The organism is uncultured Dokdonia sp. (genome assembly GCF_947492535.1).
Lineage (GTDB): Bacteria > Bacteroidota > Bacteroidia > Flavobacteriales > Flavobacteriaceae > Dokdonia.
Genome location: NZ_CANLNH010000010.1, coordinates 57,672 through 115,342, shown reverse-complemented (window position 1 = coordinate 115,342; position 57,671 = coordinate 57,672). Strand labels below are relative to the sequence as shown.

Genomic DNA, 57,671 nt, shown 5'->3' with positions numbered 1-57,671 from the left:
ATCATCGAGAAGGACAAGAACCATGTTTAAAAGCAATGCATGACATTTATGGAGGAATGAACCCTGATGCTTGGCTATCTACTTGGGGAACATGTAAGCAAGAAGATGCATACCATCAAACATTAATTCATCAACAAAATTGGAGTGCTTATCATGGAATCAATTTTACACCAGAAATTTTAATAAATGGTTATTCATTTCCTTCTGCGTATGCACGTGAAGACCTAACATATTTTATAGAAGAGTTACACGAAGCTTCTCTAAAAGCACAGATTCCTTTTTCATCACAATTTCAAGAAGCAATATAAAATTAATAGCCCTTTATGAGGGCTATTAATTGAACAATATTCTCTCGCGAAGAATAGACACAATCTGTGAGTGTCTCTAAATGTTCACAGCAAAAATAATTGTAAAATAATTAATTATGTTAAAAAACATTTCAAATTTAGGAAAGACCTTAAATAAGGCAGAGCAAAAAGAAACTTTAGGAGGGCGTTTACCTGTTGGTGAAGAAAATTGGCCTGGTACAAACGGAGGATGCAATCCACAAGCACAATGTTTAAATCATTGGGGAAGATGTACGTCTAGAATGTCTTGTAATTGCGTAGATGCTTCTTTAAATCACGCTTGTTGTGAAGGTCATTAAAAAAGACATTATTCATTAAAAAAATTCAATTATGTTAAAAAACATTTCAAATTTAGGGAAGGCTTTAAGCAAAACTGAGCAAAAATCAATCGAAGGAGGAAGAAATGGTAGTCACTGTTTAGCACATCCATGGAAAAACCAACCATGTATTGGAGGCCCAGGACACCCATTAAGTTGTCCAGGGAATTCAGGGCTTGTTTGTCAAATAGCATCAAACCCTGTAGATTCAATTTGTGTCTGCGAATAAGCGAAGTAATTCTCTTATATAAACATATTCAATGATTTAGGTTTTTATAATCTAAACAAAGCGAGCTATTAGTAATAGCTCGCTTTTCTATTTAGGTTAATACTGGCAACTTTTACACTTAAAAGTTAAAATTCAAAGCGTTTTAATGTTAAAATTCAGATTATCAATAATTTAAATACATTTTTGATTATTTTTAGGTAAAAATCCCGACCCCAATAACATTCTGACTATCAAATTACTAAAAAAACATTAAAAATATTCTTGCAAGGATAGACACATACCTTGAGTGTCTTTAATGGATCAAGGTTATCAGTAAAATTCAAAATCATTTTAACCATGAAAAAATTAGAAAAATTAGGAAAACCATTAAATGTAGGTCAGTTAAAATCAATTAATGGAGGAACCATAGGATGTAATATCTTCCTTTGTACATCAGATAGTGATGGATGCCCATGCTTTGGTAATCCCAATAGCGCAGATGGAAGAGGATGCTGTATGGATGGAATGTGTATTGATTAATCCATTGCCTTAATAAATAGTAAAACTTACAGACAACATTCATAGGTTGTTTGTAAGTTTTATATACTAATCTTAAAATGGAATCTTATGTTAAAAAATATTTTAAATCTAAACGGAGTAAAAGCATTAAATAAGAATGAACAACTAGCAACCTCTGGTGGTAATTCTTGTGTTGTAGCATGTTACTACAACTGTGCGGCTATCTCTAGAACCAGAGTTGAGTTAGGAGAATGTTTTGATGATTGCCAACAAAATTGTTAATTGCCAGCCAATAAAATAACAGAGTCTTATTTCTGCAGATAGAATTGAACTCGGAATTTGTATAGACCGTAGTTGTTAATAATATTAATTATAAATGACACGATACTGTACAATCTCTGAGCAGTTCATTTAATGCTTTAACTCTTCACATCTAGCGCATCTCTCAAGGCATTCCCAACCAACATAAATGCCATGACGAGTAACATAATAGCAAGCCCAGGAATAACAGCTAAATATGGTTTTCCTAAAATAATATAACTATAATGATCTTTAATCATTGCGCCCCAACTAGGCATTGGAGGTTGTGCACCTATTCCTAAAAAACTTAAGCCACTTTCAATAAGAATCGCACCCGCAAAATTGGCTGCAGAAATCACGATAAGAGGCGCCATAATATTAGGTAGTATATGTCTAATAATAATACGTCCATGTGTATACCCAAGTGCTTTTCCTGCTGTGACATATTGCATTTGTTTTACACCCATTACTTGTCCTCGGACCACACGAGCAACTTCAACCCACATCGTGAGTCCAACGGCTATAAATACCTGCCAAAATCCTTTTCCCAAAGCAAGTGTAATTGCAATTACCAGTAGTAATGTAGGAATAGACCAAGTGACATTAATAATCCACATAATTGCGGTATCTACTTTTCCTCCAAAATACCCTGCCAATGCTCCCATAAGCACACCTATAAGAAGTGAAATAAAAACTGCAACAAACCCAATCGAAAAAGAAATACGCGCTCCTACAAACATCCTACTCAATAAGTCTCTACCGTATTTGTCTGTACCCAATATAAATTTTTGTGAATCTATATGCGCTTTCGCGAAAGCGTATACATCTACCCCCTCTTCCATCTTTAAACGCTTAGAAATCCCTTCTATATCATCTCCTGCATATGGTGTATACACAATCTCATCATTTTCTATAGTGTAGGACGTGATAGGAATTTCAGTATCATTATTACGTTTCCCAAAAAAGAGAGAAGACACCTTAAAAGAGTCATCTTCAATAGCAGATGGAATTGTAAGCATAGAAACGGTAAAACCAGGACCTCTAGAATGTATAGAAAGATGCATTTGATTTGCATTCTGACTATTATCAGGGGCAATTATATATGCAAATAATGCAATAATACCACAAAGCACGATATAGAATAAACTCAAAACGCCCCAGAAGTTTTTTTTAAACTTTTGGAGCGCTAAGCTTGTAAGTGAATTTGCGGTTTGCGACATAAATTAATCTTTTATCGCAGCAATTTTACTTTTTCTAATATTATTAATTTTTAAGTCTTGTAATACATTAAGTGCCTCTTCTACATAGACATCACCTGCAAGACTTTTATGCCAACGTTCTCTTTTATCTTTTAAAACAGTATCTGTTTCAAAAAGTTTTAATTCATAAGGCAACGAACTATATGTCAAATTAGATGTATAGTCATCTATAGCATCAAAACGTTTGGTCTCTTCATCACTACTCGTGATTCTATTTTTATATCCTTCATAGCTCAGGTCCCACTCTGTATCTTCGCGACGTTCTTTAAGCCATTTTGCATAGTCATTTATAAGTTTAAGTTGTTCGCTTTTTGAGATACGAGCAACACTATTTTGGATCGTTTTTTCATAATCAATATACCCATCCCATACATCATAAGTAGCTGCTCTAATACGATCCCAAGGCAACGGATTTTCTTGATCACGCTCTCCTATATCTATATAACTATAGATGTCTGGAACAACAACATCACTCTTTACTCCTTCAAGTTGTGTAGATCCACCATTCACACGGTAAAACTTTTGTATCGTTACTTTAAGTGCTCCTATATCTCCATAATCATTAGATCGTAACCATCTATTAAGTGGGAAGAAACGCTGTACCGTTCCTTTTCCAAATGTTTGCTTTCCTCCTATAATAATCGCTCTTTTATAATCTTGCATTGCGGCTGCTAAGATTTCACTAGCAGAGGCAGAATTTTCGTTTACAAGAATCACAAGTGGTCCATCCCATAAGATCCCTTTATCTTCATCATTAAGAATATCGGGTGTATCGTCACTAGACTTTACTTGTACTACAGGTCCTTCTTTTATAAAAAGTCCTGCCATATCTACCACAGCTTTTAAAGAACCTCCTCCGTTGTTACGTAAATCTATTACAAGACCTTCCATCCCTTGTTTTTTAAGGCGAATAATCTCTTCCTTGATATCTGTAGCAGCATTACGACCACCTGCATTATCTGTATCAAAATAAAAACTAGGTAAATTAATAATTCCGTAATTATGGCCATCTTTATTTACAGCTGCAGATTTTGCATACGTCTCTTCTAATAAAACAACATCTCTCGTAATCGCTATATCTTGAAGACTACCATCTATCTTACGCTTTACATTAAGTATTACTTTGGTGTCTTTTGGGCCTTTAATAAGTTGAATAGCATCATCAAGACGCATTCCCTGGATGCTAGTTGCTTGCTCATCATCTTCTTGTGATACTTTTAAGATAATATCACCTGCTTGTAATTCTCCTTGTCTCCAAGCGGGTCCTCCAGAAATGACAGTAGTCACATGTACCGCTCCATTTCTTTTTTGAAGACGTGCCCCAATCCCTTCAAACTGGCCACTCATACGTTGATCAAATCTATCTTTCTGTACAGGCGCAAAATAATTTGTATGAGGATCATATTCTTCTACAATAGCATTTAAAAAGTATGAAAAGTAATCTTTACGCTCTAGCTCTTTGGTAAGATCAAAGAAGTTTGAAGTCCCATCAGAAACTTCTTCTCTTGCCTTCTCTTCTAATTGTACTTCGGTAAGAACTTCTTCCAGTTCTTCTCCTTCTGCAAGTTGCTTTTCTTGTGTGTCTTTAAGATCATAAAAAGCACCTAAAGCACTCAACTTTAATTGGAGTCTCCAGCGTTCTTTAATTTCCTTTTTATTCTTTGCATACGGTAGTTTTTCATAATCCGTATCTATAGATTCTTGTTTAGAAAAATCAAATGGTTTTTCTAGAATACTACGTTGTGCTTCTTCTGCTTCTTTAAAGCGCTCTTCAAAACGCGTATAGGTAAGATCAAAAAATGTAAGGTCTTTTTCTTTGACCATATCATCTATTTTGTCCTTGTATGCTGCAAACTCTTCGATGTCTTTTTTGTGAAAGAATCTTCTATAAGGATCTAATGCATCTATGTAATCTTCAAAAACAGATGCTGAAAATGTATCATCCATATCCTTCGGATCAAAATGACCACGTTCAATAACATAAGATATTAAATCTAGTAGTAATTTATCTTTCTCAGGGTCTTCATCTATTCCTTTTGTAGTAAAACTACAGCTCGCCACCGAAAACAGCAGCGCTAGAGCTATTAACTTTAAATTACTTCTCATAAAATTATGTATTTGCATTTTTTAACTACCAATGTACATTAAAAATTGTGCCACAATTAAAAAATGGTTGTAATATTTTGTTAAACCTTAATGGGCACTAAAGAGAAGCAATTTACGTATTTTCGCGCATAGAATCCAACTTTACCTACACATGGCAAAAAAACCACTTATTCTTATCACAAATGATGACGGAATTACCGCAAAAGGCATACGCGCACTTATCAATGTAATGCGTACCATAGGAGACATTATTGTCGTTGCCCCAGATAAGCCGCAAAGCGCCATGGGACATGCCATTACTATAAATGACACCTTGTATTGTGATCCGTTTGTTTATGATCCAGAAGCAACTCATGAAGAATATAGTTGTTCTGGCACACCTGCCGATTGTGTCAAATTAGCAAATCAGCAAATCTTAGATCGCACACCAGATATTTGTGTAAGCGGGATTAATCACGGGAGTAATTCGTCTATAAATGTGATCTATAGCGGTACGATGAGTGCTGCCGTAGAAGCGGGTGTAGAAGGCATTCCAGCTATTGGGTTTTCGTTGATGGATTATAGCGCAGATGCCAATTTTGATGCCTGTGTTCCGTTTGTAAAAGCAATTACCGAAAAAGTATTAGAAAGCGGACTTCCTAAAGGAGTTGTATTGAATGTAAACATTCCTAAACTACCTCTTGAGGAAATAAAAGGCACAAAAGTATGCCGTCAGGCCAAAGCCATGTGGGTCGAAGATTTTGACAAACGCACCAATCCGTATGGACGTGATTACTATTGGCTCACGGGAGAATTTATCAATCAAGACAAAGGAGAAGATACCGATGAGTGGGCACTTGCACAGGGGTATGTAAGCATTGTTCCTACACAATTTGATCTTACCGCACATCATGCAATTCAAGAACTCAATACGTGGGATCTGTAAATTAAATAATCCCTTGTGAAATGGACTGTTTACGCTTTCGCGAAAGCGTATACCACCAAACCTCAAAAAGGATTGTTACTTTTGTATAAATGATCTAAATCAATCTAGCCTTTATCTATGAAGAAAGATATCATTAGTGGAGCCATTATAGGACTCATTGCAAATGCAATAGGAGTCTATCTTTATATCCTTGCATTTTCAGATTATGCTGTTGATGTCACCATTCAAAAATCGATGGATGAAGGGTATTTTGGAAAAATTGTAACCCTAGGAGCTGTTTTAAACCTCGCTGCTTTCTTTATTTTTATAAAAAAGAAACAAGATTACAAAGCACGTGGTGTTCTTTTAATTACTGTAATTATAGCTGTTTTAGTGATGGCGCGTAAATTTTTATAATTTGAAATATTACATACTTGTAGGAGAAGCCAGTGGAGATTTACACGGATCAAATCTCATGAAGGCTTTATATCACGAAGACCCAGAAGCAGACATTCGTTTTTGGGGTGGTGATCTCATGCAAGAAGTAGGTGGCACGCTGGTCACTCATTATAAAGAAAGGGCATTTATGGGATTTGTAGAGATTTTAAAAAATCTCTTTACCATATTAGGCTTTATCAGTTCGTGTAAAAAAGACATCGCGGCATTTCATCCTGATGTGCTTATTTTTATTGACAATTCAGGCTTTAATTTACGTATTGCCAAATGGGCAAAAGCAGAAGGATATAACACGCATTATTATATCAGTCCGCAAGTGTGGGCCTCACGCGCCAGTCGTGTCAAAACCATTAAAGAAACCATAGATCATATGTATGTGATCTTACCTTTTGTAGAAGGGTTTTACAACAAATATCAGTATCCTGTACACTTTGTAGGACATCCTCTTATAGATGCGATTTCTGGACGTACACAAGCCGATCCGGAGGTGTTTGCCAAAGCACATGACCTTGATAAACGCCCCATGATTGCCTTATTACCTGGAAGTCGTAAGCAAGAAATCAATGCGATGCTTAGTGTGATGCTCAGCGTAATAGACGACTATCCAAAGTATCAATTTGTGATTGCAGGCGCACCGAGTCAAGACGCTTCTTTTTATGCACCTTTTCTTAAAAATTCTAACGTACGTTTAATTATGAATAAAACGTATGATGTATTGAGCTTTGCAAATGCAGCATTGGTTACTTCAGGCACAGCTACGCTAGAAGCAGCTTTATTTAAAGTACCTCAAGTGGTCTGTTATAAAGGAAGTCGGATTTCCTATGAAATTGCCAAACGCATTATTAAGTTAGACTATATCTCACTGGTGAACTTGATCATGGATAAACCTGTAGTGACAGAGCTTATTCAAAATGACTTTACCACCAAAACGCTAAAGGCTTCTTTAAACCAGATTTTAGATGACTATCAGCGAGGACAGATTTTTGCAGACTACTACGACTTAGAACAAAAACTAGGCGGTCGTGGCGCCAGTGCTAAAACTGCAAAACTGATTGTAAAGCATAGTCGTGAGATGTGAGACGGAGATTTCGATGCTATTTGCTTTCAGCAAATCACTCAATCTTCTTCCTCCTGGAAAGATTAAAATATTGTAACACGCAATTTAGCGTCTATATTCCATACTCTTTTTTCTATTCTCTTTAAAAAACTATATTTGTTTTACCCGAATCATAAACAACATTTATACTACATGAAAAAACTATTCCTTTTCCTTTTTACGGCTGCTTTATTAACCTCATGCGGAAGTTCAAAAAAAACAGTATCAAAAACACGTACCCTTCCTAAAACGGAACGCGTCGTATTACATGCCCAAGCATTTAGTGGGACCAAATATAAATTTGGCGGTACGACCTCCAGAGGAATGGATTGTTCAGGACTGGTGTATGTGGCTTTTCAAAAAGAAAACATTGTCTTACCGCGCGTGTCTCGTGATATGGCAAAAAAAGGAAAACCAGTTTCTAAAAGTAGTGCTCGTGCTGGTGATTTGGTATTTTTTAGAACCAATAAAAACAGCCGAAACATTAACCATGTAGGCTTGGTCACCGCCGTAAAAAGCGGACAGATCTATTTTATACATTCTACTACCTCAAAAGGAGTCCTCACCTCATCACTAGATGAGAAGTACTGGAAACGTGCATTTGTGGAGGTGAGACGGGTGATCTAGTGATCATCAAACTCACTACACTATTTATATACTATACGCTTTCGCGAAAGCGTATACACTCAAACTACAAGAGTGCTTTAGAAGATCTCTAAAGCGCTCTTATTTTAAAAAATATATCACTAAAATTATTATTTCTCATTCTCACAAATAGCTGACGTATTTGTAACAACAGTTGTATCCGTAATAACTGTTGTCGTGACACACATTTTTGTAGAATTTGCAACTGCTTTGTTACCACCAACAATAGATATACTAGCTTCTCTTCCTAAAGCAGCAACTTTAAACGTTGTGAAATGCAATTTATTTTGATCTTGTTTTTTCATGGATTCTTATTTTTTAAAGGTTCCTAATTTATTCTATATCAATACTAAAACTAGCTATTTTAGCTCTTTATTTTTTAGTAAAAATTGATCTAATTCATATACGTGTACACTCATTTCATATTCGTAAGAAACATAAGAGATGCTTTGTAGTATTGAATGCAGGTTAGCGAAGAAATAATCAACTTAAAAAAAAGAGCCCATACCGCAAAACACCTCGTTTTATTATATACAGATCACCATTTCCAAAAGTACACTTACCATATAGCTTGATAAAAAATATTGGAAATGCGGGTTATTGGAAGATGGTATAAGTACGCTTTCGCGAAAGCGTATGCACTCAAACAAGAAATGTATCAAGTTTCACTTGCAAATACCTTAAAAACTTCTCACTTTTGGGTTGTTACAAATAATAAACCCAATTTGTGATATTTAAAACATTTCGTGTGGTGCGTAATAAATCAGATTGGGTTTACATCTTGTTTTTCACGTATGTTTATCTATAGTTTACACCTACGCATATAGGTGTATTGTAAAGAAAAACAGACTTGCCTTACTTAATCTCTAATTTCCTTATCATTAGTAATTTGAGGTTCAGACGGGATTCGTTTTTTAAGGAATAGTATTTGGCCTAAGTGACTACTTTGGTGTTCCATTACATGAAACCACGCATAGTAGTTATTAACACCTTCTCCTAGTATATCTTTTTGTAACCAATTATCATCTACCGTAGCTAATAATTCTTTGGTACGAGCGCGAACTTTGTCAAATTCTTCTAGATAATACGCTATTGGTTTGTCTTTATATAGTTCACGTGCTTCTTCCCCTAAATTGAGTGCGATACTCCACTTCTTTTTTTCTTCTTCGTTAAATGTCCTACTTTCAAATGTAAGTACTTGATAATAGGCTTCAGCAGCAGCTAGATGCATAATCAATGCGCCTATACTATTAGCTTCTTTATCATGTAGATGATCAGATTGGTATTCAGTAAGATCTTGTGTTTGGACTACTGCACGTTGTTTCAAATTATCAAGCATAGACACTAATGTTCCTACTTGAGGCGTAAATCCTTTTTGTTCTTTGATATTATAAAAGTCAAAATCTGGTTTTGTACCCTCACCAATAATATGCAATGAATGCATTCCATCTATAGCATCATTTGAGGTGGTAATTGTATACTCTTTAATGGATGCGTTTCTTGTTTTAGAGATTCCTTCATTCCAACTATGCATCTTTTCATTTAGCACTTCTATGTCAAAACTTGTATTCCTAAGGGAACCGATTCCATTTTGCCTTCATCATTTTCTATAGCTAAACTCAGTTTGTCGAAATAGAAACCTCCATCAAATTCAACAATTCCACCAACCACTAAAGCTTTTGAATTCTTATTAATTGTACCTTCTATGGTATATTCTTTCCAAATAGCATCTTTTACACGTCTATCTTCCATATTTTCAAAAAAACCACGTTCATCATTATGTGTGTCTACACGTGCCCATAGTCCCGCACCCGCAGTCGTATCGCCTGTAATTACTTTGATATAGCCTTTTAATATAAAAGCGCGTTCTGTTTCAGTAGTGACATCAACAGTTTGATAAAAAGAAGTCCAGTTTCTGGAGGTTTGGGCTTGTGTTTGGTATACAAAAAATACTAGTATCCATAAAAATAATTGTTTCACCATAGTATAGAGATATACGATTTTATATTATTGAGGTAACACTTATTAGTTTCTGAGGTTATATTTATTTTTTATTTCTTTTTACAAACGCTTCAGCCATGAGCATTGCATTATAGGCATTTACAATACCTCCAGATTTTGAGAGTTCACTAAAAGGCAATTGTTGCTCTGGATTTTCTTTAGTAGGTACATCTACTAGGATATCATATTTCACAGCAGAATCCATCAGGATTTGTTTTACTTCTGACGCCTTGAGAGACGGGTAATGAGAACGAATTAAGGCAGCTACTCCTGAAACTATTGGAGAGGCTAATGAAGTGCCGCTAGTCCAATCATAATCCCCAAACTCATTGTCTGAAGATGTAGAATACAACCTATCCCCTGGAGCAAAAATATCTACTTGAGATGTTCCATAATTAGAAAAAGATGCTTTTAGTTTTTCAACGTCATAGCTAGAGGCTCCTACAACAATAAAATTAGAAGCAAATTCATTTCCATTATCATAGTCGTTAGGGTAATACGAATACACATCGTTATCTTCATTATTATTACCTCCTGCAGTTACCAAAAGTACATCACGTTCTTCTGCATAACGAATCGCTTCAAATATTTTCTCTTTATATAACGATCTTTTCTTTCCCCAGCTCATATTAATAATGCTTGCTCCATTATCTACTGCATAACGTATCGCCGTCGCAACATCCTTATCATGTTCGTCACCAGATGCCACCATCACTACAGGCATTATTTTTATATGATCTGAAACCCCTAGAATACCAATTCCATTAGACCTATTTGCTGCCATAATGCCACTTACAGCAATTGAATGTTCAAAAGGAACTTTTCCATACACAATAGGATTACCATAGTTTCTATTAGTAAAATTAATTAAAGAATCGTTAATAATAACTCTTTCGTTAAATAAAGGGTTAACTAATTTTTTATTGTTCAAAGCTCCATCTAACGTATTATATAAATATTCTTCTGTAATATTATATTTAATAAAATTAGATCTTTTTAAAATATTAGAATGCAAATCTTTATCATCAGGAAATTTATTTTTTAACGCATCTAAATCTTCAAGTGTATAGCTAGAAGATTCAAAATAAGGAGCAAGTGCTCTTTTTACAGCGGTATCTATACCAATAATTTTATATGCATACTCAATATCTTCTGTAGTTTTTTCTAAAAGAACATCATATTCTTTTTCTAATTGCTTGTATTCTTCTATAAAAGTCGAATCTTTAGAAAGTGGATTAAGCGTATCTGATACTATAGGTTTATATTTTTCAATAAATCGAGTTATTTCATTTTTTTGATATAAAATATCTTTACCGTTTTCACTTCCCAAGAAATTCCATCCATGTATATCATCTATGTAGCCATTACCATCGTCATCTACCTTATTGTTAGGGATCTCATTAACATTTACATATACCTGTTGTTGTAGATCTTCATGAAAAATATCAACCTTAGTATCTAAAACAGCTACAATAATATCTTTCCCTTTCTTTTTTCTAAGAAGCTCTTTGTAAACCCTATCCAAACTTATCCCAGGAATTGTATCTTTCTCTATATCTAAATGCTGCCAATTTTTTTCTTGAGCTTCTGTAAGAGAATCTCCTTTTATATTTTTATCCCAACTTACAACAGTTTTTTTCTGTTGTGCTTGAATAGAAATAGTAAACAAAAGAAATGAAAAAATTATAAGTATTCTCATTAAAATAATTATTCTTTTAGTTGATAATCTGGATGTCCCGTTTGCCATAACAAAAATGCTATTGAATTTGCATACAATCTAAATATTGAATTAGTCCCTCCTACATTACCTGCATGACCTGAGTTAAAGTCTACATCAAATAAAATTGGTTTTTTTGATATAGAGCTAGCTTGAAGTTTAGCTACAAATTTAGCCGAATCCCAAACTACCACTCTCCCATCTTTCGCACCTGCATATACATATACAGAAGGGTATTTCACTCCTATTTTGATACTATGATAAGAATCCATATCAAGTAGTGCTTTAAACTCATCTTCTTTTTCTACAGTACCAAATTCTTTGATACTATTTAGACCATTGGGCTGTATTTCTGAACGCAGCATATTCATCGCTGGAGATATAAATACAGCAGTTGCATATAAATCAGGGCGAGTAGTAATAGCCTTACCTGCCATAATGCCTCCGGCACTTGTACCCCATACCGCAATTTTAGAAGGATTCGTATACTTTTTATCAATAAGGTATTCTGTAGCAGCAATTAGATCTTTCCAAGTATTAAATTTTTTTGTTTTCGAACCATCTAAATACCACTTATTCCCTTTTTCTCCACCCCCACGCACGTGCGGAACAACAAGGATTCCCCCTTCCTTTATCCAAGTCAAAAACATATAGCTAAAAAAAGGTCTAGCGATTGTTCCATATGAACCATAACCATATAACAACACTGGATTATTTGAATCCAATATTACATTCTTCTGTTTTATAATAGAGATAGGCAACATGACCCCATCATGAGATGGAATTTCAAATTCTAACACCTCAAAATTAGAAAATTCAGTATATTGTTTTACTTTTTTCAATTGTAATTGGCTAAAATTATCATCCTTATGATTATAAATATAAGTAATGTCATTATTTAACCAACCACTACCAGTAACCCATAAATAAGGGAATTCATCACCTAAACTATCTATCGTAATTTTTCCTGATTTCGAAGGCATTTGTATTATTTTGTGCATAGATCCATTTGTAAAATTCAGTGTGGCTTCTACTCCATTCTTTTCTGTAACATAATAGATTCCATCTTTTGTAAGCTCAAAATCTGCTATTATTTCGTTACTATTTGGCTTTGCTATAATTTGATAGTTGCTAAAATCGGGATGATGCATATTAGTTTTTGCAATTTGATAATTATCTTTTTGTAAAGCGGTTAAAAAATAAAATCCATTTTTTGAAGGTATAAATTTTCTAATTTTATGTTCTTTACTATAGAGTAACTCCCAACTTATAGAAGTGTCTGCTATATCTTCTATTTTCTTGAAATAAGTATCTTTAAACCTTGAAGACCCCCCTATTCTTGCGTACACATACGCATCATCTTTGTGAAAAATAGTAATTGCTGGAAAATCTTCTTTTTTAAGTTTTATATTTTTATCTGTACCTACTTCCAAAATAACGTTTAACTTTTTGGGGTCAGTTCCTAATTTATATAGGACAGATTTAGTTTCTAACCAATAGTCAGGAGAATTAGGATCAGTATAAGGAATATATACATAAATAAAACCGCTATCATCTGGCAGCCAATTGATACCATAAAAATTATTGGGATCAGTATTTTTTAAAACAATATTATCTATTTTTTTTGTTAATACATCCAATATTACAACAATCCCAACTTCCGCACCACGTCGTTTTAAACCTATCGCTACTTTATTTCCTTTCCAATTGGGCTTAATGTACGTAATTCCATAATAATTCGTAATGTCGTTTTTAGAAGGGTCAAATAAAAAGTGCTCCTTACTACTTTGGAAATCTCTATAAGCAATATATGCATAAGCAGAATCTTTTTCTTTTTTTACATAGAAATACCTTCCATCATTAGTTTTTCTTGTTCCATAGATAAAATAAGGGCTATTTTCACTAATAACAACTTGTCTATTATACAAAGAATTTCGTCCATTCAATGAATCTAAAACTTCATTTGAATAATATGCTTGATTTTTCATCCAATTAACAACAACACTATCTTTTATGTTTTCTATATTTCTATAGGGATCAGCTACTGTAATTCCATGGTAAGTATCATATGCTATTTCAGGAGAAATATTTAAATGTTGAGCTTGAATGGAAGTAGTAGATAAAAGAAGTAAAAAAAATACAAGTATTCTCATTAAAATAATTATTCTTTTAGTTAGGTTTAGGTTAAAGAGGAATTAATTATCATTTCTTTTTCTTCACATACTCTTCAGCCATAAGCATTGCATTATAGGCATTTACAATACCACCTGATTTTGATAGTTCACTAAAAGGCAATTGTTGCTCTGGATTTTCTTTAGTAGGTACATCTACTAGAATATCATACTTCACAGCAGAATCCATCAGGATTTGTTTTACTTCTGACGCCGTGAGAGACGGGTAATAAGAACGGATAAGGGCTGCTACTCCTGAAACTATTGCAGTTGACAAAGAAGTTCCTGAATTAATTAAATGTTCATTGTAAGGATTTAAGACTGGAAGCTCATGGCCTGGGGCAAATATGTCTACCTCTTGTTTTCCATAGTTACTAAAAAAAGTAGCTAATTTATTATCAATATATTTCCCAGAAGCTCCTACTCTGATTATAGAATTTGAATTGTACTTAGTTCTTTTAGGATAGACCATATTATCATTTATATCAATATTTAATTTAGAATTACCTGCTGCAAAAACAAATAAAACATCTTTATCTAAGGCGTAAGATATCGCCTCCTGAACCCAATCAGAGTGAAGTGAAAAATATTTACCTGCGCTTAAATTGATGATTTTCGCACCATTATTTACAGCATAATATATAGAAAGTGCCAAATCTTTATCATGAATCTCTCCATTAACAATTGAAGGGATAGGTAATATTTTGATTGAAGTATTTTCTCCTACAACACTTTTCAATACACTAGCTATTTGAGTACCGTGATAAAATTCACCTAAATTACCTGTAAGCAAATTATTACCATAATGATTATCTGATAAATTCTCAGGATCATCACCTTGAATTGATCGTTCATTATAATGAATGTTATAATAATAATCGACTATATTTTTTTTACTATTAAAATCATTTTCTAATATTTCTAGATCATAACCAATATTTTTCCATTTATATATTGCCTTAATCTCTTCTGTTATCTCTGGCCTAGCTAATTTAATGCTATCCAAAAACTCAATAGTAAGCATATCATCAGCATAGTTATTCCCTATAAGGCGCATAGCATTTTTATATTTTTCAATAATAACCTTTCCTCTTTTAATAGTAGATAACGAAGATTTTAATTCTTTATCAACAATAAATTTCGCTTTTTTGTAGTCTTGATTGTTAATCAATATTGAGTCCTCTATTGATTCTGCTATGGCTTTAGTTTGATAATATCTTACTATCCTAGTAGCTTCATTATTTGCTATTATGATATTTTCTCCTTCAGAATTACCCATAAAATTCCAACCATGTATATCGTCTACATATCCATTATTATCATCATCAATATTATTGTTAGGAATTTCATCAATATTTAACCACAAAATTTTATTGATTTCTGCTTGATTGATATCAATTTCTGTATCAATTAAAGCAACTATAGTCTCTTTACGTTTCTCTTTTTCAAGAAGTTCCTTGTAAACCCTATCCAAACTTATTCCAGGAATTGTATCTTTTTCTATATCTAGATGCTCCCAGTTTTTTTCTTGAGCTTCTATGAGAGAATCTCCTTTTATATTTTGATTCCAACTAACAATAGATTTCTTGTGTTGTGCTTGAATAGAAGCAGTAGACAAAAGAAGTAAAAAAAACACAAGTATTCTCATTAAAATAATTATTCTTTTAGTTGATAATCAGGATGTCCTGTTTGCCAAAGAGCGAAAGAAAAGACTCGAGCATATAATTCATATTGGCTATCAAAATTAGCATTAGAATGTCCTTCTTCAAAATTAATATCGAAAAGAATAGGTCCTTTAGAATTGCTATAATTTTGGAGTTTCGCAATAAATTTTGCTGGATCCCAAGCAGCAACCCTACCATCCTTTAATCCTGCAAAAATTAATACTGGAGGATATTCTTTATCCTCATCTATATGATGATAAGCGTCCATTTCTAGAAGAGCTCTATATTCTTCTTCTATTTGTACCGTTCCAAATTCTTTAATACTATTTAGTCCATTTGGCTGATTTTCACAACGCAACATATTTATTGCAGGAGAATCAAATATTGCAGCAGCATATAAATCTGGGCGTTCCACCATTGCTTTAGCTCCAACAATCCCTCCTGCACTAGATCCCCATGAGATTAATTTATTTGGAGATGTATACCCTTCTTTGATTAAATATTCTGTACAAGTAATAGCATCTTTCCAAGAATTAGATTTTGTTATTTTAAAACCCGCTTTATGCCAAGAATCTCCTTTTTCCCCTCCTCCTCTTACGTGTGCTATAGCTAATACACCTCCTTGATTAATCCACATTAATAATGAAGGAAAAAAGAAAGGATTAACACTAACACCATAAGCGCCATAACTTAACATTATTGTAGGATTACTTCCATCTTTATTAAGCTCTTTACTATAAATTAAAGACATAGGAATACGTACTCCTTCTTTATCAACAACTTCTATTTCTTCAACAACAGCATTGTCAAAATCTGTAAATTTTTGTTTTACATTAATTTTATCTTCTTTAAAAACACCAGTTTTTATATCATACTCTAAAGTCTCTGAAGGAGTAGTCCACCCACTATATGTTATCCATATTGTAGAATCTATCGTACCTAATGTTCCTATATTGATATCACCTGCCTTTTTAGGAAGTTTTATTCTGGAAACCTCTCCATTTAAATATAAGAACAACTTTGATTCTACTCCATTTTTTTGAGTAACATAAGCAAATCCCTTATCAACCAACTTTAAAGAGGTAATAACACTATGCTTGTCCTCTGGAATTAGTATTTCTGGATTCTCAAAATCAGGATCGGAAATTAAAGTCCTACATATTTTCTTATTAGGACTATTTAATGAAGATCTAAAGTAAACATAATCCCCATTAATTCTCGCAGAACTGACCATGTCCTCCTTTGAATATAATAAACTCCAAGATGGATTATCTATATCTTTTATAGGTGTAACGTAAGTATCTTTAAAACTACTTGAACCACTAATTTCTCCAAGTATATATTTATCATAATTTTTAAAATATAGAATTCTAGGAAAATCTTCTCTTTTAATGCCTATAGATGGTTTACTTTCTTTTGAAAACACATCGATGGACTCATTAGTTTCAATTGTATATAATTTGGTTTTTAAATCTAAATAATAATTCTCATTTTTAGGGTCTGTATACTTATGCTCCATATACATAAACTTTTTATTATCAGGCATCCAACGTATCCCTCCCGATAATGAAGGTGCTGTTTTTTGTATAGTTTCTTTAAGTATTTTTTTTGTTATTGAATTTAAAATAATAATATTTCCTATTTCTTCCCCCTCTTTAGCAATTGCAATTGCAATTTTATCTCCTATCCAATCTGGTTGATAATATGTTATAGTATAATTACTATTATTTTCTTTATTATATTTCTCAATATCAAAAAGCAGTAATTCTTCAGAATCTACTGTTTTTCTGTAATACAAATTAAAATACTTTTCCTCTGTTTTCTTTTTTAAATAATAACATTTTTTATTAACTAAATTTTTAATGGATATTACCGTGTAAGGAACGTTTTGATCATATTGTTCTTGTAGGGTTTTTAATTCCTGTTTTCCAGAAATATTATTAAGAATAGAATCTGCAAGAGTTTTTTGGGTTTGCATCCAATCTAAAACTTCAGGGTTTTCAAGATTTTCAAGATTACGATAAACATCTACTATCGTGTCATTAAAAAAAATATCTATTGCCTTTTCAGAAGGTGCTATAGGGTGTTTATAAGTTGGGACATCATTTGCACAAGAAATGATTAAATTTAATAATACTATTGCTTTAATTACTTTAATTACTTTAAACATTTCTTGTACAATTTTAAGATTATAAATTTTTATCCATTACCGTTATTAGGTGGGTCGTTTTTACAAACTAATACGCCTCCTACTATGTAACTCTTACCTGGATTACAATTGATATCATCAGAATCTCCCCCTCCGTGAATTTTAGAAAATTGATCAACAGCTAATTTTGCAATGGTTAATTTTTTTAAATTTAAGTTTTTCATACTTCAGTTTTTATAATTTCAGTCGCAAGGTAATAATTAAGTCAAGTAAGTTTAACAGATTTAATACTACCACCTGTCTATTTTCCAGAAATAAGACATTTAAATATTTGAAAATCAATCACATGTATCATTTCAACTTTGTTGCTTTATAAAATATGATGGGTATAAGCCTGTTATTTTTTTAAATGTTTTTGCAAAAACTTCAGTAGAACTAAATCCATTTTCAGAAGCTAATGCACTAATTGTATAATTCCTTGCCATAGGATTTGTCTTTATCATATCTATAAAATTATTAATACGTAATTCATTTATGTATGTTGTAAATGTTTTTCCTTTACTATAATTAATAATTTTAGATAGGTACTTTGAATTAGTATTAAAATTTGATGCTAATAACCCAACGGAAATGTTTTTTTCAAGAAAACCTTTATCATTTTCAAATTGTTTCAGTTGCATAAGCACTCTTTCAATAATTTCTTGTGAAATATTAATTTCTTTAGGTTTCTTTTTCTCAATATTGACATCTAATAGTTTTTCTTTGGATTTAACTCTTTCATTATACTTTTGGATTAACTTATTGTATTTAATTTCATATATATTATTTCTCCTCTTATATAACCAGATAAATAATGTTATTAATAAAATAAGAGTTAAGACTAAAAAAACAATTAAATAAGATGATTTTGAATCTTTATTTTTTAATTTTTCAATTAGTATTTCCTTAGATTCTAATAATTCAGGAATGTCATAATCTTTTACTAATTTATCATTTACTAGTTTTACTTGTTCATCAATAATACTATCAACTTCTAGAAGTTGATTTATATAATCCAATTCTTTTTCGAGTTTATTATTCTTTTTGTTTATACTAATTAACTCTATTAAGGCTTCTTTGACAATAGGATGATAATATTTATTAAGTCTAGATATACTATCTACGTATTTAAATTGTATCTCAGATTTATTGATTTGATTTAACTTAAGATAAGTTTTACCTAAATATAGTTTAGCAAACATAGTATAATACAGCTTATCTAAATCACTATATTTTAAATTATTAATATCAATTATAGCATTATTAATATTAGAGATCGCATAATTGTATTGTTTTTCAAATAAATTACCTATTCCTTTATTTAAAATGTAAAATTGCCTTAATTTTATGTTTTTATTTTTTAATAAACTTTGATTATTGAGAAATATAATAGAATCCTTTTCTTTTTCTAAAATATATGTATTAATCAACTCATTTTGAGTTACAGCTATACTAATCGAGTCATTAAAACTAATTGGGTTTTTATTAAATTCATATTCTATACATTCTTTAAACATTTTTTTTGCTTCTTCATAATCACCTATATTTTTTCTTAAAACACCTATATTATGTTTTGCAAAATATTCATATTTCTCATTATGGACTTTCTTTGCATATTTAATTGACTGAAGATAAGAATTCAATGATTCATGATAATTACCAAGTCTTTCTTCTAATCCTCCTTTCTGTAAATATATTAGAGAAGGATAATGATAATCATTACTATTTTTTGAAATTGTTATAGCACTATCTAAATATTTAAACGCTTCATCATAGTTTTTTTCTGATAAAGATGACAAAATACTATAGCTTTCAGCAATCATTGCTAGATTGTTTTCCTTTTTTGCTTTTTTCAAATGAACTTTAGTCAATTTCTTTTGAAGAATACCACTGTTTTTAATAATCAGTTCAAAAATATCAGGATAATCAAGTTCTTGAATAGAATCTAAGTGAATATTCTTTATTTCTTGGGATTGAACAGAATAAATTTGAAGAAAAACAATAATGAACACTAATCTAATGTCATAACGGAAAGAATGATTCATTTTACCTTTTAAATTTTAAAAATTCAATATATGCATCTTGTATAAATCTCTATTCTATGAATTAAGACTCTTAATTCATAGAATAGAGACCTACTCCACTTGCAAACACTCAAAAATCTTCACACTTTTGAATTGTTGAAAATAACAAACCCAATTTGTGATATTTAAATTTTCGTGTGGTGCGTAATAGATCAAATTGGGTTTAAAAACCCAAATAGAAACATAATTAAAAACGTAATAGCAATTTTTATATGATAGAATAGCAATATACAGAGAAGTAAGTAAAATCTGTTAATTTATGTTAAAAAATTACAGGTCAGCTTATAAATAGAGAAAGCCTCTACCAGGTAGAAGCTCTCATCGTTTGTCAGAAAAACAAGCTAATGCCTGTTTATAAAACAAATATACTAAAGTTTTATAACATCAGGCAATGGTTTATCCAATGTGAGGTGCTCTCACTTAAAACCAAGCCGCGGTTACCGAAAAGCGAATGAGTAGGTAGTATTCAAAATAACAATAAAATTTTAGTATTATGAAAACCATCAAATTATGTATAGCAATTGCTTTTATAGCTATCACAGGAAATATAAATGCTCAATCAATTCAAAAAGTAACTCTGGATAGTTATCTAACATTCAGTAGTGAAATAGCAAAAGAATTAGGATATTCTAGTATATACACAAAAGACACAAAAAGTGCTAATTTAGAAATATCTAAAGACGGATCATCAACATTAACTTTACCATTGAATTTAACAAAAAGTAGTACTTCTAAAGCTACTCGTGGTCCAGGAGATGGAGGAATTTGTATTCAAATATACATAGCAACGAGAAAAAGTAACTGTAAATCTGGTATTGGTTTTAGATGTCAGACAGTAACATCTTGCGGAGGCAATCAACAGAAAAGTAATGAATTAATCAATTCGCGCTATGTAACAGCAACAGCATCTATTAAATCGAATAACCTTGTTTTAAAATTTGATCAAAACTTAAGCAAATTTGAATAAATACGTTAATGAGGCATATTTACTGCTTATAAATATGCCTCAATTTTAAACCATTAAATAAAAAGAAATGAAAAAATTAATAGTACTACTCCCTTTTATTTTATTAGCATCATGTCAATCTTTTAATAAAGCGATTTCTTCTGTTAAAACACCAGAGATTGAAAATGAAGCTTCTATTTCTAATTACCTTAAAGAAAATGATCTTGATGGTTATAAGGGATATGCTATAAAAGATCTCAACTCTTGGAACGAAGTTTTATCATCTACAAGGGTTCCTAATTTATTTTTCTTTTCAAAAGATGGTGTTTTTTTAAACCCTGAAAATGACAAAAGCTGCTTAAATGATGTCGCTAGTTTTATAGAAACTATAGATACTATAAACATTCAAGACAATGATAATGACAAAGACTTGAGTTACTTTATTGAGCATTCAAGAACACTTTCAGGTGAGAAATTTAATGTATCTACAGATAAAAAATATTATGCCGTATTTCTTTGGGCTAAGTTCGGAGGAAAAAATATAATTAAGAAAATGAAATATTGGGAAGAAGTATTGAACGACTCAGGAATTTCTTTTGAAATAATACTCTTAAATTTTGATGAACAAGAATTCTGGCATAAATAAAGTCGCATATTTAGCAAAAAAAATATTTTATAAAAAACAAGTATTTCCTTTTAGTGATGATTACTATTATCGTACTATCAAGTTTAACTCAAGAAGGGTTTAGGGAAGGGCTTTTTACCGGTAAAATATATCCATTATTTATTGTTTTATGTGGTATTGGAAGTTGGGTCGCTTTCTTTATTAAAAAAGATAATTAAAGAAGTTGCCACTCAAAATTTACACAATACTATAATGCTACTCTTAATAACAAATAGATAGTTAAAGCAAGTCCTTTAAATCTTGTTTTAAGAAAACGTAATCTTATGAAATCAATACTCACCACACTATTTTTAGTGTGCATATCAACTAGTGCCTTATCTCAAGAATATAGAGCTCAATTTGGTAGTTTTACCAACTGCGCTCGACAAGGTAGGCATTTATGTTCTATAGAAAATATTTCTCAAAAAGACGTTAATCGTGCGAATGCTTCTTTTATCACAACAGAGGAAGGAGCTATTATCTTACGTATACATAGAGATAAACTAACAAAAGAAGAGCAAGACCGTATTCTAGGAGCGCCTATTACCTCCAGAAATAAAAACGATTTACAATTCACCATGGAAAAAGCATTATCACTCCCTGAAGGCATTACTGCTCTTACATCAAAAACAAGATCTAAACAGCTTACTATCTTAGAAGCAAAGAGCTATCCAACGATAATTTCTGATCAATACATTGACATTACTATTGTAATACCTAACAACATTGAATCAAAAAATTAATAATACTCCTTTTACATCATTTCTCCTTCTAGGAGAAACGAGAATAGGAGAAAAACGTCATGCTGAACTTGTTTCAGCATCACAAAAAATAGAGAATCAATAAAGTAAATGAGATTCCGAAATAAATTCGGAATGACGAAAAAACGAATACCCTAAAACTTTTCTTCTTCTAGAAGAAACAAGAATAAAGGAAAAATTTTTAAAACATGAAACTCATTATATACATCACTATTATTTTATCTCTTTGTAGTATTCATAAAGGGTATGCGTTATCTAACACTATGATACTGACAGAACCTTCTATTGAAGACCATATAGCACAATTATATAGTGAACTAGAAAATACCAAAGCACAGTATCAAGAAAAGTATACTTTGATTTCCTTAGCACTATCTAAAGCAAATCATGGCATCAAAGAGAGTATCACTACTGATCAAAAACTATATTGGTTATTAGAAAAAGACAGACTCAAAGAAGAAAGAGAACGTCTTGTACTAAGCGAACTTTCAGATCTTAGTAAAATACGATATATCAAAGGACTTCAAATCATTAAAATACTCTATGAAAAAACACTGGCATTAGATCACCATTTTGCATCGGTAAGTACCTTTCATGAGATCAATAAAATAGCAAACCCTAACAACTATCCAGAATTTAAAAATATTAAAGAAGTGATTGGATCTAAAGCAGACAAAAGGAAAGGATTTGATCTTACCAAGATATTAGGTAATAACATCTATACATCGGTGGCACATTCTTTTATTTCTCTATTTAATAACGATAGTACCTCTAGAGCGCAAAAAGAAGAAAGTCTTAAAGATGTAGAATGTATATTAGACTTCACACTTCGTATGCATAACGACCTAAATACTATTTATTTTGAAACCGTTTTTCTACAAAAGAGTAATGAAAATATTATAGGTGAATTACAGCAACTTTTTGTTGATTTCACAAAACCCATCAAATACAAAACACCCTTAAAAGAATGTCGGGATAGTGATGATTGGGATAGTGTAAGAAATCATTTAGACACCTATTTAGAAGCACTCAACACAGCGTTAGCAGATGACAGCAAACGGTATAAAGCACATAAAATGCAAATCAACCTAGAGTTTCCTATAGATAGATTATTACAGTTCATTACACAGTATAATGCCTTTATAGACCAAGGTGCAAAATTTTATGAAAAATTCGGCATCATGTTAGATAGCTACGAAAACGAAACGCAATGTGCTAGTAAGATTCCAGTAGAATATAAAAAACTTAAAGAAAGTATTACAGTGGCCATAGAAAAATTCAACACAGCCTATAGACCTGTAGAGATTAATGGAAGTAAAATGAAAGAAGTACTCTATGGACTTAACGAATATGATTAATCGTATGGAATTCATAAACGCTCAAATGGATAGTAGTCTATTTTTATGGCAACTATCTTTATTAATCAGTCTTATTTTTATTGTTTTCTTTATGATTAAAATACTATTGTTTATACGAAAGGCTTCGTTATATATTGATTTAAAAGTTGCTTTTATGGAGCATCTATTACAAGAACATATTCCTTAACCAAAGTCAGAACAGTTTACTAAGAAATTGCATCAAATTATACACTTCTTTACAACAAAGGAGAAGAGATGTTACATCCTATTTTAAAGTGCGCATACACCTAGAATCAGGTATTCTCTTCTCCCTTATGTGTTAGTTAGGGGAGCTGCTTTTTACAAAACGATAACATGCGCATTAAGACATATGGTTTCTCTATGCACCAGTCCTCCTATGTCTTAAGTTATCGTTTTTAAAGCAGCTATCCATATATGTTTTTAATAACAAGATGATCTCCTTGCCATTTTCATAAGAATTAAACCGTTTTGAAATCAAACAATATACTTCTCACAAAAGTCACCATGGCTTTTATAATAGGGATACTCTTGTTTCCTTATAACGATATGTCTTTAACTTGCATAGGCATACTCATAGTAGTTTTATATAGTCTCGCAGGTATTTTCCACATACTCACCTATAAAAACAAACAATGGTCTATTCCTTTTGGAATAGCGCTTCTTTTTTTGTTTCTATTCTTAGGAATAGGAAATACAATAATCAAAAATCCATTACATAATAAATCTCACTATACACACCTTAATAACAAAAAAGCACACACCTATTTATTTTCCATTCAAGAACAATTAAAACCCAGCAAATATCACACTAAATATATCGTACAATTACATAAAAGTGATAGTGCACACATCACAGGAAAAGCTCTTTTATCTATTGAAATAGATAGCACTCAAAAAAAACTTACCATTGGCCATTGGTATTATACGCGAACGATTCTAAAAGATCTCCCTAACATAAAAAATCCATATCAATTTGACTATGGCGCTTATCTAAAAAGAAAAGATATTTATGGCCAATTCTTAATTGAAAGTAATGAACTCTTAAAAGGAAATCAGATAACAGAAACTAGTAAAACAATTGCTTTACGCTTTCGCGAAAGCGTAATCAGCACATTAAAAAATCAACCTTTTACACAAAAGCAACTAGCGATTATACAAGCACTAGTATTAGGTCAGCGTCAAGATATTGACGCTAACTTAAGTAATCAATATGTAAATGCAGGGATGATGCACATACTAGCCGTATCTGGACTACACGTTGGTATTCTATTGCTCATTTTACGATCTATCACAGGTATTATTTCAAGTAGAAAATTTCGATGGATACGTTCTGGAATTTGTATAACACTCTTATGGTGTTTTGCTTTTGTCACAGGATTATCTCCTTCGGTTTTACGAGCTGTAACGATGTTTAGCTTTTTAGAACTAGGGAGTTGTTTAGGAGGAAAACGCAGTGTTAATGATGCGCTTCTGTTTTCTGCTTTTATTTTACTTAGCATGGATCCCATGTTACTCTATCAAGTGGGGTTTCAATTGAGTTATCTGGCAGTCATTGCTATTTTATGGGTACAGCCTTGGTTATATAGTTTTTATCGCCCCAGCTATTATTTAACTACGAAATTATGGGGCATTATTACAGTATCTATCGCCGCCCAAATAGGAGTATTACCACTAAGTCTTTTTTATTTCCATCAATTTCCTGGTTTATTTTTAATCTCTAATATCGTTGTGCTACCATTTCTAGGCATTATACTTTCATTAGGTATTCTCATTATAGGTCTTAGTTATTTTTCTATACTTCCTAATGAGTTAGCAATAGCCTATGGAAAAATAATTGATTTTTTAAATAACTTCATTGCTTGGATTGCTTCTAAAGAAGTGTTTATTATTGATCATATTTCATTATCATTTACTACGATGTTCTTAATGTATGCGCTATTAGCATCACTTATATATACCCTCAAAAAGTATCGATATAAAAGGCTTTTATTTTTCTTGACGATCATTGTTTTAACACTTAGTATACAGGTATATAAAAAAGAGAAAAAGAAAACCTCACATATAACCATCTTCCATAAAAATAGAGAAACCCTTATTGGGGTATACATGGCAGATTCTTTAGTAGTATATAGCGATACTCATCACAAAAAGTTCACTACTGATTATCGTATAGAAGCTTATCAGAATAGATTTGGGCTAGATACTTTTTATATAAAAAGGATGCAAAACTACTTTAGTTTTAAGCATAAAAAAATACTCGTTATTGATAGTTTAGAAGTTTACAAAATTAAAGATATAGAACCTCATTACATCTTATTACGTCAATCGCCAGATATCCACTTAGAGCGTCTTATTTCCTTATATCCAAATACCACCATTATTGCAGATGGCTCTAATTACAAAAGTGATATTACTCGATGGAAAGCCACATGTCACCAACTAAAAACCCCTTTCCATAGCTCCTATGAAAAGGGATTTTTTATGATTGAATAATTCAAGAAATTACCTGAATTCTTGATTATCTGTACGTATTCTGTTTCTTACGCTGAAGTCTCCTAAAGTGAAGAACTATTCTCCAAATGTGTATTTAAAGCTATCTTGATACGCCTGCCACTTCTCTTGTGTGGTGAGGTCTTTATAATCATCATTAGCAATCATTTTAAGAAAGATCTCTAATTGACGTGGCGTTTTATATCCTACAACGGGTTGTATATAATTTCCTTTTTCGTCAAAGAATACAATACTAGGATACCCTCGTAATTTCATTGCTTGTGCAAACTCATGCTGGCTATTACGTCCTCTACGGTTAGGATCATGTCTAGGGTTGGTATATACATTATCTAAATAATTAACCTCCTCAGTTCCTTCTGCATTGAATTTTACAGCATAGTAGTTTTCATTGATAAAATCGGCTACTTGTTGATCACCAAAGGTATTTTTATCTAATAATTTACAAGGACCACACCAAGTTGTGTATGCATCTACAATAATTTTCTTTGGGTTTTTGGCTTGCGCTTCTAATGCTTCATCAAACGTCATCCAATTAATTTCTTGTGCCGATAGCGAACTCATAAAAATGAGTGCACATATATAAAGTAGTTTTTTCATCTATTTTAATGTTTACATCTTAATGAAGACATAGGGGCTTAATTAATGTGTTGTCCTTTTATACGCTTTCGCGAAAGCGTATACTGCATCAATACAATTAGTATACCTCAGACATCATCTTCATCTATTTATGTCTAATTCTTTTCTAATCCCTTACAAACAAAAAACGTTCCAAGATAAGGAACGTTTTTGTGTTTATAATCGTATGAATTTTATTTAACGCCGTGCATTAATTTCTTTATCACTGGATATAATATCGCAGATAGAATACCTAACCCTACTGCAACTGCCGTAAGAAGCCAGAAAAAATAACTCAGCCCTTCTGTTTTTGCAATAGATTCTGATGCTTCTCCAAATACACCAGCTAATTTCATCCCGATAGCGACAGCAAGGTACCAGATTCCAAACATCATTGCAATCATTCTTCCTGGAACAAGTTTACTGACATATGAAAGTGCTACTGGAGATATACAAAGCTCTCCCATCGTATGAAATAAATATACTAGCACTAGCCAGATCATACTTACTGAAGCTGTTCTAGCACCTACTGGTATATCTGATGCTCCAATAGCCACACAGGCCATTCCTATACCTAAAAGCACCATCCCAATGGCATACTTCATATTTGCATTAGGATTGTATTTACTTTCCCACCACTTTGAAAACAATGGCGCTAAGGTTATAATAAATAATGAATTTAAAATTCCAAACCAAGATGCATCAATTTCTGCAATATCTTGGTTAAACTTATCAAACAATCTATAGAGTGCAAGTGCCCAAATGATCACAAAACTTAATGCCAATATGATATTTGATAAAGAATATTTTTTAAATGTTTTTGAGAATAGCTTAATTAACACCCACGTAATTACTACAAGTGGAATAATAGTAATAAGCGCATCTACAATTTTAAAAGTCAATCCAGCACTCCCTTCTAAAATACGATCTGTATAATCTCTTGCGAAAATGGTAAGAGAACTTGGTGCTTGTTCAAATATTGCCCAAAAGAAGATCGTGACAAATGCAAAGAACACTACGGCAAGCATTCTATCTCTTGTTATTTTAGCATATTTAGGGATTCTAATAACCAAAAGAAGAATAAATAAGACTAATGCAAATAATATCATAAAATTAGCCCCACTTAATCCAAAAAGCTCAAAATCAAACAGATTATACTTCCCTTCAGATATTTTACTAACAGGGTCATTTAGAATCCAAGAAAGCCCTATTACTGATGCGACTGCTATTAATACGAGTTCAAATTTTGTAAAAGGATTCAATTGTGTGTCTTCTCCTTCTTCTAAAACGACTTCTTCTTTTTTGGCCGGTTTTAATCCTATGTTACCAAAAATATCTTGAGCAAACCAAAATTGTAGTAATCCGAAAAGCATAAAAATACCTGCTAATCCAAATCCCCATCTCCAACCAACTTGCTCTCCAAAATAACCACATAAAAGAATTCCTAAAAAGGCACCTGCATTTACACCCATATAGAAAATGGTATACGCACCATCTTTCTTTTCTGGTCTATGCTTATACATTTCTGAAATAATAGAGGTCATATTCGGCTTAAAAAAGCCACTTCCAAATACTAATAGCGTAAGTCCTGTATAAATAAAGAATGGTGTTTCTAGGGCCATTGCAGCATGTCCAAGAGTCATTAATAATGCACCAACAACAACTGCCCATCGATACCCTATTTTCTTATCCGCAAAATATCCTCCTAATAAGGTTGATAAATACACTAAAGAAGTATATGTACCAAATATAGCAAAAGCATGTTCTCTCGGCCAACCCCAACCTTCATCCATTATAGATGCCGTAAAAAACATCACTAGTAAAGCTCTCATCCCATAGTAGGAAAAACGTTCCCACATTTCAGTAAAAAAGAGCACAAAAAGACCTGCAGGGTGTCCTATTACAGGGTTTTCAAAAAACTTATCTGTAGAATTTGTCGCCATAATATCGTTTTTTAGTTATCTGCTAGTTCAAACCCTTCAGCTTCTTCATTTCTTAGATCTCTCTCGTTATCTTCTGCTCCATGTGTGAGACTCTCTAATTTCTTTCTAAAAATCATTACTAAAGCGCCAAAAATTACACAAAAACCAGCAATACCAGTAAAAATTGTAAACTCACCTAATTTTTCTGAAGCTTCTCCTAGTAATCCAGCTAGTTTATTTCCAAATCCAGTCATAGCAAAATAAACACCCATCATAATTGACGCATATTTAAGTGGTGCTAATTTAGTGATATAAGACAATGCGACTGGAGAAATACAAAGCTCTCCTACTGTATGGAATAGATATGCAAGAACTAACCAATACATTGCAGAAGAACCAGTACTTTCATATTGAGATGAAGCTGCTGACATAAAAAAGAAACCTGTACCCATTATGATAAGTCCCATTATCATTTTAAATAATGATGTAGAAACTTTTCCTTTCAATTTTCTACTCGCCCAATACGCCGCTACTGTTGTTCCTAAGAAAATAATAAACATTGCATTTAAAGATTGAAACCAAGAAGCTGGCACTTCAAATCCCATAAGCATTCTATTGGTATTATCTTTTGCATAAATATTCATAAGCCCACCTGCTTGTTCAAAAGCTCCCCAGAAAACAATAACTAATAAAAATGATATAAATAGAACGATAATTCGATCTTTTTCTATTTTCGTTAACGGTTTTTTCATAGCAGCTTTCTCTTCTTCATTTTTAGAAGCTCCTAAATAATTACCTACATGTTTTAAGTGTTTTTGACCTGCAACATATTGAATAAGACCTAAGGCCATTCCTATACCTGCTAATCCAAAACCATAATGCCATCCATAAACTTCACCTACATATCCTACAATTAAACTTGAGAGAAATGCTCCAACATTGATTCCAATGTAAAATATAGTAAACCCTTTATCTCTACGTATATCTCCTTGCTTATATAAACCACCAACCATTGTTGATATATTAGGCTTAAGCATCCCGACTCCTGATATAATAAGTCCTAGTCCTGTGTAAAAAGCCCACATTTCTTCAATCGCTAAAATACTATGACCCGCAACTAACAATACACCGCCTAGCAAAACAGATTTTCGTTGTCCTAATAATTTATCTGCTATTATTCCTCCTGGAATAGACGCAACATAAACAAGCATTGTATAGGTGCCATACAAAGACAAAGCATCACCATTAGACCAACCTAGACCAGCATTTTCTGCACTAGCTTCTGCCACTAAATAAAGTACTAATATTGCTCTCATCCCATAATATGAGAAGCGTTCCCACATCTCTGTAAAAAATAAAACATAAAGCCCTACTGGATGTCCAAATAGTTCTTTTTGGTGTGCTGCTTTTGTTGACATATATTTTCTATTAATTAATAATTAGGTTGTATAATAGTTAGTTGATTATAATTTTTCTTTGATAAAGTTTGTCATCATCGTATATAAGTGATAACGTGTATTACCTCCATAAATCCCATGATTTTTATCAGGGTAATTAAAGTAGGTAAACTGCTTATCTGCTTGTACAAGTGCTTCTACAAGGCGTGTAGAATTTTGCACATGTACATTATCATCTGCACTACCATGTACAAGGAGTAAATCTCCTTTTAATTTTTGCACATGACTTAATGGTGAGTTACGATCATAGCCTCCAGGGTTTACCTGCGGGGTTTGCATATAACGCTCAGTATAAATCGTATCATAAAAACGCCAAGAAGTTACTGGGGCTACGGCAATAGCCATCTTAAACGTATCGGCTCCTTGGAAAAGACAGTTGGATGCCATAAATCCTCCATAACTCCATCCGAATATTCCGATTCTATCTGCGTCTATATACTCTCTTTTTCCTAATTTTTCTGCGGCAGCAATCTGATCGATTACTTCATATTTTCCTAATTCTTTTTGTGTTACCTTTTTGAAATCACGTCCTTTAAGACCTGTTCCTCTAGGATCAATACAGACCACAATATATCCTTCTTGTGCTAGCATTTGAAACCACATATCATTCGCACTATTCCAAGAGTTCTTCACCGATTGAGATCCTGGGCCTGAATATTGATACATAAACATCGGATATTTCTTGGTAGGGTCAAAATCCTGAGGCTTGATCATATATCCGTTTAGGTCTTCTCCATTAATAGGTAAAGTAAAAAACTCTTTAGGAGATACTTTATAACTGCTATATAACGTTTTTACCGTTTCATTATCTTTTAATGACTTGATTAATCGACCTTCTTTTGCATCGTGTAGTGTATAACGCCATGGTGTAGAAGCATCACTAAACGTATTTATGAAGTACGTAAAATCTGCACTAAAATCTGCATTATTGGAACCTACTTCTACAGCTAATGGGGTTTTATTTTTTCCATTGATATCAATCGCATAAATCCCTCTATTAATAGAGCCATTTTCTGTGCTTTGATAAAAAATTCGGTTAGAAGCTGCATCATATCCATAATAATCAGTTACTTCCCATTTTCCTGAGGTTACCTGATTTTTAAGAGACCCATCTTTATTGTAATGATAAATATGATTCCATCCATCCTTCTCACTCGTCCAAATAAAGCTATTGTCTTCTAGGAAGGTTAAATTATCTGTCACATCTACATATGCTTGATCTCTATCACGAAGGGGTTGTGAAACTTTATTGGTGCTTGCATCATAAAATACAAGAATGAGATCATTCTGATTTCTATTAAGGGTTTGTATCGAAAGAATATTTGGGTCTTTAGACCATTGAATCCTTGGAATGTAATAAGGATCTATATTTCCAAAACTTATCTGTTTTGTTTGTACCACATTCGTTCCTGTAAGTGCTTCTCCCAAACTATAAATATGTAGACTTACTTTAGCATTTTCTTCTCCCGCTTTTGGATACTTAAATACGGTTTGTGTTTGGTATAATTTATCTCCATATACATCCATAGAGAATTCAGGAACGTTTGTTTCATCAAAACGAATGTAGGCAATACGCTCTCCGTCTGCACTCCAATCAAAAGCACGTACAAAACCAAACTCTTCTTCATATACCCAGTCTGTGATTCCGTTTATGATACTATTTTTCTTACCATCAAATGTGAATTGATTCGTTTCATTTCTATCAATATCAAAAACGTAGAGATTATTATTTTTCCCATAAGCTATTTTAGTACCGTCTGGAGAAAAGGTAGGTTCCTGAATAAGATCGTCAGATACTTTGGTAAGCTTTCGCGAAAGCAAATCATACACATAATACTCTCCTAATGTAGAGCGTCTAAAAATGGATTTAATCTGTGTAGAGAGTAATACTTTTTGTTCATCTGGACTAAATTCATAGCTTATAAAATCATCAAGACCTTCTATTTCTGCAGAGCTTACGGGTGTACGCACTTTTTCTCCGCTTTCATAGTTGTAGACATCTACAGATGCTATACGTGTTGTTTTGTCAAAATTTTGTACCGCATATTCTTTTCCATTTGCTAAGGAATGTAATGCTTGTAAACGCTCTGTTCCAAAGGTGTTCTTTTTCCATATATCATCAATGGTAATAGACTTATTTTGAGCTGTAATGATGGGGGTTGCCAAAAGAAACATGACAATCATAAAAGTAGTGATTCGCATAAAAATCGCAAGATTTTAGTAAAGGTTTTCCAATTTTACTAAAAAAAGACCAGAAAACCCGCTATTTGGTGTTAAATACTATCAAAATGTTAAGAAATAATTATCATCAAAAATAATACCTAAAACCTCTTTAGCAACTTTCTACCTATCTTTGTGATGACTACAAATCATATAGAATGACCCAAAAAATATCAGGTTTTTCAAAACTCTCTAAAATAGAAAAGATTAATTGGTTAACACAAACCTATTTTTCTGGAAAAGAAACGGCAAGCCAACTATTAAAAACGTATTGGAATTCAGATACAAAACTGCAACAGTTACACGATGAATTTATAGAAAATACGGTCACCAATTACTATTTACCTTTAGGTGTTGCTCCTAATTTTTTAATTAATGACACCTACTATACGCTCCCAATGGCCATAGAAGAAAGTTCTGTAGTTGCCGCAGCAAGTAAGGCTGCAAAATTTTGGGAAGCACGTGGAGGTTTTAAAACCACCGTTTTAGGAACCACCAAAATAGGCCAAGTACATTTTATGTATTCGGGTGATTTCAAAAGGCTGGAAGCCTTTTTTAACGAGATACACCCCACACTTATAAAAGAAGCAAAACCGATCACCGAAAATATGGAGAAACGAGGTGGTGGGATAAAAGCTATTGAATTAGTAAACAAAACAGCTGCTTTAGCTAATTATTACCAGCTTCACTGTACGTTTGAGACCCTAGATGCTATGGGTGCTAATTTTATCAATAGTTGTCTTGAGCAATTTGCACAGACTTTTAAAAATGGATTTGATGCAGATATACGCTTTCGCGAAAGCGAACTCAGCATTATTATGAGCATTTTATCAAACTATGTTCCTGATTGTATCGTAAGAGCAGAAGTAAGCTGCCCTACAGCCGATCTTACTGAAAAAGGTATTGACGGGGAAGAGTTTGCCGAAAAATTTGCACAAGCTATTGCTATTGCCGAAGTAGAACCGTATCGTGCCGTAACGCATAATAAAGGCATTATGAATGGCATCGATGCTGTTGTATTAGCAACTGGGAATGATTTTAGAGCTATTGAAGCTGGAATACATGCATATGCATCTAAAGATGGGATGTATAAAAGCCTTACGCATGTGAGTATAGAAGATGGAACATTTAGATTCTGGATGGATATTCCTTTAGCCGTAGGTACTGTGGGTGGTCTTACAAAATTGCATCCGCTTGTAAAATGGTGCTTTGAATTACTGAAACAGCCCAATGCAAAAGAACTTATGCAAATTATTGCTGTTGCTGGACTTGCTCAAAATTTTGCGGCTGTAAAATCACTGACGACAACTGGAATACAACAGGGGCATATGAAAATGCACTTGATGAATATCTTAAATCAGTTTGAAGCTTCTAGCACCGAAAAAGAACAAGCCGTAACTCATTTCAAAACAAACCCTGTCACGCATAGTGCGGTGGTTCATTTTATAGAAAAAATACGATCGTAGATGCATTCTTTTTATAGTCATGGTAAATTACTTCTCACTGCTGAATATCTTGTATTGGATGGCGCTAAAGCACTCGCCATTCCTACAAAAAAAGGACAGTCTCTTACGATAAGCACATCAAATACACCCACATTACAATGGAAAAGTATTTTACACGATGACTCGCTATGGTTTGAAACAGAAATTACCTTGCCCTTAACTCAAGGCAAATCATTTGAAGATCCTATTATCACTACACTTTATGAAATACTTAGTGCCGCACAATCACTCAATCCAACGTTTTTAAATACCCAACAAGGCTATACAGCAATAAGCACACTAGAGTTCCCGAGGAATTGGGGATTAGGCTCCTCTTCTACCCTGATTACAAATATTGCGCAATGGGCTCAAGTAAATCCATATGAATTACTTGACAAAACCTTTGGAGGTAGTGGTTATGACATTGCTTGTGCTACTGCGGCGACTCCTATCACCTATATCAAGAAGGATACAGCTCCTTTGGTGACACCCGTTATATTCAGTCCAAGTTTTAAAGAGCAGGTGTTTTTTATACATCTTAATCGAAAGCAAAATAGTAGAGATAGTATTTCTCACTATAGAAATTTAAGTCATGTAGAAAAAGAGTTGAAGATTGAATCATTTACTTCGCATACTGTAGCTATGATTGCATCGCAAGATTCTTTACACGATTTTCAAGAGTTGGTTACAACCCATGAGTCGGAATTATCTAGTGTATTGCAAACACCTACTATTAAAAAACAATTATTTCCAACATATCCAAAAGCTATCAAAAGCTTAGGTGGATGGGGCGGTGATTTTATACTAGTAGTTGGTACTTCTGAAGACATGAATTATTTCAAAGAGAAAGGATACACGACTATTATTCCGTTTTCAGAGATGGTTTTATCGTAAAACAATCTCCTTACACAAGACAGTTAAAGACATAAAAAAAGGATCACATCTGTGATCCTTTTTTTATGATTTGTATTCTATGAACGTATTAATAAAACGCTCCTCTATAATCTTCAATATCTGCGGCTGCTTTAAGCGCCTCAATTACCTTTGTAGTAACTCCGTTTCTTGCTTTTTGAGCTTGCTGCGCAGCATATGTTCCATAGTTTTCTAATACTGGTGCTTCTGTTTTCTTAGTTACTTTAATCACATATACACCTCTTTCTCCTTCGATAGGTTCTGAAACATCTCCTTCATTAAGACCAAATGCTACACCTACTACTTTAGGTTCATCTCCTGCTCCTGCAATATTAGGACTATTCATATTAAGTGCTCCTGATGTTTTTACCGTTTGACCTTGGTTTTGTGCAATAGCATCTAAGGTAGTTCCTGTGATATTTCCTTTAATTTGAGCTGCTTTCTTTTGCTTACGTATAATAGGTAATACGCTAGCAGATACATCTTCTGGACGTTTTACACCTTCTTCTACCATACGAGTAATTTGAGCTACGATATAGCCATCATTTACTTGAAAACGCTTGATATCTCCTTTTTTCACATCTTCTTCAAAAGCCCACTGTACAATAGAACGCTGTGGTCCTTCTCCTGGCAAATTCTCATCCATTCTTCCTATGTTATTTACAGGACGAACTGTATATGAGTTTTCTTTAGCTACGGCTTCAAAATCTCCATCACCTGCTGCTATTTCAAACTTCTGCGTTTGAGTATATACATCAGAAATTGTTTTATCTGAAGGGACAATTTCTTTTGCTATACTAGCAATCTTAAGTGCTTTCTGGAAGTTCTTTTGTTCAGTAACTTCTATAATGTGATATCCAAAATCTGTTTTTACGATATCCATAGAACCTTTAGGGTTATCTACAATATAATCTCTAAATTCTGCTGCAAATAAATTTGGATCTTGAAAACCTAAATCACCTCCAGTGCTTTTGTTTGATGAGTCTGATGAAAATTCGGCAGCTAATGCATCAAAAGAGCTTTTATCTCTTTTAATCACTCCAAAGATGCTATCTGCAAGTTGCTTTGCTTCCTCCTCAGTACGTGTCTCTGGAGAACGTAATGCACCTTGGTATGACACTAATATATGACGTGATTGAACAGAATCAGGCATTTGACGCGTCTCAACGATACGATCTAATCTCATATAACGACCGTCTTTGTAAGGGCCATAAATTGCTCCTTTATCTAATTGAGCGATGGTATCTCTTACAACTCCTGCAAGGTCTTTTTTAAATCTAAAACGATCTACATACGGCAAATCAGAATTTTCTGAAAGAAATTCATTTAAATCTTCAGCAACTCTAAAGCCAGGAAGTGTATCGTTAATTTGTGTTGATCTATTGTAAGATACTAATTCATCATTAAGATATAGTTTCATAGACTCTTTAAGCACATTCTCATCATCTAATGTCGCTTTTTCCTGAAACTTCACAAAACGAATGTTACGAGTAGCATCTGTTTGGTATTCGTCTTTATGTGCATTGATATAATTTGTGATTTCAGATTCAGATACTGAAATATCTTCATCTGGAATACTAGCATAAGGAACTTGTACAAATTGGATATCTACAGCATTTCCATCTAATCGATAAGCAACTTCTCCATCTTTAAGAGTAGCTCCTAGACCAGCCTTTACCAAATTGTAGTATACATTTTGTTTTTCAGTATCTGCAAGTGAATTCTCATAAGTAAGCCATCCTGAAAAATCGTCTGGATTTCTACTTTCTTTTAAGGTAGCTATAAACTCTTGCATTTTTGCTTCACTAAAGAATCCATCAGCATCTTGGAATCTTGCATCATTTTGTAATGCATTTTTAAGAAGATCTGCTAAACGATCTTTTCCAACACGAATTCCTAGTTCTTCATATTGACCTTCTAAAACCATACGGTTTACTTCTTGATCCCATACAGAGTTCACTGCTCTAGTTGTTGTTCCCGAAGGACCTAAACGACGTACTTGCTGCTCTACTTTTAGATCAAATTCTTTTCTATCTAAATCTTCCCCGTTAATCGTCGCAATGCGATTTTGCTTTGAGGAATCTGATCCTGCATTTTTAATCAAATCTGCAAGCACAAAAGAGAAAAGTGCAAGTGCAATAATTAGGATTAAAAATAGTGATCGTTGTCTTATCTTATTTAAAATTGCCATCTGTCAATAATTTATTCTACAATAGTGGGCGAAAATACCATTTTCTTATAATATATAAAACAAAAAAGTGATAGGATTTAACCTTCCTGAGGACGTATCTCAATAAGTTCTATTTTTGTATTGGAAGTCTCCAGTATATGTAAGTGTAAGTTATCTATGATTATGGTCTCTCCTTCTTCTGGAATCTCTTCGGTATGACTCACAACAAGACCTCCTAAAGTTTCATAGTTTTCACTCTCAGGAAGGTTTAACTTATAAGTTTCATTTAAGTAATCTACCTCCAAACGAGCAGATAAGTGATAATATCCATCATCAGTAACTTCTTCTTTTAAATCTATAGAATCATGTTCGTCTTCAATTTCTCCAAAAAGCTCTTCAATAATATCTTCTACTGTCATCATACCGCTAGTACCTCCATACTCATCTATAACAACCGCAAGACTTTTTCTTTTTTTGGTAAGTACGTTAAGGACATCTTTTGCTAACATGGTTTCAGGCACATATACTACTGGCATTAAAACACTACTAATTGTCTTAGGTTTTTTAAATAATGCAAAAGAATGTACATAACCTACAATATCATCTATTGTATCTTTATACACTAATATTTTAGAAAGTCCAGACTCTATAAAGAGAGAAGTAAGATTTGTAGGACTGGTATTCTCTTCTACTGCGATAATTTCTGTGCGTGGAATCATTACTTCTCGAGATTTTACTTCTGAGAATTCTAATGCATTCTGAAAAATTTGAATCTCCGTATCTATTTGTTCATGTTCAGATACTGATTCCATCTGTTCTGAAATATAATTTCCTAGCTCTACTTTAGAAAATGCAAGTTGCACTTCATCACCATCTGTTTTAAACACATGTTTTAGAACCATATCCGAAATCCAAATAACAAAGGAGCTTAAAAAACTAAATAGAACATAGAAGAAATAGGCAGGGATTGCAAAAAACTTCAATAGTTTATTAGCATATATCTGAAAGAATACTTTTGGCAAAAATTCTGCCGTAAGAAGAATTACAAGTGTTGAGATAATAGTCTGACTTAATAAACTAAATTCTGAAACAAAGGTGGAGAGCCATTGGAAGTTTTCGCCGAAAGGCATCATACCTTCTAACCAATGCTGCAATACATCTCCCATGTAATATCCATATACCACTAAGGCAATATTATTACCTAAAAGCATTGTAGCTATAAACTTTGAGGGTTTTTTGGTAAGACGGGTAAGAATTTTAGAAAGGAAATCGTTTTGCTTTTTTTCTAGCTCGATATGGATTTTATTTGCTGATATATAAGCAATTTCCATACCTGAGAAAAAAGCAGAAAGAATGAGCGAGACACAAATTACCGCTATACTACCCTCTAATGATTCCATTTAAGGTTGGTTCCTTTTTTCAAATTTCTTTCTAAAATGTCTTCTAAAGAAAAACATTCCGACACTAATTATTGTAAAAAACAGGAATAGATAAGCACTATTTCTATCTTCATTCCATTTTGAAAAGGTTTCATACCCTGCTAATACTGCTATAATAGCATATATCCATTCTGTGAATTTTGCGTAACGCATCATTGTTCTTCGGTGGTTTCTTTTACGTACTGTTTACTTACGTTGTTTAAAGATACAAAATTTGTAAAGTCTTTATTAGAATCAAATAAATCGCCATCATTACGAGATCCATCTGCTGTAGTAAGCGTATAAGGTTGATCTGTAAATATCCAGTTATTAGACTGATCCCAGTATAATTGTTGTGCATTTAATGTTACAGAATCACTTGTAAACAAGGTTACATCTTCACGCAAGTCTATAAGATTAGTATTTTTATATTGTATCGCATATTTTGATGTAATAATGCTTTCCTTGCCTTCATCATCTATAAAAGTAACTTCTACTCCTTCTGGAAACTCATTATATGGAAAGGAAGCATTACTGAAATCCTTCAATAATGGTGTTTTGAGATGTGCTGTTACCTTACCGGAATCTGTATATTTAAGATTAATACCTGTTCCTTCTGCAATAGCGGCATCAGATTTAATTCGCATTTTACGAATCTCTTCTCCTTTACCTTTACAACTAAAACACAAAGTCACAGCAAAAGCTGTGACTAAGTATAATATATATGTTTTTGTTCTAATCATTATAGATTAGGAACTCTTACGCTAGATCCAATCCAACATCCTATAGAGACTGTTTTACCGCCCATATTTGCGTTAAAGATCATTGATTTATCTGGAGCTTTCCCTCTATATGAAGCCGCTGTTCCATTTGCAGTTTTAGCTAATGAAGGACTTACACGACCTGCACGCTCTGCTGTATTTGCAGCTAACCAGTACACAGCTCTTTTGTTGAATACAGAATCTCCACAGTTATTTGCACTTGCAGCATACATGCCAGCTATTTTCAAGTAACATCTACCCATAGATGGATCTTCAGCTAATGCTTTGTTATAAAGACCTCTTGCTTTCCCATAACTTCCAGACTTTCTTGCTTTCTCAGCAAGTCTGTAGTACGATTTTGCTTTTTCTTTAGGATCTGTTTCAAGATCAATTGCTTGTTGGAAATAATTCTGAGCTCCTGCATTGTCACCTTTCTTATCAGCTAAGATTCCTAAATATTGTGCTGACTTTGCAGATGGCTCAAGGTTATGTAATTGTGTTACTAATTTCTGAAATAAATCAGAATCTGTACAATCTTTACCTGCAAGACGTCCTGCAGCTTTACGAATCCAACCGATATCATTTTTGTTTTCTTCGTATCCTTTATTATATAATGGGATTAAGTTTTCACAATTCCCTAAAATACCCATTTCAGCGTCAGTACCTCCTGCAAACGTACCAAATGCTTTAAGGTTTGTTTCATACCCTTTCTTTCTTCTCCCTTCTTTAGCCGTTAATGCTGTACCAGACTCTTCTTTATCTAATAACTTCTGTAGCTTACCATCAAGTTTGGTTGCTTCTTTATTAAGTTTTTCTTGTGTTTCATCATACAGATCAAATACATCTTGTAATGGTAATTGATTTGCTTTATGTAAACTCACAGCTAACTTAAAACGCGTATAGATACTTTTTGCACTATTGATAGACTCTACATCTTTTGCAAATGCTTTGTTAAATGCATCATATTGAGATTTCTCTGTTCCTATTTTGTTATCAAAAAGAATCTGTGCTTGGTTTGCTGCATTTTTTCCAGCTGGGGTTTTTGCAGGGAAATACTGTTCTCTTTGCTTTAAAAAGGCGATAAGATCTTGTGCAACAGCTGTTTTTTCTGCTCCAGTAGCTTTTTTAAGGTCTGCTTTTAACAAACGCTCTCCATATTGATATAGAGCTAACGACCAGTTAGGGCAATCTTTTCTCAGTTTTTCAAATGATGGTCTCGCCGCTTCATAGTTTTTAACTTTGGCAGCTTCTACAAAAATCGAACCTGTAGTAATACACTCCTCGCTTATTTGTTGAGCATTTACATTTGCAGTCCCGGTCATCATCAATACGATCGCTGCAAAAAGTGTAGTTAATTTAGTTTTCATAATCTAGTTTTTGTACTATTAATTAAATTTACTTTGGATAAACCAAATATCATTGAGAGATAAACTAATCCCTGCGTTAAAGAAGTTTTCTTGAACTAATCCTGAATTTGTTGTCCCACGCTGTCCGAACTCAAAAGTAAAATTAATATTATTTAAACTTCGCCCAGCTGGTAATCCAACTCCAAAAGATATGCCAAACTCATTTATATCTTCATTATCTATGACAATACCGCTCTCTTCATATCTAAACCCTGCTCTGTAAGTGATTCGCTCAAAGTAACTTGAAACAGAATTGAATTTAGGAATATAAAACCCTCCTAATCTAAATTGAGCTGCATCTTCAAAGCGTACATTATCTAAAGTAAACCCTCTATTTGTAAATGTACTATTCTTTTGAGTTGTATATTCAGCTCCAAAAAACCATTTATTAGGTTCTCCTAATCCCGCTCCCAATGTAACGGAAGAAGGAAAATCAAAGTTAGTATCTCCTACGGGAACTTCAACGATATCTAAATCCTGTAATAACCCTAAGTTATTAAATATAACTGAAGACACTTGTCGTTGATTTTCAGATTCTACTTCTGTAGCAGGAACATACTTTACAGATGTTCTTAATTCAAGCTTCTCTGTAAGCATACGATCATATTGTGCAGCTAATTCAAAAGTAAACCCTAATATATCTGATCGATTACGTTCACGAGTACCTAATTCTGCTCCTTCTATAGTACGTAATGTTTCATTTTGGATGTTTCCAAAATTATAATTAGCACTTCCTCCTACATATAATCCTTTCGTGATCTCATATCCAGCAGATAAAAATACGCGATTTACACCACCTCTACCAGAAAAAGTATTTATACTCTCTTCATCACTATCGCTTAAATCATATCCTACGGACGTAAATGGAACTAAACCAAAGCTAACGCCTGCTTTTTTAGATACAGGAAAACTTAATGCTAAATAATCTACTGTACTTACGGAAGTATTATTCTCATTAGCTCCATCTTTTAATGTTACTTCTGTATGACTTCCTCCTACTGTAAATGTCACAAATCGCAATCGACCTAGTTGCGCAGGGTTTAATAAATTAAGGTGTAAACTATCACTATACACACTCATACCACCCATGGCACGGTTTTCATACGTTCCTCTAAATTGTTGTGTTCCTATACCATAAAAGGAATAAGGAGATGCAGTTCCACCCTCCTGTCCAAAGGCCTTTCCAGCCATCACAAGCATTACTGCAATAATTATTTTTTTAATCATTCGTTCGTCTTAATATATAATTTAAGCCCTCCATCAAAAAATTAGAGTGCGCAAAGATGCTATTTTTTAATCGTTTTGACAAGGTTTCTGTATCTCCACCAGTTAAAATAACGGTATCAACCCCAAAATCACGTTTATATTGGTCTATTATTCCATCAATTTCTTTAACGACACCCATCATTACTCCAGAATGAATAGCCATTTCTGTACTATCACCAACAATCTGTTCTGGCATATGGGTTTCTAATAAAGGAAGGTTTGCCGTAAGAGTATGTAATGCATTATATCGCAATCGAATCCCAGGAGATATTGCACCACCTTTATAATGACCTTCGGCATTTATATAATCATATGTAATACAGGTTCCTGCGTCTATTATTAATCCATTTTTTCCTGAGTACGCTTTCGCGAAAGCGGACACAAGCGCTATTCTATCTACACCTAATGTTTGGGGTGTTCCATAATCATTCACAAAAGGAAGCGGTGTGTTATGAGACAGTAATATGGTAGGAAATCGAAGTTGTACAGATCTAGATTGCTCTTGTGACAAGCGTCCTACTGAAGATATAATAGCCCTCTTCACAGGATATGCTGCGACAAAATCACCTAAATTTTCTATAAACTGAGGTAAGGTTATCGCTTTTTTTGCGACCATTACATCATCATCAAAAATAGCGACTTTCACTCTCGTGTTTCCAACATCTATAATAAGTTGCATACGGTATAATATCTCGCCAAAAATACAAATTGAAAAGTACTACCTTGTTAACAGAATCGTAAAAGACTGTAAGGTTTTACAAATTAATAGGCTGTTAACATAAATTAAGGGTTATTAACAGACTTTTTATTTTATGTGATTTTCAAAATCATTTTTTAGTAAGTTTGTAAACATTAGTAGATAAGTTATACAATAACAAATAGCGTTATTATTTCATAAGAAGGAGGTGAAGAGGGACATTTGTCCTAATCATTAAACTCAAAAACCCCTTAAATTATGGAAAAAGTAATTCTAGCAATTGCATTTGCTCTTGCAGTTATTGTAGGTACCGCTACAAACTCATCCCCAAATGAAGTACAAATTGACAAAAAAGACTACCAAGTTCCACCAAACGGATAGGAAGAAACGTCTTATTATTGGAGGTGTAATAGCTTTTTTATTAGCTATTACACCTTTCTTGTTTTATTTATACAAATACGCCCCTACAGATTCAAAAATTTGGCAAACAACTTTATTCAATATAAATAGCGGAGAATTTACCCATGCACAAGGTTTTGTACATGCATTATTCACAAAAATCACTTTTGTTATTATCACATCTTTATGGTTTATTACCTCAAAAGACTGGTGGAGATGGGCTATTTTAATTCCTCTAATAATGTTTTTATTCCAGTTATTAGGGGTCATTAATTATCAAGTCAGTTATATAGACGAATTTGATTTTTGGTATTCTATACCTATTATTATACCCATTATTATTTTTTTGATATGGATAAGTCGTGAGTTAAATAAAATTATAGGTGATCTCGATCTCAAAGACGAAATAGAGGAAGAACTAGAAAAGTATAATAAGAATAGTTAGAATAAGCACTTATACTTGAATAGGCTTTTAACTTAATACTATAAGTTTAAAATAAATTAAAACAAAAAACCCGATCAAATTGATCGGGTTTTTCTGTGGTACCTCCAGGAATCGAACCAGGGACACACGGATTTTCAGTCCGTTGCTCTACCAACTGAGCTAAGGTACCTCGCTAATGCGGCTGCAAATATATAACCTTATTTAAATATGAACAACAACTTTTTTAGAAAAATTACACATCTTTTTATTTTTATTATTTCAAACACATAAAATCAACCCATTAGCACATAAAATTGTTAAATAAAACCATTTATTTAAATTTGATTGTAAGTAATTGGACAAGATTACGATTAATTATACTTTAGCCTACCACAATCAAACATATATGGCAGATCAATATTACGACCCAAAAGATCTCAGAAAATTTGGAAAGATCACAGAATGGAGCGAAGAATTAGGAACAAAATTCTTTGACTATTACGGTAAAGTTTTTGAAGAAGGAGCGCTCACAGCTCGCGAAAAATCTCTTATCGCTCTTGCGGTAGCACATACAGAACAATGTCCTTATTGCATAGACGCCTACTCTAAAGATGGCTTACAAAAAGGAATTACCAAAGAAGAAATGATGGAAGCTGTACACGTAGGTGCTGCTATAAAAAGTGGTGCTACATTAGTACACGGCGTGATGATGATGAATAAAGTAACTAAATTAGACGGATAGTATTGTAATTTCGCCAAAACTATACAAAGAAAAAGATATCCGCCTGCGCGGACACTAAATATGGGAGCAACAAAGTCACTTAAAAAGAGCGAAAACGAACTGGCAGACGCAAATCGTCAGTTAGAAATACTCTCTAATGGTATTTTCAAAAATGGAGAATTACCCACATTTGCAAAGAAAATAAAAGAAACAAATCAGTTTCCTCTACGTCCACGCACATTAGAAATCTTACAAATCAATGTAGGATATATGTGTAATCAAGTATGCGACCATTGCCACGTAGATGCAGGTCCTGACCGTAAAGAAATTATGACTTGGGAAACCATGGAGCAATGTCTTGAGGTTATACGCAATACAGGCGCACATACCCTTGACCTTACAGGAGGAGCTCCTGAAATGAATCCTCATTTTAGACGTTTTGTAGAGGAAGCTAGTAAAGCGGGAATTAAAGATTTTATCGTACGTAGTAATCTTACGATTATAAGAGCTAATAAAAAGTATTACGATTTACCAGAATTTTTCAAAAAACACAATGTACACGTCATCTCTTCTATGCCGCATTGGACAAAAGGAAAGACTGACAAACAACGTGGAGATGGTGTTTTTGACAAATCTATTAAAGCCCTTCAAGAGTTAAACGCTGTAGGCTATGGAATGCCTGATAGCGATTTACGCCTAGATCTTGTATATAATCCATCTGGTGCCTTTTTACCAGGAGATCAAGCGAGCATGGAAAAAGATTTTAAGAAGGCATTAATGGAAGATTTCGGAATTCAATTCCATAACCTTTTCGCCATTACCAATCTTCCTATCGCTAGATTCTTAGATTATCTGATCGCATCAGAAAACTATGAAGATTATATGTATCAACTAGTTGAAGCTTATAACCCAATGGCTGTTGCTAATGTGATGTGTACCAATACAATTTCTATAAGTTGGGATGGATGGCTTTATGATTGTGACTTTAACCAGATGTTGGGCCTTAAAGTCAACTCAAAAATTAAACATATCTCTGAGTATAATGAAGAAGTTCTAAATAATCGCGATATTGTCATCTCACAACATTGCTACGGATGCACTGCAGGTGCTGGTAGTAGTTGTCAAGGAACTGTAGCTTAATTACTGTAATGTCACAAAAAACTGCCATATTAATATTTGCACAATCTGCTCAAAAAGAAGCGGCAAACAAGCCGTTTAAAAACGCAGAGCACCTATTTACGCAGTTAAACAACCATACGATAGCTACTGTTAAAAAAAGTAAGCTTCCCTATTTCAGAGCCACTGAAGCAGATCAAGTAGGAACTACTTTTGGAGAACGTCTTACAAATGCGATACAATCTATTTACAATAAAGGGTATGACAATGTGATTACCATTGGAAATGACACACCTCATTTACAAACACATCATATTTTAAATGCTGCTCAAAAACTTGAAAATCACAAATTTGTTTTAGGCCCATCCAAAGATGGAGGCTTTTACCTAATAGGACTACACAAATCACGATTTAATGCTGTACAATTTTTACAATTGCCATGGCAAACAAATTCGCTTTCTGAAAAATTACTGAGCGTATATTCAGAAAACAACGATGCCATTTTACTTCATTCCTTAACCGATATTGATACCGCATTTGATATTGAAACCGTACTTAAAAAAGAGCTAAAACTAGCTAATAGCAAACTCAAACAAGTACTACAATCTATTATCACAACGGCAACTACTCGTATTGAAGACACTCAAAACTTCATACCTTCTTTTATTCTTAACTGCATATTCAATAAAGGATCTCCTCTACTTCGTTCTTACTAATTTATGCTAGACATAGTATAAAATTCGTTCTAAAAGGATGTAAAATCACTACAACATATGACAATGTTGTAATTCAACAAGAAGTATTTAGATCAAACATGAAATTAATCGTTATCATTTTATTTTTAATATCAGTTCCTACATGGGCACAAGAGCCTATGGATGTGGTATTAAATACCTATAATGACAAAACGGTACCCTATATTTCTGTAGAAGATCTACATCAAAACAAAAATGAGTATCTCATTTTAGACACACGCAAAAAGGAAGAGTTTACAGTGAGTCATATTCCTACTGCCATATGGAGTAGTGAGAAGTTGGATTCATACGCTTTCGCGAAAGCGTACCCAGACAAATCACAGCCTATTGTAGTATACTGCTCTATAGGAGTTCGTTCTGAAAATTTTGGCGAGAGCCTTCAAAAATTAGGCTATACAAAAGTTTACAACCTATACGGAAGTATCTTTGCCTGGAAAGACAAAGGATATATGGTGGTGAATCAAAAAAAGAACCCAACAGACAGCGTACATGTGTATAGTAAAGAATGGGGGAAATATTTACAAACCGGTATTAAAATATATAAATAGTGAGCACAGAAAACAAAAATAACCTCCTTCTTATATTCACTCGAAATCCTGAGTTGGGTAAAGTAAAAACACGTCTAGCAAAGGGCGTTGGACAAGAGAACGCGTTGACTATATATAAAGAACTATTGCAACATACCCATGATGTTGTCATACAAAATGACTGCACAAAAAGAGTAGGTTATTCTGTAAAAGTTAGAGAACAAGATCTCTGGGAAGAATCCTTTTTTGAAAAATTTCAACAACAAGGAGATGATCTTGGACAACGTATGGAGCATGCATTTACTGAAGGGTTTTCAGACAATTATAAAAAAATAGTGATTATAGGAAGTGATCTCTATGATTTACAACCCCATCACTTAAAAGAAGCCTTTGATGCCTTAACAACACATGACACAGTAATTGGCCCTGCAAAAGACGGCGGCTATTATTTATTAGGAATGAGATTTCTTATTACTGATGTATTCAAAAACAAAGAATGGGGAGGTGATACTGTACTTGAAAATACATTGAAAGATCTTTCATCTTATACGATACACACACTAGAAGAACTAAACGACATAGACTTTGCGGAAGACCTAACACCCTACCCAGAGTTTGCTAATTATATTAATCAATTAAAACTACAAACATGAAAAAAATTACAATTACTCTTATCGCACTTATTTTAATCTCATCTATAACTCAAGCGCAATGCTTTAGAGAAGGAGCTCTTGCCGCAGTAGATGATCCTGTTGATTATCCAGTAGAAGGAACTGCTTTTTTGAGATTTGAAACAGATGGAACTAAACAAGTAATCTTTGCAGATGATTTTGCTACCGTACAAGGTATAGAATTACGTGTGTTTTTAACAACAACTGAACGCCTTGATCAAGGAGGAACAGAAATAGAAGTAACTACAGAGCCATTACAAGATGATAATGGAGGTCAAGATATGAATGACCCTATTACAGGGATGAAAGTATTTGATGTGCCAGACAGTGTAAATCTTAGTGATTTCTCTTATATCATCATACAATGCGTTCAAGCCGATGTATTATGGGGTAGAGCAACTTTAGGAGAAAACCAAGGAGCAGATTGCGCAACACTTGCTATTGAAGATAGAGCTTTTGACGCTGTAAATATTACACCAAATCCTATGAAAGATCAATTCTCAATAGCTGGACTAACCACACAAAATAATGATATTACTATTTATGATGTAGTAGGAAAGCAAGTGCATAACCAACAAAATATTACAAACCAAACGATATATGTTCCTACATTAAAAGCTGGCATCTATATCATGACCATTTCATCAGGAGATCAAAAAACAACAAGAAAACTGATTGTTCAGTAATTAATTATTATGATAAAAATCATTCAAGAAACTACAGAATACCTTCAAAACAAAGGGTTTGACAATCCAGAAATTGGAATTATTCTAGGCACAGGATTAGGACAGCTACTAAATAGTGTAAACATTATTAAAGAAGTAAGTTATAATCATATACCTCATTTCCCAACAGCCACTGTTGAGTTTCACACTGGAAAATTAATTTATGGAACACTAGAAGATAAGAAAGTTATTGTGATGCAAGGACGTTTTCATTTATATGAGGGATATTCTCTTACAGATGTAACGTTTCCTGTACGTATTATGCATGCACTTGGTATTAAAAAATTATTAGTTTCTAATGCCGCTGGAGCCGTAAATCTAAATTTCAAGAAAGGAGAATTAATGCTTATTGATGATCATATCAATTTGCAGGGAGGATCTCCACTTGCGTTTAAAGGGGTTGAAAAACTAGGAGAACGATTTACAGATATGAGTGCTCCTTATGATGTCACGATGAATGCTGCTCTAGAAAAAATAGCTACCGCAAATGGAATCCATTTGCATAAAGGTGTATATGCATCTGTTGTAGGACCACAATTAGAAACAAGAGCAGAGTATCGATATCTTAAAATTATTGGTGCAGATGCTGTAGGAATGAGCACCGTACCAGAAATCATTGTTGCAAACCATCTAAGTCTTCCTGTAAGTGCAGTATCTGTATTAACAGACGAGTGTGATCCCGATAATTTAGAACCTGTAGATATTCCAGAAATCATTGCGATGGCTGGAAAGGCAGAACCAGATATGATCAAATTATTCACCGAATTAATAAAAACGATATAAAATAGAATTTCATACGACTAAGGAGTTCAGTTATACAAAACCCCATACTATTTTATAATAAAACAGACAGAAATATGAGTTATTTAGATGCTACAGTAGATGTATATAAAGAAGCAGCATTAACGCCAGACGTAGGACTATGTTGTACTACCAACCCTATTTGGGAGCTACCAGGATTAAAGATCCCTAAAATCATGCAAGAAATGAATTACGGATGTGGCAGTACTGTAAATGCTAGAGATCTTACCAATGAACCGAAAATGCTATATGTAGGTGTTGGAGGCGGCATGGAGCTTTTGCAGTTTGCTTATTTTAACAGAAATAAAGGAGGCGTTGTAGGTGTAGATGTAGTAGATGAAATGCTTGAAGCATCCCGTAAAAACTTTGTAGAAGCAGAAGAATTAAATCCTTGGTTTAAAAGTGAATTTGTAGACCTCAAAAAAGGAGATGCTCTTAATCTACCTGTTGATGATAATACGATTGATGTTGCCGCTCAAAATTGCCTCTTTAACATCTTTAAGGCAGAAGATTTAAAAAGAGCCATAGAAGAGATGTACCGCGTTTTAAAACCACATGGACGTCTTGTGATGAGTGACCCTACCTGTGAGCAACCTATGAATGAAGAGTTACGTAATGATGATAGATTACGTGCACTTTGCTTAAGTGGAAGTCTTCCTATAGCTGAATATGTAAAAGCACTTACAGATGTAGGCTTTGGAACTATTGAAATTAGAGCGCGTAAACCATATCGTATCCTTAATCCAGGAGCGTATCCTACAGATGAGCTTATCTATATAGAATCTATAGAAATTGCAGCCATTAAAGATCCAATGCCAGAAGATGGTCCTTGTATCTTTACAGGAAAAGCAGCTATTTATTATGGGGATGAAGATTATTTTGATGATAAAAAAGGACACATTCTTTTAAAGAACCAGCCATTAGCTGTTTGCGATAAAACGGCACAGGCTATTGCAGATTTAGGACGTGATGATATTTTTATTAGTGAATCTACTTTCCATTATGATGGTGGCGGATGTTGCTAATGCCATATAAATAATTTTAAAAAGAGGGTAGTATACGTATATACTCCCTCTTTTTACGTTATATAATAAAGACACAACACACACTCTAACGAGTAAAAAGTATAAAAATAATAGTTGATTCTGTAAAGTATGGCGTAAATTTTGGACTACTAGAATGAAAATAGAATAAGTCCAGAAAGGAAGTATTGGTATAACATACCCCATAAATCAAATAAAATGAAATATTATTTAATAGCATTAGCACTTACAGCTGGTATATTAACTGCCTGTGGTGGAAGCAAAAAAATTGCATCTGCAGAGCAGGTAAATAAAACGACGACTGTTGAGAAGAAAGTAGTCGAAAATGAAGTGAAAACAGAAAATAAAACAGTTATAGAACGGGAAGCACCTGAAGTAGAAAAGGATATGATGGACGCTCCTAAAGAAGAACCAAAAAAAGAAATACCAGTCATTCCAACTACCGATAGTAAGACTAATGAAAAGGAAATGACTGATGTGCCTGTTCCTGCAAAAAAACCATTAGAAGCATTTGATCACACAAGTTATGATGATTTAGTTGCAACCTATGTTTCTAAAGAAGGAAATGTAGATTACGATGGTTTTAAAAGAAACTGGAGTACCTTAAGAAGTTACATAAAAGCTTTAGGTGAAAATATGCCTACAGACACCTGGACTAAAGAAGATAAACTTGCCTACTGGATGAATGCCTATAATGCAATGACGGTAGATCTTATACTTCGTAATTATCCATTAGCTAGCATTAAAGATATTAAAGATCCATGGGGACAACGTTTTTGGAAATTAGGCGAAAAATATTATAATCTTAATGAGATTGAGCATAAGATTTTACGTAAAATGGGAGATGCTCGTATTCACTTTGGAATCAACTGTGCTTCTTTTTCGTGTCCTCCATTATTAAATGAAGCATTCACTGCTCAAAAAGTAGACAAACAACTAGACACGTTAGCAAGACGTTTTGTGAATGATAAAAAACGTAATACTATTACAGCAAACAGTATTGAAATCTCAGAAATTTTTAATTGGTTTGCAAAAGATTTTAAAACCAACGGATCCGTTATAGATTTTTTAAATACGTATTCTGAAACTCCAATTAATGCAAAAGCAAAAAAGAGATTCAAAGATTATAATTGGTCACTTAATAAATAAACATATTTGGGAACTCCCAAAATTTCAATAATAATACCTACGCTCAATGAAGCCGAGAATATTTCTCGGCTTTTGAAGCATCTAGTTACGAGTAAAGATGCAAAAACGTCTATAGAAATTATTATTGTAGACGGGGGTAGTGAAGACAACACACTAGCTATCATTCAAAATCATAGTACCCAAGATAACGTAAATAACATTCATGTAATCACCGCTCCTAAAGGCAGAGCAAAACAAATGAATGCGGGTGCTTCTATTGCAAAAGGAGCCATTCTTTATTTTTTACATGCTGATAGTTTCCCACCAAAAGGATATGATCAAAACATTATAAGTGAAGTGTCAAAAGGCAATCATGCAGGATGTTTCAGAATGTGTTTTGATAGTAACCACTGGTGGTTACGACTCGCTAGCTGGCTTACTCAATTTTCTTGGAGAGCTTGTCGAGGTGGTGATCAGAGTCAGTTTATCACAAAAGATTTATTTGAAGAACTAGGCAGGTATGATGAGCGTTTTATTATCTATGAAGACAATGACCTCATCAATAAGTTATATGCGCGCAAAGAATTTGTTGTGATTAATAAAAAAATAACCACCTCATCTAGACGCTATAAAAAAAATGGTATTTGGAAACTACAATATCATTTTTGGGCCATTTATGTAAAAAAATGGTTAGGCGCTTCAGCCGAAGAACTACACGAGTACTATAAAAAGAAAATTGTTTCTTAACGACACTTCTTTATCTTAGAGGAGTGAAATCTATAGACTATATTCTTATTGTCTTATTATCTGTAGGCGCTTTTCAAGGGATTGTATACGGTTGTATTTTATCTCAAAAGAAGGGTATGCATTTTTATGCCAATAGATTTCTAGCTGCTATTCTTTTATTTTTTTCCTATCGATTACTTGTAGAAACCAGTAAGATATTTGGCTATGGACGTTATGATTTTTGGTATCAAGTACTCTTAGAATACAATTGGATCTATGGTACATTGCTCTTTTTCTTTGTGAAGAGTTATGCCAACCCTGATTTTCGCTTAAAGAAAAAAGACTACATTCATTTCCTTCCTGTAGTCATTGAGATTATTTGGAGTTTCTTTATAAAATCACAGAATTTCTATTGGGATGGCACCAGAGAGAGTCTTTCATGGCTTGGGTATTATGGATATATGGCGTGGATGCTCTACCCTACCATGTATGTTATTTCCAGTGCGCTCCTTATATACTACACCAGCAGATCTCAACAACTACTTTCTCATCTTCCTGAACTCACCAATTATGAACGCATAGAAGGAAAATTAGATTGGATTCGACGGGTAGTTATTGTCATAAAAATATTTGCCATTATTTATATCATAATCATTCTCATAGATTACTTTTTCTTCAACTTTGCTAGCAATTTATTTTATGGACACCCTGTCTTTATAGGCATGGCAATTATTACGTATTGGTTAGGAATAGAAGGGTTTTCTAGACGGAAAGATTCGGCATTAAAACCGATCCAACAGTTATCTTCGAAGGAACAAAAACAACTAGAAGAAATTGCTGCATCTATACAAAAAGTAATGTCTGAAAAAGCTTTATTTAAAGATCCGGAATTAACGTTGAGTACGCTTTCGCGAAAGCTAAACCAGAAACCATACCTCGTGACCAAATCTTTGAATAACATCTTACAAAAAAAATTTACAGATTACATCAACGAACTTCGAATAGAAGAGGTAAAACGAGCACTCCAAAACCCTAAAAGTAAAAATTACACCTTGCTTTCTATAGCTTATGATGCAGGTTTTAATTCAAAAGCTTCATTTAATAGAGCTGTAAAGAAAATCACAGGAAAATCACCAAGTCACCTAAAATCAAATACTTAAATGGCTCAATTTTCAAATTGACACCTATAAAAAGTGTCATTCCCAGAATTGAGACGACCAGCATCCTTTGATACAGCATCTTTGTGCTAACTAATAAAAAGTACAAAAGATGAAAACATATCTCACTATCTGTTTATTACTTGCAACATTCACAATGTGCGGACAAAGAGATTGGACAGGACCCACAGGTAACGAATCGTTACCTAAAAAATTAAAAGACATTCGAAACGCAATAGAGGTCGCTAATTTCCCTAAAGAAAATGACCCTATACAAATAGATGATCGTTATTATTGGAAGCATGCTACTTCTATTTTATGCAAAGAGAGCGCAATTACCATAACAGAGTATGGTGCGTATTTATTTTATGACGGGAAATGGAATCTTAGAAAATCCTATCCACTTAAAGAACTTGATAAAACCTTCGGCACCAAAAAACAACAACTTAAACAAGGAGAACCCTATACTTGGACTGACAATTGGCGTACAGACAGCAACCTATATGCAGGCTGGGCCATGTGGTATTTTATAGGTAAAACCGCAACTGGAGAAACTGTTTGCGGATACGGAACCCTACACACTACAGATAACCTTTTAAACCATTAATCATGAAAACATACATCAGCCTATTATTTTTAAGCATCTCTTCGCTTCTATTGAGTCAAGACACATATACTATTACAAAACAAAGTAACACCCTAATTTGGGGAGGAAAAGCCGCAGTAGGAGGTTATGCTCCAGAAGGAACTTTACAAATTCAAAATGCTACGATCACCTATGAAAAAAATACGATTACTACTCTTGAAATTATCGTAGATATGACGAGCCTACACCAAGAGAACAAACAATTATCAGGGCATTTAAGGGATAAAGATTTCTTTCATGTTAAAAAATACAAAACAGCGACATTTATACTTTCAGAGCCTGTAAACGTTTCATCTGAGACTTGTATTTTAAATGGCATGATGACCATAAAAGAAACCCAAAACAAAGAAGCCGTAAAAGCCACTATTACGATGAAAGATGGGAGTATTTCTATTACTTTTAACCACACAATGGATCGAACCACCTATGGTGTAAATTACAACTCTCCATCTATATTTAAAAGCCTAAAAGAAAATGTAATTGCAGATGATTTTACATTGAAAGGAAACTTAGTATTTATGAGAAAGTACTAGTTGACCAGAAATCACTACTTTTAAGAAAAGAGACAAGATTATATACTTTAAAAGGTATAATCTTGTCTTATGTTTCCATACATAGAAATATCTTTTCATCTATGAAAGTAGTACCACATGCCTTTTATCTTAACCCAACTATTGAAAAAATCTTAATAGATGGAGATTCTTGTGTTATCCATAAAAAAGTAACCACTTCTGATGTACAAAACAAACGTTACTTATCTTCACATGCACTTACACTGGTACTACAAGGAGGATTGCAAATAGAAAAACAAACTGGCGAGTTAACTAGAGTTCGTAAAAACCAAATGGTTTTGTTACCTAAAGGACTTTATGCCATCACTGATATTATTCCAGATGACCAATGTTTTGAAGCTATTGTTTTTTTCTTTGATCAAGAAATTACTGATGAATTTCTAAGTAGTTTTGAAAAAAGTAATTCCACGCACTCAACATGTACGTTTTTAATAGATTATAATGAAAACTTACGTTTATATACAGATACGCTATTAGCATTATATAAAGGAAAAAATGCTCATCAATTTACCAAACCAAAATTATTAGAATTATTACATCTCATTAGTATTTCAGAAAAAGGAGACGCTTTTGTCCAACATCTTATAGCATTAAAAAATAGAGAGCGATTACATATAAAAAAGTTTATGCTTCAAAATTTTGAAAAACCATTAGATATTGTTGACTACGCATATCTTACAGGAAGGAGCCTTTCTACTTTTCAAAGAGATTTTAAATCTACATTTCATACATCTCCTAAGAAATGGCTTATTGAAAAACGCATGCAGGAAGCATCTCAATTATTGCGTACAACATCAGATTCTGTAACAAACATTGCATATCAAGTAGGGTACGAAAACGTATCGCATTTTATTAAAGCATTTCATAAACTATTTGGTAGTTCTCCAAAACAATATCAGATCCAAAACAGAAAAAATACACTGATATAAATTTTGACTAAAAATCACCATTTTTGATTTTTATGAAAATTTGAGTATTCACTTTTAGTAGAAATTTGTCCTCACAAAATAAATACATTATGAATAAGAAAATAGGATTTATCGGACTTGGAATTATGGGAAGCCGCATGGCACGTAATCTTCAAAAAGCAGGTTGTGCTCTCATTATTTACAATCGCACCAAAGAAAAAGGAGCAGAACTTATAGAAAACGGAGCGTTATGGGCTTCTAGTCCTAAAGAAGTAGTAGCGCAAAGTGATATTCTAATTACAATGTTATCTACGCCAGAAGTGGTTCAAGATATAATAACACCTATACTATCATCATTCAAGAATGATGCGCTTTGGATCAATGCCAGCACGATTAACCCTTCGTTTACAGAAGCGATGGGTACGCTTTCGCGAAAGCATAACATACGTTATTTAGATGCGCCTGTAGCGGGAACTAAAGGTCCTGCTGAAGCTGGGGAGTTACTTTTTTTGACAGGAGGAGATTCTAAAGATCTTGAAGAAGCAAAACCCCTTTTAGATTGTATGGGAAAGAAAACAATTCATCTAGGAACTATTGGTAAAGGAGCCGCTATGAAAATGTTGATTAATCAGTTATTAGGACAGCAAATGGCTGCTGTAGCCGAAGCACTTACTATGGGAAAAGCGATGGGGCTCGAGGAAGACCTCCTATTAAATGTATTAACAGCTACGCCGGTTGTCGCTCCCGTAATACAAGCTGTAAGACCAAAATTAGAGCAACAGAATTATGAAGCAAATTTCCCTTTAAAATGGCTTCATAAAGATTTACATCTTTCTAGCATCTCCGCTTATGAAGCAGGCGTAGCAACACCAAGTCTAAACGCAACAAAAGAACTCTATGCAAAAGCAACACAAGATGGATTAGGAGATTTAGACTTTACTGCTATTTATAAGTATTTAGAATCAAAATAATACCAAAAAATAATATCATGAAAAAGAATCTTTTTACTTTACTACTAAGCATTATAGTAAGCGCTACGTATGCGCAAGATGCAAAACAACTCTTAGCAGAAACCATGGAAGCCATGGGAGGCAAAACAAACTTCTACAATAAAGGAAGCGTATCCTATGATTATGAATATAACGACCCAAATTCAGGTCTTCATTTTGTGGGAAAAGAGATGTATCATTTTGATGGGGAATTATCTCGCGCTGATTTTACAACACACACTATGACTGCTCCAAAAGGAGGCACTGTTACCGAAGGATATGACGGCACTACTTTTTGGGTAACCATAGATGGCCAAAAAACAGATAATGAAGCTGCTTTAGGTTTTACACGTTTTTTACGCAAAACAAATTACTATTGGTTTACGATGTTTTTTAAATTACTAGATGAAGGCGTACACCAAGAGTTTACTGGGACAAAAAAACTAAATGGAAAGACATATAATATTGTTAAAATTACATTTGGAGAAAAGGTTGGAGACGCGCAAGACATCTACATACTATACATCAATCAAGAAACAAAACTAGTTGACCAATTTTTGTTTACTATTACAGCTTTTGGCGTAACAGAACCTAACCTTATGCGATTTGATTACGAAACTGTTGATGGGATTAAAATACCTACGCGAAGAAATTATATAAAATCTAATTGGGAAGGAGAAATTATTGGTACCATTCCAGCAATTACAACCTGGGAGAATATTCAATTTGGAAATATAGATCGTTCTATGTTTACTCAGGAATAACTATTATACATATAGCTATACAAAAAGCGCTCAAGTGATGACTTGAGCGCTTTTTGTATTTTTTGAAAGGAAATCAGATTACAAATCACCTATCAATTCTATAAAAGTTCCATCTGGGTCTTGTATTAGAATAAATGTTTTTCCATTAGGTAATTTTGTAGGGGTTTCTCCTAATGTTGGAACTTTATGCTTTTTGATACGTGCTATTGCATCTTTCATGTCTTTAGGAAAAATAGTAATATACTGCATTCCAGTATCATCTTGGATATATTGCTGTTTAGGATGTGTCGCTTCTTTTTCAAAACTCATTAATTTCCATTCTGTAGCCGTAGGGCTATCTTCTAGTTTCAATACAGTTACTTGAAGAGGCAATCCACCCGTAAGGCCGGTTTTCTTTGCTACTTCACTTGTCACATTAAAACCTGGCACTTCAATCATTCCAACAACATCTTTATAAAAAGCAGTCGATGCATCTATGTCAGAGACTACAACACCTATACTAATAGCACTTTGTTCAAATTCTGTTTGTGCATTTATAACCATACTTATTTGTATTAATAGTAAAAGAAGTCCTTTTTTAATATTGTTTTTCATAGTAGTATTCATTAAAAGTATTGCCCGATTCCAAACACAAAACCGCTTGTCGAACTTGGAGTAATACCATACCCATAATCTACTCTAAAGGTAGCGTTAAATATCTTCTTATGTATAAATCGCATCCCAATACCTGGATACACACGTAAATTTTGATCATCACCAAAATCGCTTAGATCACCGCCTGGATTACGCCAACTCCCTGCATCTACAAATGCATTTCCTTGTACTACAAACCAAGATTTATCTACAAATGTATATCGGTATTCGGTATTCAAAACAATAACACCTGTTCCACGATCAATGGTATTTCCTACACCCCTTACATTAAGATTATTATCTACCGAAAAAGGAGCAAACGGAGAATCTGCATTGGTAGCTAGACCAACACGTAATCTACTTGCCCAATTTCCTTTTTCTCCAACTCTTAAAAA

At 33.3% G+C, this 57,671-nt stretch carries 58 protein-coding genes and 1 tRNA gene (2 of these 59 cut by a window edge); 34 read left to right on the top strand and 25 right to left on the bottom strand.

Going from position 1 to position 57,671, the window contains the following annotated elements:
- The 3 genes from Q1A60_RS14255 to Q1A60_RS14245 form a co-directional block, all read left to right on the top strand.
- Positions 1 to 308, top strand: partial view of a vitamin K epoxide reductase family protein gene (locus tag Q1A60_RS14255; RefSeq protein ID WP_299767090.1) — the 3' end only. The gene continues 1,312 nt to the left of window position 1, outside the view; the window shows 308 of its 1,620 coding nt (coding positions 1,313-1,620); its start codon lies off the left edge, out of view; the stop codon is at positions 306 to 308.
- A 116-nt stretch (positions 309 to 424) separates the two neighbouring features.
- Complete coding sequence (locus Q1A60_RS14250) at positions 425 to 646, top strand: hypothetical protein (protein ID WP_299767089.1); 222 nt, start codon at positions 425 to 427, stop codon at positions 644 to 646.
- A 583-nt stretch (positions 647 to 1,229) separates the two neighbouring features.
- The gene (locus tag Q1A60_RS14245) at positions 1,230 to 1,412 is read left to right on the top strand and encodes a hypothetical protein (protein WP_299767088.1); all 183 of its coding nucleotides are present in this window, start codon (positions 1,230 to 1,232) and stop codon (positions 1,410 to 1,412) included.
- A gap of 398 nt (positions 1,413 to 1,810) precedes the next feature.
- On the opposite strand, the gene Q1A60_RS14240 is transcribed toward Q1A60_RS14245, so the two are convergent.
- On the bottom strand, positions 1,811 to 2,911 hold the full coding sequence (locus Q1A60_RS14240; protein ID WP_299767087.1) for an ABC transporter permease: 1,101 nt from the start codon (positions 2,909 to 2,911) through the stop codon (positions 1,811 to 1,813).
- 3 nt (positions 2,912 to 2,914) lie between these two features.
- A complete protein-coding gene (locus Q1A60_RS14235; protein ID WP_299767086.1) occupies positions 2,915 to 5,056 on the bottom strand; it encodes a carboxy terminal-processing peptidase in 2,142 nt (713 codons plus the stop codon).
- Between the two features lie 151 nt (positions 5,057 to 5,207).
- Here Q1A60_RS14235 and surE point away from each other — a divergent pair, with 151 nt between their 5' ends.
- From surE to Q1A60_RS14215, 4 genes are all read left to right on the top strand, one after another.
- Entirely contained in the window at positions 5,208 to 5,981 is a 774-nt protein-coding gene (surE, locus tag Q1A60_RS14230; RefSeq protein ID WP_299767085.1) for a 5'/3'-nucleotidase SurE, read from the top strand.
- Between the two features lie 117 nt (positions 5,982 to 6,098).
- Entirely contained in the window at positions 6,099 to 6,377 is a 279-nt protein-coding gene (locus tag Q1A60_RS14225) for a hypothetical protein (protein ID WP_299767084.1), read from the top strand.
- Between the two features lies 1 nt (position 6,378).
- Entirely contained in the window at positions 6,379 to 7,494 is a 1,116-nt protein-coding gene (lpxB, locus tag Q1A60_RS14220) for a lipid-A-disaccharide synthase (protein WP_299767083.1), read from the top strand.
- 171 nt (positions 7,495 to 7,665) lie between these two features.
- Complete coding sequence (locus Q1A60_RS14215; RefSeq protein ID WP_299767082.1) at positions 7,666 to 8,139, top strand: C40 family peptidase; 474 nt, start codon at positions 7,666 to 7,668, stop codon at positions 8,137 to 8,139.
- A gap of 128 nt (positions 8,140 to 8,267) precedes the next feature.
- Here the strand turns inward: Q1A60_RS14215 and Q1A60_RS14210 are convergent, their stop codons facing one another.
- Positions 8,268 to 8,462, bottom strand: a complete 195-nt coding sequence (locus tag Q1A60_RS14210) for a hypothetical protein (RefSeq protein WP_299767081.1) — start codon at positions 8,460 to 8,462, stop codon at positions 8,268 to 8,270.
- 285 nt (positions 8,463 to 8,747) lie between these two features.
- Between Q1A60_RS14210 and Q1A60_RS14205 the strand changes: the two genes are divergently transcribed.
- Positions 8,748 to 8,888: a hypothetical protein gene (locus Q1A60_RS14205; RefSeq protein WP_299767080.1), complete on the top strand. Its 141-nt coding sequence runs from the start codon at positions 8,748 to 8,750 to the stop codon at positions 8,886 to 8,888.
- 128 nt (positions 8,889 to 9,016) lie between these two features.
- Here Q1A60_RS14205 and Q1A60_RS14200 read toward each other — a convergent pair whose 3' ends face one another.
- The 8 genes from Q1A60_RS14200 to Q1A60_RS14165 all read right to left on the bottom strand — a co-directional run bounded on the left by Q1A60_RS14200 (position 9,017) and on the right by Q1A60_RS14165 (position 19,943).
- A complete protein-coding gene (locus Q1A60_RS14200) occupies positions 9,017 to 9,691 on the bottom strand; it encodes a DUF664 domain-containing protein (RefSeq protein WP_299767079.1) in 675 nt (224 codons plus the stop codon).
- Between the two features lie 17 nt (positions 9,692 to 9,708).
- On the bottom strand, positions 9,709 to 10,140 hold the full coding sequence (locus Q1A60_RS14195) for a hypothetical protein (RefSeq protein ID WP_299767078.1): 432 nt from the start codon (positions 10,138 to 10,140) through the stop codon (positions 9,709 to 9,711).
- Between the two features lie 61 nt (positions 10,141 to 10,201).
- Complete coding sequence (locus Q1A60_RS14190; protein WP_299767077.1) at positions 10,202 to 11,857, bottom strand: S8 family serine peptidase; 1,656 nt, start codon at positions 11,855 to 11,857, stop codon at positions 10,202 to 10,204.
- A gap of 8 nt (positions 11,858 to 11,865) precedes the next feature.
- Entirely contained in the window at positions 11,866 to 14,028 is a 2,163-nt protein-coding gene (locus Q1A60_RS14185) for a prolyl oligopeptidase family serine peptidase (RefSeq protein ID WP_299767076.1), read from the bottom strand.
- A 49-nt stretch (positions 14,029 to 14,077) separates the two neighbouring features.
- Positions 14,078 to 15,694, bottom strand: coding sequence for a S8 family serine peptidase (locus Q1A60_RS14180; protein ID WP_299767075.1), 1,617 nt, complete (start codon positions 15,692 to 15,694; stop codon positions 14,078 to 14,080).
- Between the two features lie 8 nt (positions 15,695 to 15,702).
- The gene (locus Q1A60_RS14175) at positions 15,703 to 17,880 is read right to left on the bottom strand and encodes a prolyl oligopeptidase family serine peptidase (RefSeq protein WP_299767074.1); all 2,178 of its coding nucleotides are present in this window, start codon (positions 17,878 to 17,880) and stop codon (positions 15,703 to 15,705) included.
- Positions 17,881 to 17,909: 29 nt separating this feature from the next.
- Complete coding sequence (locus Q1A60_RS14170) at positions 17,910 to 18,083, bottom strand: hypothetical protein (protein WP_299767073.1); 174 nt, start codon at positions 18,081 to 18,083, stop codon at positions 17,910 to 17,912.
- 132 nt (positions 18,084 to 18,215) lie between these two features.
- Complete coding sequence (locus Q1A60_RS14165; protein ID WP_299767072.1) at positions 18,216 to 19,943, bottom strand: helix-turn-helix domain-containing protein; 1,728 nt, start codon at positions 19,941 to 19,943, stop codon at positions 18,216 to 18,218.
- A gap of 532 nt (positions 19,944 to 20,475) precedes the next feature.
- Here Q1A60_RS14165 and Q1A60_RS14160 point away from each other — a divergent pair.
- From Q1A60_RS14160 to Q1A60_RS14135, 6 genes are all read left to right on the top strand, one after another.
- Positions 20,476 to 20,949: a hypothetical protein gene (locus Q1A60_RS14160; protein ID WP_299767071.1), complete on the top strand. Its 474-nt coding sequence runs from the start codon at positions 20,476 to 20,478 to the stop codon at positions 20,947 to 20,949.
- 67 nt (positions 20,950 to 21,016) lie between these two features.
- Complete coding sequence (locus tag Q1A60_RS14155) at positions 21,017 to 21,574, top strand: hypothetical protein (RefSeq protein WP_299767070.1); 558 nt, start codon at positions 21,017 to 21,019, stop codon at positions 21,572 to 21,574.
- A 302-nt stretch (positions 21,575 to 21,876) separates the two neighbouring features.
- Positions 21,877 to 22,335 (top strand): hypothetical protein, encoded by a 459-nt coding sequence (locus Q1A60_RS14150; protein WP_299767069.1) that lies wholly within the window; start codon positions 21,877 to 21,879, stop codon positions 22,333 to 22,335.
- A 206-nt stretch (positions 22,336 to 22,541) separates the two neighbouring features.
- On the top strand, positions 22,542 to 23,711 hold the full coding sequence (locus tag Q1A60_RS14145; RefSeq protein ID WP_299767068.1) for a hypothetical protein: 1,170 nt from the start codon (positions 22,542 to 22,544) through the stop codon (positions 23,709 to 23,711).
- Positions 23,689 to 23,898, top strand: a complete 210-nt coding sequence (locus tag Q1A60_RS14140) for a hypothetical protein (RefSeq protein WP_299767067.1) — start codon at positions 23,689 to 23,691, stop codon at positions 23,896 to 23,898. The genes Q1A60_RS14145 and Q1A60_RS14140 overlap by 23 nt, the downstream gene beginning before the upstream one ends.
- A gap of 380 nt (positions 23,899 to 24,278) precedes the next feature.
- On the top strand, positions 24,279 to 26,225 hold the full coding sequence (locus tag Q1A60_RS14135; RefSeq protein WP_299767066.1) for a ComEC/Rec2 family competence protein: 1,947 nt from the start codon (positions 24,279 to 24,281) through the stop codon (positions 26,223 to 26,225).
- 75 nt (positions 26,226 to 26,300) lie between these two features.
- On the opposite strand, the gene Q1A60_RS14130 is transcribed toward Q1A60_RS14135, so the two are convergent.
- The 4 genes from Q1A60_RS14130 to Q1A60_RS14115 form a co-directional block, all read right to left on the bottom strand.
- Complete coding sequence (locus tag Q1A60_RS14130; protein WP_299767065.1) at positions 26,301 to 26,840, bottom strand: thioredoxin fold domain-containing protein; 540 nt, start codon at positions 26,838 to 26,840, stop codon at positions 26,301 to 26,303.
- A 212-nt stretch (positions 26,841 to 27,052) separates the two neighbouring features.
- A complete protein-coding gene (locus Q1A60_RS14125; protein ID WP_299678303.1) occupies positions 27,053 to 28,801 on the bottom strand; it encodes a peptide MFS transporter in 1,749 nt (582 codons plus the stop codon).
- Between the two features lie 11 nt (positions 28,802 to 28,812).
- On the bottom strand, positions 28,813 to 30,198 hold the full coding sequence (locus Q1A60_RS14120; protein ID WP_299767064.1) for a peptide MFS transporter: 1,386 nt from the start codon (positions 30,196 to 30,198) through the stop codon (positions 28,813 to 28,815).
- A gap of 45 nt (positions 30,199 to 30,243) precedes the next feature.
- Positions 30,244 to 32,439, bottom strand: a complete 2,196-nt coding sequence (locus tag Q1A60_RS14115; RefSeq protein WP_299767063.1) for a S9 family peptidase — start codon at positions 32,437 to 32,439, stop codon at positions 30,244 to 30,246.
- Positions 32,440 to 32,615: 176 nt separating this feature from the next.
- Between Q1A60_RS14115 and Q1A60_RS14110 the strand changes: the two genes are divergently transcribed.
- Both Q1A60_RS14110 and Q1A60_RS14105 read left to right on the top strand, forming a co-directional pair.
- The gene (locus Q1A60_RS14110) at positions 32,616 to 33,923 is read left to right on the top strand and encodes a hydroxymethylglutaryl-CoA reductase, degradative (RefSeq protein ID WP_299767062.1); all 1,308 of its coding nucleotides are present in this window, start codon (positions 32,616 to 32,618) and stop codon (positions 33,921 to 33,923) included.
- Positions 33,924 to 34,835 (top strand): GYDIA family GHMP kinase, encoded by a 912-nt coding sequence (locus tag Q1A60_RS14105; protein ID WP_299767061.1) that lies wholly within the window; start codon positions 33,924 to 33,926, stop codon positions 34,833 to 34,835. It abuts the gene before it with no gap.
- 88 nt (positions 34,836 to 34,923) lie between these two features.
- On the opposite strand, the gene Q1A60_RS14100 is transcribed toward Q1A60_RS14105, so the two are convergent.
- From Q1A60_RS14100 to Q1A60_RS14070, 7 genes are all read right to left on the bottom strand, one after another.
- Positions 34,924 to 37,044 (bottom strand): peptidylprolyl isomerase, encoded by a 2,121-nt coding sequence (locus Q1A60_RS14100; RefSeq protein WP_299767060.1) that lies wholly within the window; start codon positions 37,042 to 37,044, stop codon positions 34,924 to 34,926.
- 77 nt (positions 37,045 to 37,121) lie between these two features.
- Positions 37,122 to 38,423 (bottom strand): hemolysin family protein, encoded by a 1,302-nt coding sequence (locus tag Q1A60_RS14095; RefSeq protein WP_299767059.1) that lies wholly within the window; start codon positions 38,421 to 38,423, stop codon positions 37,122 to 37,124.
- Positions 38,424 to 38,618, bottom strand: coding sequence for a hypothetical protein (locus Q1A60_RS14090; protein ID WP_299767058.1), 195 nt, complete (start codon positions 38,616 to 38,618; stop codon positions 38,424 to 38,426).
- On the bottom strand, positions 38,615 to 39,184 hold the full coding sequence (gene lptC, locus Q1A60_RS14085; RefSeq protein WP_299767057.1) for an LPS export ABC transporter periplasmic protein LptC: 570 nt from the start codon (positions 39,182 to 39,184) through the stop codon (positions 38,615 to 38,617). The genes Q1A60_RS14090 and lptC overlap by 4 nt, the downstream gene beginning before the upstream one ends.
- The gene (locus Q1A60_RS14080; protein ID WP_299767056.1) at positions 39,184 to 40,569 is read right to left on the bottom strand and encodes a hypothetical protein; all 1,386 of its coding nucleotides are present in this window, start codon (positions 40,567 to 40,569) and stop codon (positions 39,184 to 39,186) included. The genes lptC and Q1A60_RS14080 overlap by 1 nt, the downstream gene beginning before the upstream one ends.
- Before the next feature lie 18 nt (positions 40,570 to 40,587).
- Positions 40,588 to 41,835 (bottom strand): hypothetical protein, encoded by a 1,248-nt coding sequence (locus Q1A60_RS14075; protein WP_299767055.1) that lies wholly within the window; start codon positions 41,833 to 41,835, stop codon positions 40,588 to 40,590.
- Positions 41,828 to 42,553, bottom strand: coding sequence for a type III pantothenate kinase (locus Q1A60_RS14070; RefSeq protein ID WP_299767054.1), 726 nt, complete (start codon positions 42,551 to 42,553; stop codon positions 41,828 to 41,830). The genes Q1A60_RS14075 and Q1A60_RS14070 overlap by 8 nt, the downstream gene beginning before the upstream one ends.
- A gap of 276 nt (positions 42,554 to 42,829) precedes the next feature.
- Between Q1A60_RS14070 and Q1A60_RS14065 the strand changes: the two genes are divergently transcribed.
- Entirely contained in the window at positions 42,830 to 42,952 is a 123-nt protein-coding gene (locus tag Q1A60_RS14065; protein ID WP_299767053.1) for a hypothetical protein, read from the top strand.
- Entirely contained in the window at positions 42,903 to 43,415 is a 513-nt protein-coding gene (locus Q1A60_RS14060) for a hypothetical protein (protein WP_299767052.1), read from the top strand. The genes Q1A60_RS14065 and Q1A60_RS14060 overlap by 50 nt, the downstream gene beginning before the upstream one ends.
- Before the next feature lie 96 nt (positions 43,416 to 43,511).
- Here the strand turns inward: Q1A60_RS14060 and Q1A60_RS14055 are convergent.
- Positions 43,512 to 43,584 (bottom strand) — tRNA-Phe (locus Q1A60_RS14055).
- Positions 43,585 to 43,800: 216 nt separating this feature from the next.
- Between Q1A60_RS14055 and Q1A60_RS14050 the strand changes: the two genes are divergently transcribed.
- The 16 genes from Q1A60_RS14050 to Q1A60_RS13975 all read left to right on the top strand — a co-directional run bounded on the left by Q1A60_RS14050 (position 43,801) and on the right by Q1A60_RS13975 (position 56,643).
- The gene (locus Q1A60_RS14050) at positions 43,801 to 44,136 is read left to right on the top strand and encodes an arsenosugar biosynthesis-associated peroxidase-like protein (protein ID WP_299767051.1); all 336 of its coding nucleotides are present in this window, start codon (positions 43,801 to 43,803) and stop codon (positions 44,134 to 44,136) included.
- A 60-nt stretch (positions 44,137 to 44,196) separates the two neighbouring features.
- Complete coding sequence (gene arsS, locus Q1A60_RS14045; protein ID WP_299767050.1) at positions 44,197 to 45,255, top strand: arsenosugar biosynthesis radical SAM (seleno)protein ArsS; 1,059 nt, start codon at positions 44,197 to 44,199, stop codon at positions 45,253 to 45,255.
- 8 nt (positions 45,256 to 45,263) lie between these two features.
- Positions 45,264 to 45,947, top strand: a complete 684-nt coding sequence (locus Q1A60_RS14040; RefSeq protein ID WP_299767049.1) for a DUF2064 domain-containing protein — start codon at positions 45,264 to 45,266, stop codon at positions 45,945 to 45,947.
- A 98-nt stretch (positions 45,948 to 46,045) separates the two neighbouring features.
- The gene (locus tag Q1A60_RS14035; protein WP_299767048.1) at positions 46,046 to 46,534 is read left to right on the top strand and encodes a rhodanese-like domain-containing protein; all 489 of its coding nucleotides are present in this window, start codon (positions 46,046 to 46,048) and stop codon (positions 46,532 to 46,534) included.
- On the top strand, positions 46,534 to 47,166 hold the full coding sequence (locus Q1A60_RS14030; protein ID WP_299767047.1) for a TIGR04282 family arsenosugar biosynthesis glycosyltransferase: 633 nt from the start codon (positions 46,534 to 46,536) through the stop codon (positions 47,164 to 47,166). Before Q1A60_RS14035 ends, Q1A60_RS14030 begins: the two co-directional genes overlap by 1 nt.
- A complete protein-coding gene (locus tag Q1A60_RS14025) occupies positions 47,163 to 47,870 on the top strand; it encodes a T9SS type A sorting domain-containing protein (RefSeq protein WP_299767046.1) in 708 nt (235 codons plus the stop codon). Before Q1A60_RS14030 ends, Q1A60_RS14025 begins: the two co-directional genes overlap by 4 nt.
- 9 nt (positions 47,871 to 47,879) lie before the next feature.
- Complete coding sequence (locus Q1A60_RS14020) at positions 47,880 to 48,692, top strand: purine-nucleoside phosphorylase (protein WP_299767045.1); 813 nt, start codon at positions 47,880 to 47,882, stop codon at positions 48,690 to 48,692.
- Positions 48,693 to 48,766: 74 nt separating this feature from the next.
- On the top strand, positions 48,767 to 49,735 hold the full coding sequence (gene arsM, locus Q1A60_RS14015; protein ID WP_299767044.1) for an arsenosugar biosynthesis arsenite methyltransferase ArsM: 969 nt from the start codon (positions 48,767 to 48,769) through the stop codon (positions 49,733 to 49,735).
- Positions 49,736 to 49,951: 216 nt separating this feature from the next.
- Positions 49,952 to 50,902 (top strand): DUF547 domain-containing protein, encoded by a 951-nt coding sequence (locus Q1A60_RS14010; RefSeq protein WP_299767043.1) that lies wholly within the window; start codon positions 49,952 to 49,954, stop codon positions 50,900 to 50,902.
- A 6-nt stretch (positions 50,903 to 50,908) separates the two neighbouring features.
- Positions 50,909 to 51,628, top strand: a complete 720-nt coding sequence (locus Q1A60_RS14005) for a TIGR04283 family arsenosugar biosynthesis glycosyltransferase (RefSeq protein ID WP_299767042.1) — start codon at positions 50,909 to 50,911, stop codon at positions 51,626 to 51,628.
- A gap of 23 nt (positions 51,629 to 51,651) precedes the next feature.
- Positions 51,652 to 52,767 (top strand): helix-turn-helix domain-containing protein, encoded by a 1,116-nt coding sequence (locus Q1A60_RS14000; RefSeq protein WP_299767041.1) that lies wholly within the window; start codon positions 51,652 to 51,654, stop codon positions 52,765 to 52,767.
- A gap of 109 nt (positions 52,768 to 52,876) precedes the next feature.
- Positions 52,877 to 53,371 carry a hypothetical protein gene (locus Q1A60_RS13995; RefSeq protein WP_299767040.1) on the top strand — a complete coding sequence of 165 codons (495 nt, stop codon included), beginning with the start codon at positions 52,877 to 52,879 and terminating at the stop codon, positions 53,369 to 53,371.
- Positions 53,372 to 53,373: 2 nt separating this feature from the next.
- Positions 53,374 to 53,943: a YceI family protein gene (locus tag Q1A60_RS13990; protein ID WP_299767039.1), complete on the top strand. Its 570-nt coding sequence runs from the start codon at positions 53,374 to 53,376 to the stop codon at positions 53,941 to 53,943.
- A 311-nt stretch (positions 53,944 to 54,254) separates the two neighbouring features.
- Positions 54,255 to 54,911 carry an AraC family transcriptional regulator gene (locus Q1A60_RS13985; RefSeq protein WP_363322593.1) on the top strand — a complete coding sequence of 219 codons (657 nt, stop codon included), beginning with the start codon at positions 54,255 to 54,257 and terminating at the stop codon, positions 54,909 to 54,911.
- Positions 54,912 to 54,976: 65 nt separating this feature from the next.
- Positions 54,977 to 55,861: an NAD(P)-dependent oxidoreductase gene (locus Q1A60_RS13980; RefSeq protein ID WP_363322592.1), complete on the top strand. Its 885-nt coding sequence runs from the start codon at positions 54,977 to 54,979 to the stop codon at positions 55,859 to 55,861.
- A 17-nt stretch (positions 55,862 to 55,878) separates the two neighbouring features.
- Positions 55,879 to 56,643, top strand: a complete 765-nt coding sequence (locus Q1A60_RS13975) for a DUF6503 family protein (RefSeq protein ID WP_299767036.1) — start codon at positions 55,879 to 55,881, stop codon at positions 56,641 to 56,643.
- 78 nt (positions 56,644 to 56,721) lie between these two features.
- On the opposite strand, the gene Q1A60_RS13970 is transcribed toward Q1A60_RS13975, so the two are convergent.
- The gene (locus tag Q1A60_RS13970) at positions 56,722 to 57,237 is read right to left on the bottom strand and encodes a VOC family protein (protein WP_299767035.1); all 516 of its coding nucleotides are present in this window, start codon (positions 57,235 to 57,237) and stop codon (positions 56,722 to 56,724) included.
- Between the two features lie 11 nt (positions 57,238 to 57,248).
- Positions 57,249 to 57,671, bottom strand: partial view of an outer membrane protein assembly factor gene (locus Q1A60_RS13965; protein WP_299767034.1) — the end only. It continues 843 nt past the right edge of the window; the window shows 423 of its 1,266 coding nt (coding positions 844-1,266); its start codon lies off the right edge, out of view — the gene reads right to left on this strand; its stop codon occupies positions 57,249 to 57,251.

Bases quoted from the DNA above. Each gene is read 5' to 3' on its own strand.
- Q1A60_RS14250 (WP_299767089.1), top strand. From the start codon at position 425: ATGTTAAAAAACATTTCAAATTTAGGAAAGACCTTAAATAAGGCAGAG.
- Q1A60_RS14245 (WP_299767088.1), top strand. From the start codon at position 1,230: ATGAAAAAATTAGAAAAATTAGGAAAACCATTAAATGTAGGTCAGTTA.
- Q1A60_RS14240 (WP_299767087.1), bottom strand. From the start codon at position 2,911: ATGTCGCAAACCGCAAATTCACTTACAAGCTTAGCGCTCCAAAAGTTT.
- Q1A60_RS14235 (WP_299767086.1), bottom strand. From the start codon at position 5,056: ATGAGAAGTAATTTAAAGTTAATAGCTCTAGCGCTGCTGTTTTCGGTG.
- surE (WP_299767085.1), top strand. From the start codon at position 5,208: ATGGCAAAAAAACCACTTATTCTTATCACAAATGATGACGGAATTACC.
- Q1A60_RS14225 (WP_299767084.1), top strand. From the start codon at position 6,099: ATGAAGAAAGATATCATTAGTGGAGCCATTATAGGACTCATTGCAAAT.
- Q1A60_RS14215 (WP_299767082.1), top strand. From the start codon at position 7,666: ATGAAAAAACTATTCCTTTTCCTTTTTACGGCTGCTTTATTAACCTCA.
- Q1A60_RS14210 (WP_299767081.1), bottom strand. From the start codon at position 8,462: ATGAAAAAACAAGATCAAAATAAATTGCATTTCACAACGTTTAAAGTT.
- Q1A60_RS14205 (WP_299767080.1), top strand. From the start codon at position 8,748: ATGCGGGTTATTGGAAGATGGTATAAGTACGCTTTCGCGAAAGCGTAT.
- Q1A60_RS14200 (WP_299767079.1), bottom strand. From the start codon at position 9,691: ATGCATAGTTGGAATGAAGGAATCTCTAAAACAAGAAACGCATCCATT.
- Q1A60_RS14195 (WP_299767078.1), bottom strand. From the start codon at position 10,140: ATGGTGAAACAATTATTTTTATGGATACTAGTATTTTTTGTATACCAA.
- Q1A60_RS14190 (WP_299767077.1), bottom strand. From the start codon at position 11,857: ATGAGAATACTTATAATTTTTTCATTTCTTTTGTTTACTATTTCTATT.
- Q1A60_RS14185 (WP_299767076.1), bottom strand. From the start codon at position 14,028: ATGAGAATACTTGTATTTTTTTTACTTCTTTTATCTACTACTTCCATT.
- Q1A60_RS14180 (WP_299767075.1), bottom strand. From the start codon at position 15,694: ATGAGAATACTTGTGTTTTTTTTACTTCTTTTGTCTACTGCTTCTATT.
- Q1A60_RS14175 (WP_299767074.1), bottom strand. From the start codon at position 17,880: ATGTTTAAAGTAATTAAAGTAATTAAAGCAATAGTATTATTAAATTTA.
- Q1A60_RS14170 (WP_299767073.1), bottom strand. From the start codon at position 18,083: ATGAAAAACTTAAATTTAAAAAAATTAACCATTGCAAAATTAGCTGTT.
- Q1A60_RS14165 (WP_299767072.1), bottom strand. From the start codon at position 19,943: ATGAATCATTCTTTCCGTTATGACATTAGATTAGTGTTCATTATTGTT.
- Q1A60_RS14160 (WP_299767071.1), top strand. From the start codon at position 20,476: ATGAAAACCATCAAATTATGTATAGCAATTGCTTTTATAGCTATCACA.
- Q1A60_RS14155 (WP_299767070.1), top strand. From the start codon at position 21,017: ATGAAAAAATTAATAGTACTACTCCCTTTTATTTTATTAGCATCATGT.
- Q1A60_RS14150 (WP_299767069.1), top strand. From the start codon at position 21,877: ATGAAATCAATACTCACCACACTATTTTTAGTGTGCATATCAACTAGT.
- Q1A60_RS14145 (WP_299767068.1), top strand. From the start codon at position 22,542: ATGAAACTCATTATATACATCACTATTATTTTATCTCTTTGTAGTATT.
- Q1A60_RS14140 (WP_299767067.1), top strand. From the start codon at position 23,689: ATGGACTTAACGAATATGATTAATCGTATGGAATTCATAAACGCTCAA.
- Q1A60_RS14135 (WP_299767066.1), top strand. From the start codon at position 24,279: ATGTCTTTAACTTGCATAGGCATACTCATAGTAGTTTTATATAGTCTC.
- Q1A60_RS14130 (WP_299767065.1), bottom strand. From the start codon at position 26,840: ATGAAAAAACTACTTTATATATGTGCACTCATTTTTATGAGTTCGCTA.
- Q1A60_RS14125 (WP_299678303.1), bottom strand. From the start codon at position 28,801: ATGGCGACAAATTCTACAGATAAGTTTTTTGAAAACCCTGTAATAGGA.
- Q1A60_RS14120 (WP_299767064.1), bottom strand. From the start codon at position 30,198: ATGTCAACAAAAGCAGCACACCAAAAAGAACTATTTGGACATCCAGTA.
- Q1A60_RS14115 (WP_299767063.1), bottom strand. From the start codon at position 32,439: ATGCGAATCACTACTTTTATGATTGTCATGTTTCTTTTGGCAACCCCC.
- Q1A60_RS14110 (WP_299767062.1), top strand. From the start codon at position 32,616: ATGACCCAAAAAATATCAGGTTTTTCAAAACTCTCTAAAATAGAAAAG.
- Q1A60_RS14105 (WP_299767061.1), top strand. From the start codon at position 33,924: ATGCATTCTTTTTATAGTCATGGTAAATTACTTCTCACTGCTGAATAT.
- Q1A60_RS14100 (WP_299767060.1), bottom strand. From the start codon at position 37,044: ATGGCAATTTTAAATAAGATAAGACAACGATCACTATTTTTAATCCTA.
- Q1A60_RS14095 (WP_299767059.1), bottom strand. From the start codon at position 38,423: ATGGAATCATTAGAGGGTAGTATAGCGGTAATTTGTGTCTCGCTCATT.
- Q1A60_RS14090 (WP_299767058.1), bottom strand. From the start codon at position 38,618: ATGATGCGTTACGCAAAATTCACAGAATGGATATATGCTATTATAGCA.
- lptC (WP_299767057.1), bottom strand. From the start codon at position 39,184: ATGATTAGAACAAAAACATATATATTATACTTAGTCACAGCTTTTGCT.
- Q1A60_RS14080 (WP_299767056.1), bottom strand. From the start codon at position 40,569: ATGAAAACTAAATTAACTACACTTTTTGCAGCGATCGTATTGATGATG.
- Q1A60_RS14075 (WP_299767055.1), bottom strand. From the start codon at position 41,835: ATGATTAAAAAAATAATTATTGCAGTAATGCTTGTGATGGCTGGAAAG.
- Q1A60_RS14070 (WP_299767054.1), bottom strand. From the start codon at position 42,553: ATGCAACTTATTATAGATGTTGGAAACACGAGAGTGAAAGTCGCTATT.
- Q1A60_RS14065 (WP_299767053.1), top strand. From the start codon at position 42,830: ATGGAAAAAGTAATTCTAGCAATTGCATTTGCTCTTGCAGTTATTGTA.
- Q1A60_RS14060 (WP_299767052.1), top strand. From the start codon at position 42,903: ATGAAGTACAAATTGACAAAAAAGACTACCAAGTTCCACCAAACGGAT.
- Q1A60_RS14050 (WP_299767051.1), top strand. From the start codon at position 43,801: ATGGCAGATCAATATTACGACCCAAAAGATCTCAGAAAATTTGGAAAG.
- arsS (WP_299767050.1), top strand. From the start codon at position 44,197: ATGGGAGCAACAAAGTCACTTAAAAAGAGCGAAAACGAACTGGCAGAC.
- Q1A60_RS14040 (WP_299767049.1), top strand. From the start codon at position 45,264: ATGTCACAAAAAACTGCCATATTAATATTTGCACAATCTGCTCAAAAA.
- Q1A60_RS14035 (WP_299767048.1), top strand. From the start codon at position 46,046: ATGAAATTAATCGTTATCATTTTATTTTTAATATCAGTTCCTACATGG.
- Q1A60_RS14025 (WP_299767046.1), top strand. From the start codon at position 47,163: ATGAAAAAAATTACAATTACTCTTATCGCACTTATTTTAATCTCATCT.
- Q1A60_RS14020 (WP_299767045.1), top strand. From the start codon at position 47,880: ATGATAAAAATCATTCAAGAAACTACAGAATACCTTCAAAACAAAGGG.
- arsM (WP_299767044.1), top strand. From the start codon at position 48,767: ATGAGTTATTTAGATGCTACAGTAGATGTATATAAAGAAGCAGCATTA.
- Q1A60_RS14010 (WP_299767043.1), top strand. From the start codon at position 49,952: ATGAAATATTATTTAATAGCATTAGCACTTACAGCTGGTATATTAACT.
- Q1A60_RS13995 (WP_299767040.1), top strand. From the start codon at position 52,877: ATGAAAACATATCTCACTATCTGTTTATTACTTGCAACATTCACAATG.
- Q1A60_RS13990 (WP_299767039.1), top strand. From the start codon at position 53,374: ATGAAAACATACATCAGCCTATTATTTTTAAGCATCTCTTCGCTTCTA.
- Q1A60_RS13985 (WP_363322593.1), top strand. From the start codon at position 54,255: ATGGTTTTGTTACCTAAAGGACTTTATGCCATCACTGATATTATTCCA.
- Q1A60_RS13975 (WP_299767036.1), top strand. From the start codon at position 55,879: ATGAAAAAGAATCTTTTTACTTTACTACTAAGCATTATAGTAAGCGCT.
- Q1A60_RS13970 (WP_299767035.1), bottom strand. From the start codon at position 57,237: ATGAAAAACAATATTAAAAAAGGACTTCTTTTACTATTAATACAAATA.